Genomic DNA, 57,671 nt, shown 5'->3' with positions numbered 1-57,671 from the left:
ATACCTGCGCGCGCTGCCACTCCAGCAAGCAGCCCGACGCGCCCGCAGGCGCTTCGCTGGTCGATGCCATCGGCCCCGACTACCTGACGCGCTTCAAGGCATGGTGGCGCTGGACCCAGACCGAGGACTTCAAGGGCAGGATGCGCGCCCTCGTCGCGCGGCCGGACTTCCGCCAGGGCAACTACTTCAGCACCGACGCGCGCATCCCGGTGACGCTGCTGCGCACCAACTTGTGCAGCCCGCTGGCGACCAATGCCCTGCGCGGGAACATCTGGGACAACTTCTCGTCCGAAAGCTACAAGGTCCTGCCCTCGGTCGGCACCGTCGCCTATCAGGACCCCTTCACCGGAGAGGCCCGCGCCTATCGCATGCCCGCCGGAGGACGCGGCTATACGCGCGTGCCCTCGCTGGTCTCGCTGTGGTCGACCGCGCCGTTCCTGCTGGCCAACACGGTCGGCACGTTCAACGGCGACCCGTCCGTCGCCGGGCGCATGGCGGCGTTCGACGACGGCATCGCCAAGATGCTCTGGCCGAACCTTCGGGAACGCGACGCGATGCTGCCCGGCGCCTGGGGCATGATCGACCGCACGACGACGCGCAGCAAACTCTACGTGCCCTCCTCGTTCATCCCCGACGCCCCGGGACCGCTGGACGATCAGGCGCGCAAGGCCCTGCGCACGCTGGAGAACGCGGACGGCGACATCGAACTGGGGCCGATCCCCAAGGGAATGCCCGTGAACCTGCTCGCCTCGCTCCAGCCGCTAGCCGAGAGCCGCGACCCGGTGGTGATTGCCCGCCACTACCGCGACCTCATCGTGCTGCTGGCACAGCTCAAGAAGGGCCTGCTGACCCTGCCGCGCGGGGCCGACGACGCGGCCGTGCGCGCTCACTTCGCCTCGCTGCGGGGACCGTTGATGGCGCTCAACAAGTGCCCCGACTTCGTGGTCAATCGCGGCCACTACTTCGGCACGGAGGAGTTCAACCGCTATCAGCGCACCCGCGACGAGCGCGATTTCGGCCGCGAGCCTGTCCTGTCCGACGAGGACAAGCGGGCACTGGTCGAATACCTCAAGACGCTCTGAGCAGGCGGTGCCGCAGCCCGAACACGACTACATCGTGGTGGGGTCGGGCGCGGCCGGAGGCACCGTCGCGGCGCGGCTTGCCGAAGCGGGAATGCGGGTGCTGGTGATCGAGGCCGGGCCGGACCCCTGCGCCGGGGACGCGAGGACACAGGCGGACTACGCGGTGCCCGCCTTCCATCCCTTCGCCTCGGAGAACCCTGAATTCGCGTGGGACTACCGCGTGCGGCATTTCGCCGCTCCTGCAGGCGATCTCGTCAGCTACCCCCGTGCAGGCGCGCTGGGGGGCTGCACGGCGCACAATGCGATGATCTTCCTGGTCCCCCCCGACAGCGACTGGGCACATCTGGCCACCCTGACCGGCGATCCGGGCTGGTCGCCCGAAGCGATGCGAAGGCACCGCAAGGTGGTCGAGGACTGCCGCCACCGCCCGCTCTGGCGCCTGCTCGCCCGCCTCGGCATCGACCCGACAGGACATGGCTGGGACGGCTGGCTGCCGGTCGAGAAAGCGGCGCCGATGCGCGCCTTTCGCGATGCGGCGCTGATCCGCTCACTGCTGCTGGCGACGCTGGTGGACGTGGCACGGGGCCGAAACTGGCTCTCGCGCATCGGCGTGTTCCTGCGCGACTGGGGCGATCCCAACGACGACAGGCGGCAGGACCGCGAACAGGTCTGCTACACCCCGCTCACCACGCGCGGCCACGCCCGCAGCGGCGCGCGCGAGCGGCTGGAGGCCGTGCGCGAGGCTCATCCGGATCGCATCACGATCCTGACGGACTGCCTCGCCACCCGCGTCCTGTTCGACAGGAGCGGGGTCGCAAACGGCGTCGCATGGCTGAAAGGCCGCCACCTTCACCACGCCAGCCCGCAGGCGGGCCCAAGCTCCGGCACCATAAGCGAGGAAGGCGCCAGCTTCGCCCGGCGCGAGGTCATCCTCGCAGGCGGCGCCTTCGCCACGCCGCAATTGCTGATGCTATCGGGCATCGGCGACGCCGGCCATCTCGCTGAACACGGCATCGCCTGCCGCAAGCACCTGCCGCAAGTCGGGTGCAACCTGCAGGACCGCTACGAGATCGGCCTCGTCCACCGCATGGCGAAACCATGGCGCTCGCTGCAGGGCGCGACCTTCGCCCCCGGTGACCCGCTGCACCGCATGTGGCGGAAGCGGCGGCGGGGGATGTACATCTCGAACGGCGCGGCACTTGCCGCGCTGCGCCGCTCCAGCACTGCCCGGGACCACGCGCCCGACCTGTTCCTGATGGGGCTCATGGCGCGCTTTAAAGGGTACTATCCCGGCTATTCCGCCGAGCTTTGGCCGGGGCTCGACGGGTTCAGCTGGACCGTGCTCAAGGGCCAGACCGGCAACCGCGCGGGCACCGTGCGCCTTGCCTCCGCCGACCCGCGCGATCCGCCGCGTATCGACTTCGCCCACTTCGCGCAGAACGGGGAGGCCGACCTCACCGGCCTCGTCGAAGGACTGGAGATGGCCCGCGCCCTCGCCCGCCCGCTGATCGCGCGCGGGGTGATCGCCGAGGAGGAACTGCCCGGCGCCCACGTCACCGGCGCGCCCTTGCGCGACTGGGTCCGCGCCAACGCATGGGGACACCACGCCTGCGGCAGCGCAGCGATCGGGCCGGTGCTCGATCCCACCGGCCGGGTCCACGGGATCGAGCGGCTGCGCGTGGTCGATGCCTCGATCTTCCCGCGCATCCCCGGCCTGTTCATAGCCGCGCCGATCTACCTCGCGGCCGAGAAACTGGCCGCCGACATCCTGCGCCTGAATAGGGAGAGCTGACCGATGCTGCGCTTTCTGCACCGCCTGCTCGAAGCGGGCCTCCATTTCGAGCGGCGCTTCGATCCCTTCTTCCGCCCCGCGCTCGACGCGGTGGTGCGGATGCCGCTGACGCGGTTCTTCAACTGGACCATCAACCTCACCCGCAGCCGCGACGTGCCCCCGCTGGCGCAGGAGCGCATCGATCCCGACGAGGACATCAGCCTCGACACCATCATCGCCGAGATGCAGCATCACCTCGACCTCGACTTCACTCCCGGCACTTACGAACGCGCGGGCAATACCAAGACGCACGGCCTCGTCCGGGCGACCTTCACGGTACTGCCGGGCCTGCCAGAGCACGTGCGCCGAGGCGTCTTCGCGGCGGAGCGCAGCTTTCCGGCATGGGTCCGCTTCTCCAACCCCGGCCCCCATGTCGAGCCCGACATCGACGACGTCGGCTTCGGCTCGATGAGCGTGAAGCTATGCGACGTGCCCGGCCCCAAGCTGATGGACGACGAGCATTTCACGCAGGACTTCACCTCGGTCACCGTCATCACCTTCCCCACGCCCGACACGCGCACCAACGCGCACCTGCAATACTGGAGCCGCCGCGAGATGGGGGTCTGGTACTTCCTGAACCTCAAGCGCCCGCACGTGCGCGACTTCATCATGCAGGCGCTGTGGAACCGCACGCTCGCCAATCCGCTGGCCAACACCTACTTCTCCTGCACGCCCTACCTGCTGGGAGAGGGGCAGGCGATGCAGTACAGCTTCCACCCCCTCACCCCTGTCACGACGCGCATTCCCCACCTGCCGCTGCGCCCCGGCGACGACTACCTGCGCGACAACCTCGCCGCTTCGCTGCGCGAGGGCGAGGCCTGCTTCGAGATGCGCCTGAGGCTGCAGCGCGACCCGTTCCTTCAGCCGATCGAGCAGGGCGCGGTGCTGTGGGACCCGGCGCGCACGCCCTATATTCCGGTGGCGCGGATCTCGATCGCGGCCCAGGAATTCCGCGCGCCTGCACAGTTCGCCTTCGCCCGACAACTGACGTGGAACCCCTGGCACTGCGTCCCGGAGCACCGCCCCCTCGGCAACCAGAACCGCGCGCGGCGGCGGCTCTACTTCGAAATGTCGCGCTACCGGCAGGGCAAGAACGGCGAAAGCCACGCCGAGCCGACCGGGCACGAACAGTTCGACTAGGGCCTGATCGTGTTTGACTGAAACACCGTCCGTCATCCCCGCGAAGGCGGGGACCCATCTGATGACGGTGCAATTTGCCACTTCAGGAGTTGGGTTCCCGCCTTCGCGGGAATGACGATGATTAAATTGAAGTCGGTCACACGCCAGCTTTTCGCCACCCGCAAGCACAGCGAAGCAATGACGAATTAGGGTGCGTCCTCGAGTATCCGCGCCAGCCCGCCGATCCCCGGCAGGAAGAAGTACGCCCCGCCCACCACCGTCACGAAGCGCGGCAGTCCGGCGACGAGGCGTGGATTGCCCTCCCCGTCGTGCCACGCGAAGGCGTCCGTCGCCTGCCCGCTGCGGACCGGACAGCGGTTGCCCAGCAGCGGGTCCTGCTCGCCCGAAAGCCCGCCGAAGTAGGGGCTGGCGATCCAGCTACCCTGCACGAATTCGAACTGCCGCGCGAGGCTGGCGTTGAGGCAGATGAAGTGCAGCCCGCACTCTTGCGCCACCGCCTCCCCGGCGATCACCGCAAGCGGCTCCGGCGCCGCGCCATAGGGTCGCCCCCGCCGCAGGAGCCGGTGAAACCGCGCCGAGGCCACCGCGTCATGGATGGCCGTGCCCTTGAAACCGAGCGAGGACACCACATCCCGCAGGAACCCGCGCCGTCCTTGCGGGTCGTCGCCGCTGCGCGGATTGGCGCGGCGGACGTGTGCGCCCACCGAGCATGCAATCCCGTCCGGGTCGCCCGCGAAGGTAAAGCCGTTGAGCCCCTGCGCCGCCAGTTCAGGCAGAGGGTGCCCGTCGATACCGCGCCCCACCATCCGCTCGGCCAGCGCGACTGCCCCGTCCCTGCCGGCAATCCGCGCGGTCCAGTCCCAGAAGCCGCCCACGTCCTGCATCAACTGGCGATAGACGAGGTACGTCCCGTTACGCCCGATCCCCCGCTGCACCGGATGATCCGCCACGAACCCGTACTCGTTGCCATGCCCCAGCAGGAATTCGCCGAGCGCGATCCGATCGCGATAGTCGCGGTCCTTCGCCCCGCCGGGTCTCAGCGTCCCCTCCCAGTCGACCTCCGGTTGCGAGACACCGTCCACGAAGCCGAACGGCTCGCGCCCGACCGGTCCGCTCGCGTCGTTGATACGCAGGAGCGTGCAGGCGTCCGGCGGCATAGCGCCGAGTATCGCATCCTGCCACGCGGCGACGTCGCCCTCCCCCGCCAGCAGCATCAGCAGCACATGCGGCTCCGCCTCTCCGCTGCCCCAGCGCCAGTATTCGGGCGCACTTTCCTCCACGTCCCCCAGCCGCCGCGAGCGCGAGGGATCGCCCGCCATCCCGTCGAGGAACTCGGGCGCGAAGCCGGGCACATCGTCCGCCGGCAGGCCCAGTGCCCGCAGTCCCGCCGCCGTGAAGGCCAGCTGGCAGACCCGCTCCAGCCGCCGCGCCTCCGCCTCGGCCAGCGTCGTCACCGCCAGCGAGCGCAGCCACGCCCGCGCCGCGCCCGGCTGCGCAACCTGCAGCAGCACATAGCGCGCACCGTCGAGCGACCCGAAACCGCGCCCGACGAGCGCCTGCACGTCGGTGCCCAGCCCTGTCATCTCTCGGCGCCCGTTCATATCTCGGCGATCCAGCGGCGCAGCGCACGCCCGCGCGGCCTCGCCTCGAACCCCGCGCGAATGCGGGCATTGCGCGCCATGTCGTAGTTGGACAGCCCTGGGAATGCCTTGAACCATACCTGCGTCGGGATCTGGTGGTGGAACAGGTAGCGCTTGAAATCCTCCTCGCGCCTCGCTCCGCCGCGGATCAGCCAGTCGGTGCGCGGATAGCCCAGGCCGTTGGAGAACGACAGGTTGAGCCCGAAGGCCACCTTGTTGATGAAGTCGTCGTTGTACGCCTCGCGGCTACCGTCGTAATTGCTGGCGAAATAGACGCGGCGCCTGTCGTCGAGGAACGTCCAGCTCGCGAAGTGAATCGTGTTCACCCGCGCGAGCCGCCCCTTGCGATAGATGTGCCGCGCGCCCCAGCCGATTATCCACAGGATCACCACCACCAGCCACCGCCGGAATCGCCCCGGCTTGAGCGAGCCGATGGCGCTGTACTGGTTGGTGATGTCGTGGTCCTCCTGCGCCGAGAGCATGCGGTTGCGCTCCCGGTCAGGCACCGGGGCGAGCACCGGGTCGGTCTTCTCCCGGCGGCGCAGCAGCAGCACGAACGGCAGCAGACCCAGCACGATCAGCGGCAGCAGCGCCAGGGCGAGCACCGGGAGCAGCAGGAAGTGGGCGATGTCGCCAAGCCTGTGCAGCAGCGGCATCTTCTGTAGCGGCGTCAGCGGCACCGCCTGCCCCGCCTGCGCAAGGATCGGCCAGAGCGTTTCCGGATCTTCCGTCCGGTGCGCCAGCCGCGCCGCGCGCAGCGCGCGATGGAGCGCCGCCTCCTCGGCAATCTGCCGGGTGCCCCGCCCGCGCCAGTTGATGTAATTGGCCGCCGTCCGGCAGCGATGCGCGCGCATCCACGCGATGAGGTCGGTGCGCGGTTCGAAGTCGATGCAGAACCCGAATATCTTGCGCAGCCCCGGCCCCGCCACCACCGCCAGCGCCTCGAGGAACTCCGCATCCCCGCCATCGTAGTCGGCGATGAACGCCAATCGCACCGGCTCGGTCACCGGCAGGCTCTCGGCCAGCGCGATGCGGTCCCGCAGCGAGGGATCGTCGAGCACGACGAACCGCGCGACATGGATGCGCTTGAGCCGCCCGAACGGCACCAGCCAGTTCTCGGGCTCTGCCTGGCCGGGAGACGAGGTCATCGACGCCAGCGTCCGCTCCAGTTCGACGCGTACGCCGAAGCGGAGGGGCGAGGCGATGAAGATGTGTCCCTGCCGAATCACGGCGGCCCGATCAGCCGCCGAACTCGAGCGCGAAGTCGATCAGCCGCGTCTTGTCCCAGTAGACCTTGCCCAGATAGAGCCCCGGCTCGATCATCCGGATCTCGTCGCGCACGTGCGATGCCAGCAGCGAGGTGTCGGAATAGTCGAGCACGATGCACTCCTTTCCGTCCAGCCAGCTCGGCTCCTTGTAGACTTTGGCGACGATCGCCTTGAGCCCGAACGGCAGGATGGTGTTGCGCAGGAAACCATGCTCGCCGTCGAAGACCTTGCCCTGCCAGGCGAAGATGTTGATGAGCTTGGCGATCTCGTCCGAAACCGAGGTGCCCGGCGCGATGATCGCCGTCCCCCTGGCCTCGCCATCGGGAATCGGCCCCGCCTCATGCGCGGAAAACAGCGCATCGAGCGCAGCCTGGTCCATCTTGAGCCACTGCGATACCGACTGTCCCATGGCGATCCTCCCAAATCAGCCTGCCAGGTCTGTGCGTATCAGAAATCAATAAAATACAAATTTTTGTATGTTTAGTTAGTTACCAAGGACATTATTCATATGTCAGCGTTGATTCATTTCGCCACAATACGGTCAACACACCGAACGAAGGTCGTCAATCGGAGTGTACTATTCCGCACACTCTGTCACTACTGACATTGGTTGTTAAGCGGCCGGTGTCGATCCGGTGTTCACGAAAGGCTGGGCGATACCGTCCAATGGAATAGCCATGTCGGCCAGTTCGCGCTCGGCCCAGAACAACCTGCCCGTATATTCGGCCGGATTTTCGCAGGCGGAAAAATAGACGATCATTCGGGCGGGAACCGTCATCGACACTGCCACGCTGTCGTCCAATCCGGCTTCCCGCACGCGGATGGCGACCAGCTCGGTCGCGACAAGACCTGGGTGGAGGCCGATGATGAAGATATTTTTCTGCGCCAGTTCGGGCGCAAGGCAGTTCCCGAGCCGATCGAGCGCCCGCTTGCTCGAATAATAGCCGGGCACGGCGAGGCTGAATTCGCCGACAGCGTCCAGTTTGCGCGGCTCCTCCGGCATCCGGAAGACTTCGCCGCTGCCGGTGGAGAGATTGATGATACGGCCACCGCCGCGCTTTTCCATGATCGGGACGACCAGTTGGATCAGCGTGAACGGCGCATGGACGTTGACATCAAACTGATAGAGCCAAGCGTCGAAGTTCCGACCATCCGCCATCGAAATCGACGACGATCTCCGCGTTGAAGCTGTCGAACGCGATGGGCGTGTCGTCGGCGCCGAACAACCACCCGGAATAATGTTCCGGCGGATATTGCTCCGCGGTCCTTGTAGCCATCGACCTCTCCCAACGATGAGCCAGTGCCCTTCATCGATGCCGCGATTTCGCATGATCGCCAAGAAGGACATAATCGTCATTGGCTGTCCATGCCGGTACATTCGATCTGGCGGCCTCCGGGTCCATTGCGCGGCCGCCCGCTTTCCAGATGCTCACCGGATCTTCGATTTCCAGATCCCGACTGTCTTCTTTTCCGGCCCGTCCGCGATAAACCGAGACGAAGGCCGCGGCAGGGGCAACCACCACGACCTTCGCTCCCTCCCTGGGTCGTTCAAAGCTGATCGAAGGTGATCGTGCTCCGGATTTCCTCGGTCTGCGGGCCGACCGACATGGGGCAGGCCACGCCCGGCATGGCGGCGACATCGAACAACTCGGTGATGTGGCCTTCGAGGCGCACCCATTCGACGATGTGGCCGGTCGCGAGGTTCACGACCATGAGGCCGCACCACGCCTCGGCATCGCGCTTCTTCAGTTCGCCATCGAGCAGCAGGCCCTTGAAAGTGCCGTCGCGCGGCTTCGAGAGTGTGACGATGGCATGGCCATGGTGGATGGCCATGCCGCGCAGGAAGCCGGGGCAGAACGCGATGTCGGTCTTCTCGCCGCTCGCGGGGTCGATCCGCACGATCTGGCCCCGTCCGCTGTCGAGCACGTAGACTTGTTCGCCGACCACGCGCGGGGAATGCGGCATCGAAAGCTGGTCGGTGACGATGCGGTCGTCGCGCACGTCGATCAGCACCCCGCCCTCATGCCGCCGCTCGCGCCAGCCGCTGAGCACGTCGGAGCGGCTGACGGCGGTGACGTAGCGCACCTCCCCGTCCGCCATCGCCATGCCGTTGAGGTGGCAGCGGTCCTCCGGCGCCAGCTTGGAGATGAACGCCGGCTTCCAGATCGGCCTGAAGCTGTGGGTCAGGTCCAGCGTGGCGAGGCAGCTGTACTTGGTGTTGACGAAGATCACCCGGCCGTCCCGGTCCGCGCCGACCTCGTGGATATCGACGTCGCCGATGGTCTGGGCATTGCGCGGGACCAGCACGGCGTCGAACGCCTTGTTGCCCAGTTCGCCGGGACGCAGCATGTTCTCCAGCCTCCAGAGCTGCGACAGCGAGCCGAGGTAGAGCCGCCCCGGCCGCCAGCACAAGCCCATCGCGCGGCTGAAGCTCTGCTGGTTGAACGAGACGGTGCCATTGGCGTGGGCACCGACGAGGAACAGTTGCCCGGTCTGGTACGAGGTGAAGGCCAGGCTCACCCGGTGCGTGCGCAGCCAGGCGTTGAACCCGCGCGAGACGGCGATGTTGGTGGCGCCGGGTGCGAGCGTAGCCGCTTCCGCTCCCGGGGCGGACGCGCGGCCGGTGGTGGTTTGGATCGCAGCCATTCCGGCCTCCGCCTCCGGGGGGGAAGCGGAGGCCGGACGCTCGGCGGTGGCGAGATCAGAAGCGGGGCCAGAATCAGGGCCAGAATCAGAGCCGGTGTCGGTCATGTCGTGTTCTCTGCTTGTGGCGAGGGCCGGGTGCGTACCCGGCCCTCGTGGTATCGGGATCAGAACTTGAAGCGCACGCCGGCGCGGCCGCCGCCGCCCCGTGTGCTGGAACCGAAGGTGGCGTTACCCTCTACGAAGCCGCTGACCGGGCCTTCGGAGAGGATCGTCACGCCCAGCGCCGCCTGCCCGTAGTCGCCCATGCGGCGGCCCTCGATGCTTTCTGAGGTGCCCCCGCTCACCAGCGTCGCGGCGGGCCTGCCCTCGAACTGGTGGACCCAGCTTCCCCGGGCATAGAACACCGCCTCGGTTCCGAAGACCCTGGCCGTGCCGCCGATCCGCGCGCCCAGCTTGCCGGTCAGCCCGTCGAGCTTGCCGAATTCGATCGACTGACCCAGCAGGTTGAGCCCGGCGATATCCGTCTTCTGCCACGCCAGCGAGGCCAATGGCTCGACGAACACCTTGTCGGAGCCCAGCCGCGCGCCGATCTCGCCCTGCAGGCCGTAACCGTCGCCGCTGGTCTTGTCCGACCAGTCGAGAACCCGGCCGTGCGCGTCGATCGCGTGGTGTGCATACTGGCCCAGAGCATTGCCGAACAACGCCCCGCGCCTGACCGAGCCGTAGGCACCCACGTTGACCGTGTCGAATTCCGCCCGGTCGCCGCCGCGCTCGAAATTCTGGCGCGAGCTGATGTAGCCCGCCGTCACGCCGAACACGGCGGAGCCCGCATCGTTCATCGACCCGCCGAGATCCATGCCCACCTGGAACCCGTAGAAGTCTTGGCGGTAGTCGAGGGCATAGTCGGTGCTGCCGATCGCCTGCGCGGCGTCGCGGTTGCTCACGCCGCCGTAGACCTGGCCCCACAGACGGGCGGCGGGCTGCACGTCATCGCGCAGCTGCATCATGTGACTGCTCCATGCCTGCGCGGACTGGTCCCAGATCGCCTGCGCCCCTTCGCCGATCCGCGCGAGCCGATAGACCGGCGCACCGGCCTGCGCGGTCAGGCCGAAGCTGCCTGCCTCGTATGCGAGCGCATAGTGCACCAGCCCGACGTCCGGCGCCGCCATGTGGAACGCCGTCGATGCACTGCCCGCGCCGACCTTCACCAGTTCGATCGGTTTGGTCAGCAACGTGGCATCGGATGCGCTCTGGTTGAGCACGATCCCGGTGGACCCGGTCGCCGCTCCCTGGATCACCAGCTTGTCGGCAACGCCCTTCCCGAGATCGAGCCCGAGTTGGGCATTACCCGAACCGAAATAGTCGCCGGTCAGCGTCAGCGTGTCGCCCGCCGCTCCGCCGCGCAGGTCGATGAGGCCGCTGTTCTCGAACCGCTCCAGCCCCTTGAACGTGACTGAAACCGGCGCGGCAGCCGCCCGTGCCGCAGCGGATGTACCGCTCGACACCGCCAGGATGCCGCTGTTGGTGAACACGTCCCGTCCGGCACCGAAGTCGCTGTCCTTCGTCGCATCGAAGCGGCCGCTGTTGACGAAGGTGTCATCCACCGCCGTCATCTTCACGTTGCCCTCGATCAGGCCGGAGTTGGTGATGGCCGCGCCGTAAACGGTGGTCAGCTCGTCGCCGATGCCGAGGTCCGCCATGTAGACCGTGTAGCCGTCGCCCAGGTTGCGGATTGTGCCCGCGTTGTTGAGCGTCACGCCGGTGTAGGAGCCCAGGATCACCGCATTGCCGATGCCCACATAAGGATCGTCGGCCGGGTTGTGCTGGCCGCCGCCGATGACCGTCGCGCCCTTGCCGATGTTGAGCACGGTGTCGCCGCTGAAGGAGTTCATCTCGATCGCGACGTGGTTGGGTGCGATCACTGACCCGGTGACGGTGGCCTCGGCATCGCCGGCGCTGATCGTCAGGATGCCGCGCCCGCCTGAAGACACGTTGCCGACCTCGATGCTGGTGGTGCCCGCAGAGATCGTCGAGAGGCCGGCTCCGCCCTTCGAGGCGTCGATCGCCTGCGCCTTGACCGACACGTCGCCGCGATAACTGAGAGCGACCACGCCCGCCGAACCCTCGCCCGAAACGGTGACCTTGCCGACGTCCACCGTCAGCATCGGCAGCGCCTCGGCCTCGCCCTCGGCCAGTGCGACCTTGTCGCCGCCGCGCCCGGGCCTTTCGACGACCGCGAGCACGCCCGAGGCGTACTTGCCCGAGGCTTCGACCGTGCCGGTGGAGACCACGTCCACGTCGCCGCCATGGCTGATCGCGCGGACCGCGTTGGCGGCCTCCCCGCTCGTCGCCACCTTGCCGGAGTTGGCGATCGATACGGTCGAGACCGCCCCGGTTCCGCCCAGCGCATAGATGCCGTGGGCGAACTGGCCAGAGGTGGCGATATCACCGCTGTTGGTCACATCGAGCGGACCCGCGCCGAAGGCCAGTACGCCGTAGGCGTTACGGCCACTGGTCGAGATCGTCCCGGTCGTCGTGACCGACACGCCCTCGCTCGCCGAATAGCCGCGCACGGCAGCCGCCTTGTCGCCGGTCGTGGCGACATCCCGGGCGTGGATGGTGACCTTGCCGTCGAGGGCGGCGGCATAGATGCCGGTCGCGAAGTCTCCTCTGGTGGAAACCGCCCCGGTCGCCGTCACGTCGACGCTGGCGCCGACCGCGTAGATGCCGTGGTTGAAATGCGGCGCGGTGTAATAATAGTCGCCGATCGGCTGGCCCGGCACGAAGTCGCCGGTCGTGGTCACGTCGCCCGCAGTGATCCTGATCGCCCCGGAATAACCGATCGCGACGATACCCGCCGATCCGGCTCCGGTGGTGGTCACCGTGCCCGCCGTGATGTCGATCCCGCCGCCCTGCGCCGCGTTCACCGCGACGATGCCGTCGGAAAGGTCGCCGCTGGTCGAGACCGAACCCACATCGATGCGGATGTCGCCGCTGAGCGGCTGGCCGTCGAGGCTCGCGCCATAGACGCCCGCATAGAGGCCGGCGGCATTGTGGCCGCTGGTGCTGATCGCCGCCTGGCTGACCGAGACTGTGCCGCCCAGCGCCTGCGCAAGCACGCCCAGCGAGCGCTCCCCGCTGGTGGTGATCGTGCCGGTTCCGTCGATCGTCACGCCCTGCATGCCGAAGCCGACGATGCCGCGCGAATCCTGCCCCGAGGTTTCCAGAGTACCCCGGTTGTGGATGCCGATGGTCCCCCCGGAGATCGCGAACACGCCGTCGGAGATGTCACCTGCGGTCGAGAGGGCATCGGTGACGGTGATGTCGCCGTTATTGCCGGTGCCGAAGACGGCGGCGTAGATGCCGGTGGCGATCGGCCCCGTGGTCTTGACCTTGCCCACGTTCACGGTGACGTCGGTGCCCTCTGCGACGACGCCGAAGCCGCCTTCGGTAGCGGTCAGGATCTCGCCCGCATCGACAAGGACCGTCTTTGCGCCGAGCGCCAGGATGCCGACGCCGAGTGTCCCGGTCTCCTCGACCTTGTCGACCTTGACCGAGATGTTCTGGCCGTTGACGGCGATGCCGGTGCTGTTGTAATGGTCGGAAGTGACGGTGCCCGCCTTCACGTCCACGTCGCCATAGCGCGCCGATACGCTGATCGCGCCGCCGGTGACGGTGCCCGCGTCGATCGAGACCTTGCCGTCATAGGAATAGGCAAAGATCGCCGCGCTGACATCGCCATGGTTGGTGATGCTGCCGACGTCGATCGAGATGTCCCCGGCCACCGCCAGGTTGACCGCCTGGATCCCGAGTGCCTCCTTGCCCGATGTCTCGATGGTGCCCGCAGTGATGGAAATCGCGTTGCCCACGCCGTTGGTATAGGCATTGATGCCATAGGCGTAGTCGCCCGAGGTCTTCACCGACCCTGCATTGATCACGGTGTCCATCTGACGGCCCAGGCTCAGTGCCCGGATACCGTCCGAACCGAAGCCCTCGGTCGTAACCTCGCCCACATCGACGGCAAGCGTTTCGCCGGCAGAGAAACGCGCGCCGCCGGTCTTCGCCAGAACGCCATAGGAATAGTCGCCCTTGGTGGCGATCGTGTTGCCGGTGATCGTGACGTCGCCGTAGACGCTGGTGGCATCGATGCCGCGACCGACCTTGCCCCGGGTGGCGATATCTCCCACCGTCACGGTGTTAGACCCGTAGACGGCATAGGAATACACGCCGAATGCGTAATCGCCCCGCGTGCTGATCGAACCCACGTCGATCGCGATGTTCCCGCCGCGACCGATATTGATCGCATCGACGCCGTCGGACCCGAAGCCGGTTGTCACCAGCGTGCCGGCGGTAACGGAAATGTCGCGCTCTGCCTGTCCGTTGTCGTGGACGAAGTTGGAATTGGCGTAGATCGCGGCGGAATAGTCTGCGGCCGTGCTGACCGAGCCCGCAGTGACGTGCACGGCCGCGCCGACCGCCTTGATGCCGGTGCCCAGGAACGCCCGGTTCACGTTCGCGCCGCTGGTGGTCACGTCGCCCACGTTGATGGTGGTCGTGCCGCCCGAATAGGCGACTACGCCGCGCGCCGCCGTTCCGCTGGTGGCGACCGAGCCGACGTCAATATCGACGTTGCCGTAGTAGCTCCAGCCGTAGACCGCCTCGGAACCGTAGCCGGTGGTGGTCACCTTGTCGGCCTTGATGCCGGTGCTGCCGTAGTAGGCGGCGGCGCGGATGCCGTTCGACAGCGCCCCGGTGGTGCTGACTTCCCCGGCGGTGATGGTGATGCCGCCCGACAGCCCGCCGACATTGTTGTTGGCGTTGATGCCGTCCGACCGGTAGCCGGAGGTCTTCACGGTCCCGGCGTCGATGGCGATGTCGCCGTAGCCATAGGCATGAATGCCCGCCGCGTTCGCACCCGAAGTCGTCACCGAGACGGCGGTGATCGTGGTCTTGCCGTCGGTGCGCGTCTCGATCCCGCGCGAATCGTCGCCGGTGGTGACCACGGTGCCCGCGTCCACCGTCACGTCGCCGCCGAAGAACGTGCCGTCCTCGCTGTAACCGCGCAACGCGGAGACCTTGATGCCCGAGGCGTAGGCGCCGCCGGTCGTCACCGAGCCCGCATGGATCGTCGCGTCGTTGCCGAGCGCCAGCACGTCCACGCCCGAGGACTGGTCGCCCTTCGTGGTGATCGTGCCCGCGTCGATGGCGATCTGGTGATCGAGCCCGTCGGTGCTGACGCCGGTGACCTTGATTCCGGTGGAATTGCTCCCGCCGGTGGTGACCTGGCCGGCCTTGATCGCCGTGTCGCCCGCATAGGACTGCGCGTAGACGCCAGGGCTGTCATCGCCCGAGGTCGAGATCGCGCCGACCTCGAGCGTGAGGTTGCCGTGGTCGAGGAAGGACTGGAAGCCCGCCGCGTTATCGCCGGTGGTGGTCAGGGAACCGATGGTGAAGTGCTGGTCGGAATAGACTCCGTTCGTCAGGATCGCCGGAGAATGATCGCCCGCCGTGGTGATCGATCCGATGGTGGCATCGACCGTGCCGAAGCTGTTGCCGATCGACAGGCCGACCGCATCCCGGCCCAGCGCGACCGCGCCTTTGGTGACGATGCTGTCGATGTTGAGCGTCACGTCGCCATCGGCATTCTGGATGATAACACCGCGCGAACGGTCGCCGTTGATGGTCACCGTGCCGAGGTCCACGTCCACGTCGCCACCCGTCTTCACCACGACGCCCGCCGTGTTGATGCCGTTGGTGGTGACGCTGTCGGCCTTGACGGTGAACTTGTGGTTCTCGCCCAGGTAGCCTGCCGAGCCCCCCGCATAGATCGCAGCGGAATTGTTGCCATCCGTGGTGACGCTGCCCGCCGTAATGGTCAGCTGAGCGTCCGTACCATAAGCAAGCACGTTGATGCCGTTCGCGAAATCGCCATGGGTGGTGACGCTGTCCGCGCTGATATCGACATTGCCGTAGATGCTCACCGCGCCCATCCCGGCCGAGCCGGTGCCGCTGGTCTCCACCGTCCCGGCAGAGAGCGAGACGTTGCCGAAACCGCCCGCGTAGGCGCCCCAGCTCTCGTCCCCGGTGGTGGCGATCGCGCCGATCGACACCTTGGTCTCGCCCATCGTGAAGTTAGTGGCGATCACCCCGTCCGAAGCATAGCCGCCCGTCTTCACGCTGTCGGCATGGACCGTGAGGTCGGTCGGCGCGCCCAGCACGGTCTGGCCGGTTTCCTCGTCGAACACCGGCGGCTGGCCCGCCTGCGCGTCGATGCCGACCGAATAGTCGCCATGCGTGGTGACCGATCCCGCATCGATGGTCAGGCTGCCCTGGGTGCTGACCCCGTAGATACCGCGCGAATAGAGCCCGCTGGTCTCGACGCTGCCCGCCGAAACGCCGATCGCGCCGCTGTAGCCGGAAACGTGGACGCCGTCGGAGAAGGCGCCGCCGGTCTTTACCGCGCCGACCTGGACATCGACCGCGCCCGAGACGCTGCCCGCGACCACGCCATGTGCCTCGCTCCCCTGGGTGGACACGCTGCCGACATGGATCGTCAGGTCGCCTGCGTCGGTGTTGCCCGCAACGCCGATCGAACCGGTGCCCTGCGTGGCGATCGTGCTCGCGCCGTCGGCGATCACCGCCGCCGCACCGCCCGAGAAGTTGGTGACATTGATACCGTTCACGTAGTCGTCGCCGGTTTCCACCGCAACGCCGTCCCCGAGATGGACGGTCAGGTCCTGGGGAGTCTCGCCCGCCCCGACGCCGTAATGGATGCCGCCCGGATAGCTGGACGAGGCCGGGCAGGTCACCGCCGTCAGGGTCAACAGGCCGCAGGCCGGTGCGGCCGCCGCAGGGGCGGTGCCGATCAACAGCGCGGCGGCGGCGCCGGTCAGGCAGGTGCCGAGCCGCAATACATGACGGCGCGGTCGTGAACGGGCGGGGGATCGGAGGTGCCGGGTGGGCTTGAGGATCGTATTAACGCGGTCGTCGTGCACGTGGTGCTCCCTGGTAGCGTCCAGGAGCAATCGTCGGTCGGGTCCGTGGCGCGCACCGGCCGGAGCCGGGCAGCGCATTGGCGATGTAAAAACCCCGGGACCCGACCCGTTGCCCCCTCGATGCCGGCAAAACGCCACCCCAAGGGCCTACCCGTAAGGGAAATTACATAATTGACACTTTTTCTTCAGAAACCTGCTTCGAAGCCCAACCGTACCGTGCGCGGGCGCTGCGGCGTGGTCTGCGCGCCCGCCCGCAAGGTGAAGGGATTGCCCAGCGCAAAGCGATTGCCGCGCGCATCCAGCAGGTTTTCGACCGACAGCGCGACCACCGCCCGGTCGAGTTCCAGCCGCCCCGACAGGTCGAGCCGGGTCACCCCGCCCTGCCGCAAGTCGAGGTTTGCGCCCGCCCCCAGGTGCGACACGCCTTCGTGCACGACCAGCGCGCCGAGCCCGAGGCTCCGCCCCGCGCGCAGCGGCAGGCGATAGCGCGCCTCCCCTCGCAGCGAGAGGCCCGGCACATTGGGCAGCGAACGGCTGCCGTCGCGCAAGTATTCCAGCGGATGCAGCCGGTCGCGGACCACCATCGCCGCGCCCAGCAGTTGCAGCCGCCCCGTCACTTGCGCGCGCCCCGTGACATCGGCGCTGAATAGGCGGGCATCGCCGATATTCTCGGTATACGTCAGGCCCACCGGCGTCAGCAGGTCCCCTTGCACGTCGCGCCACCGGCTCCAGGCCAGCGTCGCGTCCCATTCCAGCGGGCCGGTCCCCACGTCGCGAAGGCCGACTTCGAGCGTGCCGATCCGGTCGGACGCGAACTTGCGCGAGACGATCCCGCCGGCAACCCCTCCCGGCCGGTATCCCCGCTCGTAGCGCGTGTAGGCCCGCCCCTTGCCATGCAGCTTCAGCGTAGCGGCAAGCGACGGCAGCAGCCGCGTCTCGCTGCGCGCCACCGACACCGGCTGCTGCTCGCGCGAGAAGTAGAAGCTGTCGAGCTTGCCCAGCGCATCCCCATCCAGCGTCATGCGGCTGAGGCGCAGGCCGCCGGTGAAGCTGAGCCCCGGCCCCGCATCGAGCGTCACTTCGCCGAAAGCACTGAGTTCGGTGTTGTCATTGCGCACGCGCAGCCGATCGCCGGGGCTTTCGGGCAGCACGGAACGGATCTGCCGCGCCCGGCTGGAGAGAATGCTCACCCCGCCCACCCAGCTCGGGCCGTCGCCGGGCTCCCGCCACGCCCGAGCCTCGATCGTGACCAGGCTGGCGTGGTCGGCCTGGCGATAGAGGATCGCGCCGCCGTCGCGCGCGGTGGCGGCATAGTTCTGGTCCATGCGCTGTTCCACCGCGCCCACCGTCGCGCTGACATGCACCGGCCCGCCGCCGCCCCTCACCGTGGCGGAGGCAAGCGCGATATGGTCGGACGATGGCTCGGCGACACCGCTGCGCCGCTCCAGCGCGCCTGCCGCCCCCGATCCCGTGCCCGGCTGCGCGTACTGCGCATCGTGGCTGCGGATCGCCTGGACCGCGCCGCCGATGTCCGCGGTCCAGTCGCCCTGACGGTAGCGCAGCGCCAGCCTGCCGCCGGTCGTGCGCACACGATTGACGTCCTTGTCCCCGCGCGCCGTATCGTCGATGTAGCCTCCGGCGTCCGATCGATAGCCCAGCACGCGCAACCCCAGCTGCCCCTCCACCACCGGCAGGTTGGCCAGGCCGCCGAGGTCGCCCCCCATCGCTCCGTGCGTCGTCGCCGAGATTCCGCCCCAGCCCCGCGCCGATGCCTCGCCGAGATCGGGAGCGCGCGGCTGCAACCGGACGATGCCGCCCAGGGCGCCCGCACCGTAGAGCGTGCCGTGGGGGCCGGGAAGCACCTCCACCTGCTCCAGGTCGAGCGGCAGCAGACCGGGATCGGCCGCACGATAGGTCAGCCGCTGCTCCCCGAGGTACGGCGCCACCGTCGCCGCACGGGTGACCGCGAAGCTCGAATCGGCGATCCCCCGCAAGAACAGTTTGTCGCGCCCCGGCCCCAGGTGCGTTCCGCTCACCAGCGCCACCCTGTCCGCCAGCGCATCGCTGCCTCGCATCGCCGCAGCCGCATCGATCATCGCACCGGGCATGACCCGCGCGGTGAGGGGAAACGCATGCAGCGCCGCATCGCTCCGGCTCCGAGCGACGACGATCGCCGCACCGCCGGGTTCGGGCGGACGCATCGGGATCAGGGCGGACACGGGCTCCGCTTCAAGCCGGCGCAGGCCGACGATCAGCCACGAATCGCCGCCGAGCCGGCGCAGCATCACGCCGTTGCCGAGAATCTGCCGGAGCATGTTGTCGACCCCGCCCGACACCCGCTTGGACGCGATCCGTCGCCGTAACAGCGCCGGGTTGGTGGTGCCGATGCTGGCGCCGGTGCCGCGCGCGATGATGTCGATCGCCTCCGCGAGGGTGCACGAAGGTATCGCAAGGTCGCGGGCGCAGGCCCGGTCCGGCGCCGCGACAAGCGCCATTGCGAGAGCGAAGACCCCCCGCCCGCGCATCTCAGTCCGAACCGCCGTCCGCGCTCAGCAGCAGGCGCACCCGTTCCTTCACCGCTTCGGGCGGCCCGTCGAGGCCGATCGTTCCGGTAAAGCGCCGGTCCCCGCCCTGCCCCTCCAGTTCCACGCGCAGCCCGGTCGCGCGGGCAACGTCGGCGAGGACCAGCGATACCGGGGCATCCTCGTAGTGCAACCGCCCTTCGCGCCAGCCGGCGACGCCCTCGGGCGCAAGATCGAACCGTCGCCCGCGTGTTCCTGCCCGTTCGAACCCCTGCCCGGCAGTGAGGACCAGCCCTCCCTCACCCTCCGCCTGCGCCACCGCCACCGCCACCGAGCCTTCGGCGACGCTTACGGCCAGCCGCCCGGGCTCGCTCACGACGTCGAAGCGTGTGCCCAGGTCGGTGATAGTCGCCCCGCCCGCGGTGACGACGAAAGGCCGCGCCGCATCGTGGCGCACGACGAACAGCGCCTCGCCCGACACCAGCGCCGCCCCGCGCCCGCCGGGATCGAGCCGGACCACCGTATCGCCGTTGAGCGCAAGGCGGGTGCCGTCGGCCAGTCGCAGATCACGGTGCACGCCGGCCGCAGTGCGATACTCCTGCCACGGCCGCGCATCCTCGCCCCTGAGGCCCAGCCACAAGCCGAGGCCCACCAGCACCGCCACCCCAGCGGCGATGCCCGCCGGCAGGTATCGCCGCGAAGGGTTGTCGTTGACCGCGACGAACTCGGCCCGGGAAGGGGGAAGCCCCTCCGCCACCTCGTCCACCGCCTTGACCTCGGCAAGCTGCAGGATGTCGAAAGCACGCGCGTGATCCGGCGACAGGGCGAGCCACGCCGTCAGCGCATCCCAGTCCGCGAACCGGGGATCGCCCAGCCGGATCACCCAGTCGAGCGCTTCGTTGTCGAGGCGTGCCTTGTCCGTCACCATAATCTCCGGCACATAACGCCGCCGCCGCCGTCAATCCGCATCGAGGCCGCTCCTGATATCCAGAAGGGCGACGTAAGCCTTGCGCAAGTCCTTCTCCACCGTGCTCAGGCTCACGCCCAGTTCCTCGGCTATTACCCGCTGTTCCACGCCTTCCAGCCGATAGCGGCGGAAGACGTGTTCCACGCGCGGCCCCAGGTCCCGCAGCCGCTGCGAGGCGATGCCGACCTGCTGCCGGGCGATCAGCGCCTGCTCGGCCGAGGGCTGCTGGTCCCGGTCATTGACCTCGGCCCAGCCGGCATCCCGCACCGAGCGGCGGGCGCCTTGCCGCCGGGCATCGAGCAGCAGGCGCTCGGCCATGCGAAAAAGGTAGGACAGCGGGCTCGGTTCGACGTCTCGGTCGATCGACGAGGCCTTGATCCACATCTCCTGCAGGATGTCCTCGGCAATATCCCCCGCGCCGCGCGCCATGAGGTAGGCCCGCAGCCGGGCACGATTCGCGAGCAACACCCCCGCAAGCCTGCTGGAGCCCGCGCCTTCGATATCCATCACACTGGAGAGCCGATCCACGTTCAACCGTTTGTCACAAAATAGAAACCAAAATGGGGGCATTGCAAGCCCCATCGCTGCATCGCACAACGCGCAGCACGGTATGCCGTCAAACCTGTGACTGGAGCGCCCGTTCGGAAAACCACGCGCCGGGCGCCGGCTTCCGATCGACGAACGCATTTTCCAGGTCGCCGCAAGGCGCCTGTCGTATCTTTCTTCGTTCGTCTAAGGGCCCGCCTAATCGCGTCCCGAGGTCCGGGTGTTTCGCGCGCAAGGCGGATCGCCGGGTGTGCATTCGGCGCGCGATGAGATCAGGTCGAGGTGCCGTCCGTCATTCCGGGCTCCTGATTCCTCGGCCGGTAGCCCAGGCGCAGCAGATGCTTGCGCAGCATTTCGCGCTGACGCCTGGCAGGCCAGTCCGAACGCTGAATGGCAACCAGGGTCGCGATGCCGTTGATCGCGACCTGGATGTCGGTCGCCACGTCCCTGGCATCCTCGGTCGGATCGAATTCGCCCCGCGCCTGTGCCTTCACGATCAGATCGACGAACACGTCGTTGCTGACGGTGCTGCTTTCCGACCACTCCGTTTCGATGCCCTCGATATCCGGGGTCTGTCCCCAGAACGCCAGCCAGCAGTGCCAGTCCTGCCAGCGCGGGCTTGTGATGGGCAGCGCGAAGTCGAGGCATGCCAGCAAGTCCTTGCCGTCCCTGCTCGCCTTCCTGATCCGCGCCAGTCCCCGCTGCCATGCGACCCGCTGGGTATAGGCCAGCATTTCGTGCTTGCTGCGAAAGTAGTGGCACACGATGGTGGTGCTGTAGCCGCACTCCTCGGCCACGGCGCGGATGGTGACGGCCTCGACGCCGCCTTTTAGCACAATGCCGGATACGACTTTGGCGATCTCCCTGCGCCGCTGTTCGTGATCGACTATGCGCGGCATGGGCGATTTACCTCGATTTCGGAGAGACGTCGTGACCGCTCACGCTACTGCCGCAGATCAGCGAAGCCAAGCCTTCGCACCAGCGGCGGGCACCGGATTTCATTTGGCACATACGTATATAATGCCGGGTCCTTTCGATCGTCCCCAATCGGTTGCCGGCTGCCGCGCCGGGGCTGCCGCTTTCCGTCAGAGGCTGATGTCCATCGTCGCGGTCATGCGTGAGGGGTCCGGATCGTGCGGCGGCTTGCCGTAGTCCATGACCGGGAAGAACTTCCCGTCCAGCATCGGCGACCCGTAATAGACTTGATCGTAGCGGTGCACCTTGATGAGCCATTCGTCTCCGTGTTTGCGGAAGGTGCTGTGATAGATGCCCATCACCACCTGATATGATCCGTCAGGCATGCGCAGCACTTCGTCCACATGCCCGCGAGACGCGGCCGTGTCCCCGTCCACCTCGATCACCAGCGAGGAAATCGACTGCCGGACGAAGGGAAAGCCCTGCATGACGTTCCACCAGTGATCGACGACGGCCTGACGCCCGCGGGTGATGGTCCCGAAGGCGTGCCACTCACCGTCCTCGGCATAGCATTCGCCATGCGCCTCGGGATCGCGGCGGAAGATCGAATCTCCAAGGCGAGCCAGGGTTCGCCTGACGCCTGCATCGCCATCCAGCCGGTTCAGAAGGTCATTCATCGTCGTCCTCGCGTGTTGCGTATGTCGTGCGTGCCGATACGGCCGGACATCAATCCAGGGTCAATGGGCCGCCCTGCCACCATCGCTCGAAGGCAGGACGCAGCATCGACGATGCAAGTTCGACGACCATGCCGCCGCCCGCCGGTCTCACATAGGCGAACGGTCCCCACCGTTCCTCGGGTGCGGCCCCGGCGGCGATGACGCTCCATCCTTGCGCGGTCAGGTCGTCCACCGTACCCGCCACGTCGTCCACCCAGAGGCCGACATGGTCGCCGCGCGATGCTGCCGAGTCGAAAAAGCTGCCGGCCTCCCCCTGCTGCAGTTCGAGCCGCACCGGCCCTTCGCACGAGATCGTGAAGCGATTGGTGATCGTCTTGAGGCCGGCCTCGGGCGTCCACACGGGGAAGCCTTCCAGCGTGAAGGGCTCGGCGAACTTCAGCCCCAGCGTGCGCCCGTAGAACGCCATGGCTTCGTCGAGGTCCGGGACCAGCACGCCCGTGTGGAATACCTTGCTGTAATCGAGCACCGCGTTCTCCGTTGCGAATAGGTGGCCGCCCCGGGTTCGGCAAAGTTGGGAAGTGTCCTCCCCCGGAGCGGCGAGTTGCCTGAACAGGCAGCGATGGATCAGAACTCGTAACCCAGGATCACGCCGTAAGTGCGCGGTTCACGGGCGCTGGAGAACGACCAGAGACCTGCGACGGTGAAGGCGGCATTGGGGCCGCGATCGTCGAGGAGGTTGCGCCCAAACGCGGTGATACGTGCGGTATGACCGCCCAGGTCGAACCGCGTCGTCAGGCTGGCATCGAGCAGGTCCTGCGTGTCCGAACGCACGCGCGGGTCGTTGCGCGGCACGACGATGGTGCCGGTCGCGGGATAAGTCGCGGTGGCGTCCAGTCCGATCTGCTGGTCGTAGGGGCTGATGTGGCGATAGCCCAGGTTCGCCACGACTTCGCCGAAGCCGGTCGGCACCTTGTAGTTGGCGTTCAGCGACAGGGTCGACTTGGGCGCGTAGATCATCGAGACGTTCGAATAGTCTATGATGCGGGTGCCCGGCACCGTGGCACTGATCGCGCCTTGGGAAATGAAGTCCTTGAGGCTGTTGTCGAGCAGGCCCAGCGAACCGGACAGCGTCAGGCCCTGCGCAGGATGCGCGGTGAATTCCACCTCGATGCCCTTGAGCTTGGCCGAGCCCACGTTCGTCACGATGGTTTCGCTGCCGACGCCGCCTTGTGCGGGGATGGTCGTATTCTGCTGGAGGTTCTTGTAGTCCGCCAGGAAGGCAGCGACGTTGAGTTCAAGCAGTCCGTCGAGCAGGGAACCCTTGAAGCCGCCTTCGAAGGAGTCCACCGTCTCCGGCCCATAGGGTGTCGTCGCCGAGAAGAGCGTCGTTCCGCGGCCCGAGAAGCCGCCGGAACGATAGCCGCGCGACCATGAGGCGTAGAGCATCATGTCCGGAGTGGGATGGAAGTCGATGCCGATCTTGGGCGTGAACTTACTGTTGCTGACAGTGGCGTTCGGGAACTGGCTTGCGTCGATGCGCGCCATGTTCTGCTTGCGGTCCTGCGTCCAGCGACCACCGAACGACAGGCGCCAGCTGTCGGCGAAGGCCCAGTTGAAGTCACCGAAGAAGGCCAGCGAGCGGGCATGGCCGATGTTGTCCTGCTCGGCGATCGCGGGCGGCGCGAAAAGCGTGATGCGCGTGCGCTGCTGCAGGGAGTAGCGCGACTTGAAGAAGTAGCCGCCCACGACATAGTCCAGGCTGTCGCTGATCTTGCCCGCGGCGCGCAGTTCCTGGCTGAACTGGCGGTACGTCTGCGAGCGGGCGGAGAAATAGATGTCGGCGGACGAACCGTCGAAGTCCTGCGTCTGCGTTTCGTCGGACTTGCGGTAGCCTGTGACCGAGGTGAACTTCACGGCCCCCGCATCGAGGTTCATTTCCAGCGTCGCGGCGGGAGACTCGTAGTGCGAAGTTCCGGGCGTGCCGAACACGGTGTAGAGGTCGGTGGTGGTGTTGCGGTTGCACTCGTTGGCGGGTTCGAGCAGGCAGAAGACCTCTCCGGTCTTGCTGATGTTCGAATTGACCGGCACGAAGTCCTGCACCTGCTTTTCCAGCGTCAGCAGCGCGTCGAAGTTCGATGACGGCTGGAGCAGCGCCGCGACGCCGAAATTCTCGGCATTCGATCCGCCCGTGCGTTCGCCGGTGATGCCATGGTGGTAATAGCCGTCGGTCTGGTTGTGGAAGTAGAACGGCTTGATCGCCAAGACATCGTCGATGATCGGAATGTTGACGACGGCACGCGTGGCCCAGGTGTCGTAGTTTCCGTACGATGCCTCGACCTTGCCGGAGAATTCGAACTTCGGGCGGGTACGCCGGATGTTGATCACGCCGCCGATGGTGTTGCGCCCGAACAGCGTGCCCTGCGGCCCGCGCAGAACCTCGATCTGGCTGATGTCGAAGAAGTCGAAGAACTGCCCGGTGCTGGTGCCGATGAACACGCCATCGACGACGACCGCGACCGTTGGATCGAACGACTTGTCGACGTCCGCGAACGACAGCCCGCGGATCGCGACGTTGGCGGCGGCAGCGCCTGAATTCTGCTGGGTGATCATGACGCTGGGCGCCGCGCCCATGATGTCGCCGATATTGACCGATGCCTTGGCTTCCAGCGCGGCCGCATTGACCGCAGTGATCGCAACCGGCGTGTCGCGCAGGGCTTCCTCGCGCCGACGGGCCGATACGATGATCTCGCCTGTGGAAGCACCGTCGGCCTCCGCCTGCGCCGTCTGCGCATGGGACGGCGCAGCCCCGAGGGCAGCCGCCACTCCGAGTGCTCCGACGCCGACTTGCAGGAATGCCCTCAACGCGTGAATGCGCTGCATATTCGAATCCTCCCCGTATCTCGCAATCGGCATTCAACACTGCCGATCGTCGCGGGGAGACATATTATAATGAAACATCGTTATAGAACTATGTTATGTAATAGGTCGTCTTTTCGACGCCCCAGCAGGCTTCTTGATCACCTGATATAGTGTTGAAATAGAAGCGTTATCCTTGCGCATATCCGGAATGCGGAATGGCTGCCTTCGCCTGGAGCCGCAATCGCGAAACGCCGCATCACAGTGACTTTCGGGGAGAAGGCGCCGAACACTGAAACAGAAGAAGCGGGCCGACCTGTACAAGGCCGGCCCGCGAAGAAGTATCAGAAGCGGATGTTCATCTCGCCGCCGAACGTACGCGGTTCGTTGAAGAACCCGTTGAGCCCCGAAGTCGGGCTCAGGGCCTTGTAGAACACATGCTGTTCGTTGAAGAGATTGCGCGCCCAGACTGCGAAAGTCAGCTGCGCATCGCCCGAACCGACTGCGATATCGCCGACGGCCAGACGGCCGTTGACGATGAACGCCTTGTCACCCTTGGGCTGATACACGTTCGAAGCGGCACCCGGGCCGGTATAGACCGGGTCGGAGACGTTGGCATAGAAGCCGCTGTCGAAGTTACCGTCGAGATGCGCGCGAACGGTGTAACCGTTCATCGGCAATTCGTAGTCCAGCGTACCGCTGGCGGAGTGGCGCGGGGTGTAGGACTGATAGATCGGAACCGCGACGGTGCTGACGACGCCGGCGGCGTTCGGGTAGGGGTTCACGGTCGCCGGGATGTTGACGTACTGGTACGAATAGGAAGCGCCCAGCGTCAGACCTGCCAGCGGATTGACCGTCAACTCGGCTTCGATGCCGTGCAGACCGCCGGTGCCAGGGGCATTGATCGTCGAGGTCGTCGTGCGCGTGGTACGCACCCCACCGGTCTCGTACGGGCGCTGGAAATCGACCTGGATATCCTTGTACGTGCCCGCGTAGGCGGCGATGTTGAAGCGGGCATGGTGGTCGAAGAACTCGGTCTTGGCGCCGATCTCGAAGATCGACACCGTTTCCGGGTTGAAGGCATCGTAGTTCTGCGAACGGGAGTTGGCGCCGCCCGACTTGTAGCCCGTGCTCCACTTGCCATAGACGTGGACGTCCTGCGACAGATCGACAGCCAGGTTCACCATCGGATCGACGCGCGACCAGCTGGCGTCGAGGCCGATCGGGCCGGAGACGCCGTCGCGGTTGATCGGCAGGGCGTTGTTCACGATCGTGAGCGCGCCGTGCTTCATGTCCTTGGTCCAGCGCAGGCCGCCGGTCAGGTGGATGGCATCGTTCATCACCGCCGGGGTCCAGGTGGCCTGGCCGAAAGCGCCGACGCTGCGGGTGGTCACGTGGCTTTCGCGGTCGATCGCCTGCGCGCCGTAGTCGATCTGACGCAGCACGTAAGCCGAGCCGGCAGCATTGGTGAACTGGTTGGTGTAGAACGCCTGCGCATTGTCGGAGACGTGCTCGCGGTAGTACAGGGCGCCGGCCACGTACTTGACCCGGCCCACTTCGCCGATGGCCTGAACTTCCTGGCTCCACTGGTTCTGGTTGAACAGGGCCAGGCTGTAGCGGGCGAACTGCGTGCCCGTGAAGCCGGCCGCACCCTTCGCTGCCAGCGCCGAAGGCGACAGCGACATGGTGGTCGAAGCCGAGCCGTTGTCCCACTGATCCTGGTAAAGCTTGCGGTACGAACTGATCGACTTAATCGTCAGGTCAGGCGTCGCGGTCCATTCCAGGGTCAGGCGGTGACCATGGACCTTGCCGACGCTGGGCTGCATCGGGACGCCGACGTTGGCGGTCTTGACGCGGTCGGGCTGGACGGTGCCGAGCGCGGCCTGGGTATTGGTCCCGGCAGCAAGAAGGTTGAGGTACAGCGAGGTCGATTCGTCCTTCGACGTATCGAAGCTGTAGTCCGCGCTGAAATCGGGCGAAGGCTTCCACAGCGCCTCGAGGTGCAAGCCCTGCTTGTCGTACTGGTTGAAGCCAGCCTGACCCTGCTGCGGATTCTTGACCAGCGGATCGCGGCGGGCGACGACGCCGTCGATCTTGAACGCGATATTGGCGATCGACGGCAGGTCCACATGGACCTCGCCCTTGTACATGCCGAAGTTGCCGACGCCGCCGGTGGCGTTGACGTGGAATTCGCCGGAGGGCTTCTTGGTCACGATGTTGACCGCGCCGCCTTCGGTGTTGCGGCCGAACAGCGTGCCCTGCGGGCCCTTGAGCACTTCGACGTTCTCGATGTCGAACAGCGCGGTGCCAAGACCCTGGGCACGACCGAGATAGACGCCGTCAATATAGACGCCCACGCCCTGGTCGCGCGCCGGCTGGTTGCCGTCCGACAGCACGCCGATGCCGCGGATATTCACGATCAGCGCGGAGTTGCGCGAGTAGAACGGAGCAACTTTCAGCGACGGGATGGCGCCGTCGCCCAGATCGACAAGCGACGTGACGTGGCGATTGGTCAGGTCGTCCCTGCGCATCACCGAAATCGAAATCGGGGTTTCCTGCAGATTCTCGCGACGCTTCTGCGCGGTGACGACGATTTCGCCAAGGCCGCCGCCTTCGGCAGCATCGGCCACCGCGTCCGGTGCAGCTTCGGCCGCCTGTGCAGCTGTGGAAAGGCAGGCAGGCGCAAGCAGGGCGAACGCGGTCGTCGCCAGCCAATGACGCTGGATTTTCATGAAATACCCCTGAGTGATTATCGCCACTGCGGCGATCGTCGAGCGGGCCGATAGGGCTGCAATATTTCCCTATTGTGACTCTGGATTGCTTGATCACGAGATTTCATGCGCCGAAACTGATCGGCTTACGGGCTACCCTGCCTTGCATCCGGGAAAGCGATGCCACATGTGCCTGGCATCACCTGCCCGCTTCCGCGGCGACGGCGGCGGCAGCTGCGATCCCTCAGCCTTCGCCTTGCGGCTCACGCTGGGCGCCAGGTCGAACGCCCGCTCGAAAAAGCCACGTTTGAGCTGGAGTTTCTCGGGAAAGTGCTCCTGCGACAGGTCCGCGCCGGCGACTGAACGCCTACGGGGCCAACAAGAATGCCGCCGGCAGTCACCACCTTACGCAAGACACGTCGCGGCAGATCCAGCATTCTCGATCGACCATTCAGGAAGCTCGGCGATAGGATGAAACCTGGAGGTGTCTCCGGGCCGTCGCTCATGCGGTGCCGAGACTGGCTGCGCGTCTCGACGGCGCCTGGGAAGTGGCGTTCGAGGCGGAACGCGGTGCGCCAAAGGCCGCGAGCCTGCCCGCGCTGGCCCCGCTCAACGAACAGGTGGACCCCGGTATCCGTTATTTCTCGGGTATCGCCACTTACGGCAAGACGTTTGCGGCGCCCGCCGGCTACAAGCCCGGCGCACCGCTGCTGCTCGATCTCGCGCAAGTCGGAGACCTGGCGGAGGTCCGCGTCAACGGCCGCCTCATCGGCACCTTGTGGCATTCGCCTTCCGGGTCGATATCGGCGCGGTGGTCCGGCGCGGGGCCAACCGGCTTGAAGTGCGCGTCGCCAACTTATGGGTCAATCGCCTGATCGGGGTCGCCCAGCCGGGCGCTACCAAGATCGCCTCGACCGTCATGCCCACGTATAGGGTCGACGCAGCATTGCGCCCCGCCGGGCTGATCGGACCGGCGCGGCCCCGGCCAACTCGGCGCGGGGCAAGGCGATCGGCTCCGCGCCCCGGCCCGACGATCCGCAATCGCCGCTCCGGTACAGCATCGCGGCATCTCGAGGCCGTTTGCGGCAGGGATCACCTGCTCTGCGCCAGAAACTCCGCTACCTTGCCGGCGCGATTGCAGTGCTGCCCCGGATGATCAGTTCGTGGGGCAGGAGCAGATGCGACTGCGCACCGCCTGCCTGTTTCCTAAACTGCGGATTCACCAATATATCGACTGCCGCACCGGCCATTTCCGCCTTGGGTTGCCGGATCGTGGTCAGCTGCGGCCAGGCGGCGCGGGATGACGCGGAATCGTCGAAGCCGCAGATCGACAGCGCCTCCGGCACGGCGATGCCCAGCTTCATCGCAGTGATGAGAGCGCCCAGCGCCATGTCGTCGTTGGCCGCGAAAATGGCGGTCGGGCGCGGCAGACCCGAAAGTAGCCGCTCGCCCAGTTCCAGACCGGCGCGGAAGGTGAAATCGCCGCGCAGCACGGTGCTTTCGTCCACGGCGATACCGGCTTTCGCCATCGCCTCGCGATACCCGTCCTCGCGCCGGGCCGAGGACCGGTGGCTTTCCGGTCCCTGGATGAAGGCGATGCGGCGGTGCCCCAGACCAAGCAGGTAATCGGTCATCTCGCGCGCGGCGCTGCGGTCGTCCATGCGCACGCTGCCCGACGCCGCGGCCTTCGAGCTTGGCGCGACGAGGACCATGGGCAAGCCTGCCTCGGCGAACAGGGCGGTCAGCGCGGCTTCGTCACAGATGGGCGGGGCGACGATAGCCCCGTCGAGGCGCAGCGCGGCAATGCTGGAGCGCACCTGACCCGCCCAGTCCGCACCGCCAAGGTCGACCGGCTCGACGACAAGGTGATAGCTGCGCTCGCGGCAGCGCATCAGCGCGCCGTGCTGGACGTCGGCCGCATAGCCGGACACCGGATCGTCGATGAACAGGCCAAGCAAGTAGGAACGCGAACTCGACAGGCTGCGTGCAAAGGCATTGGGCCGGTAATCGAGTTCGGCGACCACCTGCTCCACCCGCTCGCGCAGTTCCGGGCGGACATGCGCCTCGCCGTTGATCACGCGCGAGACGGTTTTGGCCGAGACTCCGGCCTTGGCGGCAACGTCCTTGATGGTGATCACGCTCATGCCGGAATCTCGCGAGGGGCGGCGCAGAATGCGGCGAATACCGCAATCGCGACGTAGCACAGTGCCGGTAGCAGCAGCGCCGGCAAAAGGCCGATCGCATCGGCGAGCACTCCGGTCAGCATCGGCACCACGGCGCCGCCCACCACCGCCATGCACAGCCACATCGAGGCCAGCGGAGCAAGGCGGGCCTCGCGCGGCATCGCCATCGCATAGATCGTCGGATACATGATCGCGTTGCACAGCCCCATCGCGATCAGGGCGGCGGATCCGGCCACGCCCGGCAGGACGATCGCGGCGCACGTCAGCAGGACCGCCCCCAGCGCCGCATAAAGCAGCAGTGCCGCTTCGCCCATCCGGGTCATCAACCAGGCCCCGGCAAAGCGGCCCACCATCGCCCCGGCCCAGTACAGGCTCACCAGCCGTCCGGCGCTGACGGGAGAAATCGACAGCCGCTCGGGCAGCATCAATACGTTGGTCATCAATGTCCCGATCGTCACTTCCGCGCCGACATAGACGAAGATGGCGAAAGTGCCCCATAGCAGGCCCGGATCGCGCAGCACCGCGAAAATCTGGCGGCGCCGTCGCAGCGGCAGTCCCTGCGCCGTGCCGGCGGCGTCACCCAGCAATCCGCGATGCGCCAGATACGCCGTGGACAGCGCTGCCAGAACTGCCCCCGAAACCACGAAAGGCAAGGATGCCCTGACCGCCGCCTCCTCGCCCGGACCGGCTTGCGCGAGGAGGAACGGCGCGCTCAAAAGCGGCCCCATCACCGTGCCGAGCGAATTGAACCCCTGCAGCAGCGTCAGCCGGAATGCCGCCCCGCGCGAAGGACCGATCACGGTGACCACGGTGTTGGAAGCAATCTGGAGCACCGTCTGTCCGGCCGAAAGCAGCAGCAGGGCGCCCAGCACCAGCGCGAACTGGCGTGCGCCCTGCGCGACCGCCAGAGCCAGGCAGCCGGCGGTCATGACTGACAGTCCGAAGGCGATCGCCCGCATGTAGCCGATTCGCACCACGGCCAGCGCGGCGGGCAGCGCGAAGAACAGATAGCTGGAATGAAACGCCAGCTGGATCAGCAGCGCGCCCTTGTAATCCAGCGCCAGGACCGCCTTGAGTTGCGGCACCAGCAGGCTGACCGCCGAACTGAGAAAACCGCCGATGAAGAACACCCCGATCGACAGCCGGAACAGCCGCTTCGCCGCGAATTCCGGCGATGCTAACGGTGAAATCGACGCTGGCGAAACGGTCATGACCGTCATCTAGAATACCCTTCGCACCATTGCAAAAGCCGGAAAGGGATAAGGCACGATTTTTGACATCGTTGTCAAATCACGTGTTGACAACGATGTCAGGATTTGGTCTTTGCACCCTCACAAACACGACGCATCTGGGAGGATGATCATGACGAGGCACGCACTCGTCGCGAGCACAGCGCTTGCGACTTGCCTATTTTCCGTATCCGCAGCGCATGCGCAGGACGCCGCCGTTCCGCAGGCGGCCCCACAGGCCGCATCCGACAACGACATCATCGTCACCGCGACCCGCCGCGAAACCACGCTGCAATCGACCCCGATCGCGGTTTCGGCCTTCAGTCAGGACACGCTGAACAAGAACCAGGTGAAGGACGTCACCGACCTCGCCCGCTTCGTGCCCTCGCTCCAGTTCAACCAGCAGGGCGACCAGTCGGCGGTCTTGCTGACCCTGCGCGGCATCGGCAACGACAGTGCCTATACCGAAGTCGCCGACCCCGAAGTGGCCATCTACATCGACGGGATCTATTCGCCCCGTTCGCAGGGCGCCTCGGTGCTGATGTACGACATGGAGCGCGTCGAAGTGCTGCGCGGCCCGCAGGGCACGCTGTTCGGCCGCAACGCCACCGTGGGCGCGCTCAGCCTGATCTCGGCCAAGCCCAAGCTCGGCAAGTTCGAAGGCAGCGTGGAACTGACCGCCGGCAATTACGACCGCTTCGGCGTGCGCGGCGCGATCAACATCCCGGTGACAGATACCCTGGCCTTCCGCGTCGCCTTCGTCAGCGACCGGCATGACGGCTATGCCTCGTACCAGCCCGCTCCGGATATCACCGGCATCAACAAGTCGGCCTTCGTCACCAGCGGCAAGAAGTACTACGCCGCCGACCAGCAATCGGGCCGCGTCTCGATGCTGTGGCAGCCGAGCGACAAGTTCAGCTGGAATCTTTCGGCCGAGGGCTTCCTGGACAACGGCGCGCCGGTGATCGGTCTGCTGCAGACCCCGCGCGCGGGCACCAAGCGCTGGTCGACGCTGTCCGACACCGCGCCCGATACCAACCGCTATTCGGTCGCGGTGCGCTCCGCGATGAACTACGACCTGACCGACGGCATCCAGCTGAGCTACATCGCCGGCTGGTCGCGCATCGGCGGCAGCACCCAGACCGATGCCGATGCAGGCGCGCTGCCGCCGACCGGTCAGGTGGATGCCGACGGCAACGACCTGCCGCTGGGTGCCTTCAACGAAAACCGCACGCTATCCTCGCGCTATGATTTCCAGAGCCACGAGGTCCAGCTGAAATCCACCGGCGAGCAGGCCGTGGACTGGATCCTGGGGGCTTACTACAGCCACGAAAAGAACAAGATCCGCTTCGATATCGACCAGCGCAACGGCTACCGCGACGGCACCTTCAGCTGGGCGGGCAGCTTCATCCAGGCCAACCGCCAGATCGACAGCCGCGCCGCGTTCGGCCAGGCCGTATGGCATGCCACCGACTGGCTGCGCGTGACCGGCGGCCTGCGCTATACCTCCGACAAGAAGCAGGACATCGGCGGCCGCAACGTCACGTTCTCCGGCGACGGTTGCTCGGCGGCGGATTCGGCGCCCGGCGGCGCCTGCCAGGGCGGCATCTTCGGCGCCTATCCCGGCGCCACTGCCGCGGAACTGGTCGACCTGCTGCCCGGCTTCTCGATCTCGAACAACGACGTAAAGGGCAAGTGGAACAAGCTGACCTATCTGGCCCGCGTCGATGCCGACCTTGCGGCCGATACCCTGGGCTATGCCAGCATCTCGACCGGCTTCAAGTCGGGCAACATCCAGGATAACGCGGGCCTTACCAACCCCGAAACCCTGACCAACTACGAAGTCGGCCTGAAGACCCGCTTCCTCGATCGCCGCGTGACGCTGAACCTGGCGGCCTATTATTCCGACTTCAAGGGATATCAGGTCAACCAGGCCGTCACCTTCCGCGACGACGAAGGTAACGTGGTGCGCAGCCAGATCGTGACGCAGAACGCCAAGGGCGCGAAGGCGTACGGCCTCGAAGCGGAACTCACCGCCAACTTCACCCCCGCCGATCGCCTGCAGTTCTCCGGCACGGTCCAGAAGACCAAGCTGGACGATCTGGAAAGCGTCGATGGACGGCTCTACGACGGCGGCAAGGCGTCCTCGATCGTGCAGCTCAGGGGCAATGAGCTCGCCCACGCACCGCGCTTTTCGGCGAGCGTCAGCTACGAACATGACTTCGAACTGGCGAGCGGCGCGACGATCACCCCGCGTTTCACCACGCACTACGAGACCAAGAGCTGGCTGAGCTACTTCAACGGCGACGCCAATCCCTTCGTCAACGCCAACGACCCGGCCGACAACATGCCCGGTCGCGGCACCAACGGCGCCGACTGGGACCGCCAGAAGGCCTACTTCCGTTCGGACGCCTCGCTGCGCTTCACGTCGGCGGACCAGAACTACACGGTCGAGGCCTTCGTCCAGAACATCGAGAACGGCAAGATCCGCACGGGTGCCGGGGCATTCGGGGCACCGCGCTACGATCCGGTGTTCCTGTCCAACCTCCAGCCGCCCCGCACCTGGGGTGTCCGCGCCCGCGCGAACTTCTGACCCTGAACTGACGACCCTCAACTGAAGAGGCGCAAGGTATGACGATCGACAATCCCCCCTCCGGTCGTGTCGTCATACTGGGCGGCGGCACGGCCGGATGGCTGGCCGCCGCCTATCTTTCCCGCACGCTGAAGATGACCGGCATCACGCTGGTGGAATCCAGCGAAATCGGCATCATCGGCGTGGGGGAAGGTACGTTCCCGACGATCCGCTCGACGCTGGCCGGGCTGGGCATCAGCGAGGCGGAGTTTCTGGTCCGCGCCGACGCCACCTTCAAGCAGGGCGTCCTGTTCGAGGGCTGGGCCACCGGCACCGACAGCTATTTCCACCCCTTCAACATGCCCATCGGCGGCGAGGACGAGGCGCTTCTCCCCCACTGGCTGGCCGATACCAGCCCGCAGCGCGCCGCCTGGGCCGATGCCGTCACCGTACAGGAGCAGGTGATCCGCGCGGGGCGCGCGCCCAAGCGGCCCGAAGACCCCGACTTCTCCGGACCGATGAACTACGCCTATCATTTCGACGCCGCCCGCTTTGCCGACTACTTGCGCGAAATCTCCATCGCCACCGGGGTCGTGCGGGTCGAGGGCACTGTCGGCAATGTCCAGCGCAAGGCCGACGGCGATATCGCCGCGCTGGAATTGACCGACGGGTGCATCGTCGAGGGTGATTTCTTCCTCGATTGCTCGGGCTTTCGCGCCCTCTTGATCGGGCAGACGCTGGGCGCGGACTTCGCCTCGTGCAGCAACAGCCTGTTCAACGACCGCGCACTGGCGATGCAGGTTCCCTATGACCGGCCGGACGCCCCGGTACGCCCCTATACGCTGGCAACGGCGCACGAGGCGGGATGGACCTGGGACATCGGCCTGACCGAGCGGCGCGGCATCGGCTACGTCTATTCCAGCCGCCATTGTTCGGACGATGAAGCCGAGGCGACGCTGCGCCGTTATGTCGGCCCGCAAGGGGATGCGTTGAACCCGCGCCAGCTACGCTTCGAAACCGGTTATCGGCAGCAACAGTGGATCGGCAACTGCGTGGCCGTGGGCCTGTCGGCTGGGTTCTTCGAACCGCTGGAATCGACCGGCATCATGCTGATCGAAGCGGCGCTGCGGATGGTCGGCGATTTCCTGGGTCCGGATCTTCTCGCAGGCGCCGACCGCGATGCCCGTGACGCCGCTGCGCGCAGCTTCAACCGCCTGATGAGCGCGCGGTTCGAGCGGATCGTCCATTTTCTCAAGCTCCACTACTGCATCACCCGCCGCACCGACACCGCCTACTGGCGCGACAATGCAGACCCCGCGACCATTCCCGAGCCCTTGCGCGACATGCTGGCGCAGTGGCGCCGTCGGCCGCCCTCGCGGTTCGATTTCGTGGTCGACCTCGAGACATTCCTGCCGCCCAGCTACCACTACATCCTCTATGGCATGGGGTTCGAGACCACCCTTGCCGGCGCGCGCTATCCCGGCGCTGCGCAGGCGCGCGAGGTTTTCGCCCGCGTGCGCGCGGCCCATGCGGGCGCGCGCGGCGGCCTGCCCGATCACCGCGCCCTCCTGAACCATTATCACGCCCGCACCGGCGTCCCGTCCAGCAAGGTTTCCCGATGAGATTTCCCAAGCACGCCGTCCTGGTCACCGCTCTGATGACCGGAGCATCACTTGCCGCGCCCGTTTTCGCACAGCAGCAGGCCGCCGCCTCCGCGCAGCCGTCGTCCGAATCCGGGGCCGAAGCGCGGGCGGAGGCACTGGTCAAGGCGATGACGCTGGAGGAGAAGCTCCAGCTGGTTCACAGCTACTTCCCGCCGCTTGCAAAGCCGCAGCCGCCGATCGCGATGATCCCCTCCGCCGGGCATGTCCCCGGCATCCCCCGGCTTGGCATTCCCACCTTGCGCGAGAGCGACGCGAGCCTCGGCGTGGCCAACCAGATCGAGCAGCGCAAGGGCGACGTCGCCACCGCGCTGCCCGCCAGCATCGCCACTGCCGCCACCTTCAACCCGCGCCTGGCCTATGAAGGCGGCGCGATGATCGGTGCGGAGGCGCGCGCCAAGACCTTCAACATCCTGCTCGCAGGCGGCGTCAACCTTACCCGCGACCCCTGGAACGGCCGCAACTTCGAATATCTGGGCGAAGACCCGCTGCTCGCAGGCGTCATGGCGGGTGCGCATATCAAGGGTGTGCAGAGCAACGCCATCGTCTCGACCATCAAGCACTTCGCGCTCAATTCGCAGGAGACCGGCCGCACCGTTCTCGACGCGCGGATCGATAGGGCGGCCCTGCGCGAAAGCGACCTGCTCGCGTTCCAGATCGCCACCGAAATCGGCAAGCCCGCCTCGGTCATGTGCGCCTACAACAAGGTCAACGGCGACTATGCCTGCGAAAACGACTGGCTGCTGAACACCGTCCTCAAGAAGGACTGGGGCTACAAGGGCTGGGTCATGTCCGACTGGGGTGCGGTCCATTCGACGCAGAAGGCCGCGAACAATGGCCTCGACCAGGATTCCGGCCAGGAACTGGACGACGCGATGTACTTCGACAAGGCCCTTGCCGCCGCCGTCAAGGACGGCAGCGTGCCGATGGCGCGGCTCGACGACATGGTCCGGCGCATCCTGTTCGGGGTGATCGACAGCGGCCTGATGGACCGGCCCGTGCCTGACAGCGCCCAGCCGATCGACTATGCCGTCCATGCGCAGGTCGCCCAGCGCGCGGCGGAGGAAGGCATCGTCCTGCTCAAGAACGAGGGTAACCTGCTGCCGCTGGCGAAGACCGCGAAGAAAATCGTCCTGATCGGCGCCCATGCCGATGTCGGCGTGCTTTCGGGGGGCGGCTCCTCGCAGGTCCGCTCGGTGGGCGGCGCGCCGGTGGAGATTCCCCTGACCGAAGGTGCGGCCGCCTCCTTTGCCCGGATCACATGGCACGCGTCCTCGCCGCTTCAGGCGATCCGGGCGCTGGCGCCGCAGGCCAGCGTGACCTACCTCGACGGCAGCGATCCCAAAGCGGCGGCCAAGGCGGTTCGCGGTGCCGACATGGCGATCGTCTTCGCCTGGGCCTGGCGGACCGAGGCGCAGGACCCGGAAAGCATGGCCCTGCCCGACAAGCAGGACGCGCTGATCGATGCCGTCGCCGCCGCCAATGCGAAAACGCTGGTCGTGCTCGAAAGCGGCGGCCCGGTGCTGATGCCCTGGGTGGACCGCGTACCCGCCATCCTGTCGGCCTGGTATCCGGGCCAGCGCGGCGGCGAGGCGATTGCCCGCATCCTGCTGGGCGAAGTCGATCCCTCGGGCCGCCTGCCGATCACCTTCCCCGCAAGCGTGGATCAGGCCCCCCGCAGCGAGCCTGCCGGCCTTGCCGAACTGCACGCCGCGAATGCGCGCCGCAAGGCCGGTGACAAGACCATCTACGGCATGAGCGGCGGCGTCGCCCCCTTCACCGTCGATTACCCGGAAGGTGCTGACGTGGGCTACCGCTGGTACGCCGCGAAGCAGCGCAAACCGCTGTTCCCCTTCGGCTACGGGCTGACTTATACCCGCTTCAGCTACGCCAATCTGAAGATCGAAGGCGGCGCCGGGCTGACCGTCGGCTTCGACGTCACCAATACCGGCAAGCGCGCAGGCGCCGATGTCCCGCAGGTCTATGTCGAGGCGAAAAGCGCAGCCGGAACCCGCGCCTACCGCCTTGCCGGTTTCGAGAAGGTCAGCCTGTCTCCGGGTGAGACCCGCCATGTCTCCGTTACGGTCGACCCGCGCGTGATCGCCCGCTTCGACGAGAGCGCGCCGGGCTGGAAGGTCGACGCGGGCGCTTATCCTGTCGTGGTCGGCCGCTTTGCCGGGGATGCCGCGCTGAAGGGCACTGCCACGCTGGACGCCCTGTCGGCGCGGCCCTGATCGCGCGCGGGGATACGCCATGACCGGCTCCACCCATCAGAGCGAGATGCTGCTGTTCACGGTGCTGCTGCAGCTGATCGTGATGATCGGTGCGGCGCGGATCATGCACGGGGTGTTTCGGCGCATGGGACAGCCCGGCGTCGTCGGCGAGATCGTTGCCGGACTGCTGCTTGGGCCGTCGCTGTTCGGACATTTCTTTCCCGGCGTCTCCCTCGCCCTGTTTGGGGCGAAGCCGGAGCGCGCCATCACGGTGCTGAGCCAGATCGGGCTGATCCTGCTGATGTTCCAGATCGGCAGCGAGTTCGAATTCGGCCGCCTGAAGGCAGCCCGCCTGCACCGAACGACCATCGCCGTAGCCATGGCCTCGATCCTTGTGCCGTTCGTTGCCGGGATCGGCATCGGCCGACTGTCGGCCTCCAGCCTCGCGCCGGGTGTCGATCCGTTCGTCTACAGCCTGTTCTGCGGGGTCGCGGTGGCGATCACCGCCGTGCCGATCCTGGGCCGTATCCTGGGCGAATATGGGCTGACCCGCAGCGACGTCGGCATCGTCGCCATTTCCGCAGCAGCGGTAAACGATGTCGTCGGCTGGTTGCTGCTGGCCGGGATCGCCGCCTTCGCTGCCGCGCAGCTTTCCGTGGCGTATCTGGCCCTCCATCTGGGCGGTCTTGCGCTGTTCCTGTGCGCCTTGCGCTTCGTGGCGGCGCCCTTGTGCGACCGGCTGGCCGCCCGTGTGTCACTGCGCGATGGCGCCCTTCCTCCACATGTCCTGGCGATCCTGCTGATCGTGATCTTCACGCTGGCGCTGTGCACGTTCGCGCTGGGTATCTTCGCGATCTTCGGTGGTTTCGCCGCCGGACTGCTGTTTCATCGCCACCGTCCGCTGGTGGAGGCATGGAATGCGCAAGTCGGGCAGTTCGTGCTGGTCTTCTTCCTGCCGGTCTTCTTCACCTTCACCGGCCTGCGCACCAACCTGCTGGGCCTGTCCACCGGACCGGAACTGGCGTGGCTGGCTGCGGTCTGCCTGATCGCCGTGCTGGCCAAGATCGTGCCGGTCTACTGCGCCGGGCGCGCTAATGCCCTGTCCCATCACGAAAGCCTCACCCTCGGCGCGCTGATGAACACGCGCGGCCTGATGGAGCTGATCGTGCTCAACGTCGGGTATGACCTTGGTTTCCTGCCCCGGTCGATGTTCACGATACTCGTGGTCATGGCTGTCGTCACGACGGTCATGACCGGCCCGATCCTGCGCGCGCTGCGTGACATGCGCGCCCTTCCCTTCCAAACCACACATGCGCGGCCGCAAGTATACGGCGTACAGGAGCGACCATGAAGACCAACCGATCGAGCGCCTCCCTCCTGATCCTCGCCCTGACTCTGACGGGGATCCCGGGCACCACCTTTGCCCAAGCCTCATCAGCCGACCAGCCCGCAGCTTCGATCGCCAATCCCGCGATATGGCCGAAAGTCCGCGCTCGCCCCAGCCGCGATCCGAAGGTCGAAAAGAAGATCGACGCTCTGCTTGCCGCGATGTCGATCGAGGACAAGGTCGGGCAGATCATCCAGGTCGATATCGGCTCGATCAAGCCGGCCGACGTGGTGACCTACAAGCTGGGCTCGATCCTCAACGGCGGCAACAGCGGTCCTTATGACGACGAATACGCCTCCCCAGCCAAGTGGCTGCAACTGGCGGACGAATTCTACGATGCGTCGATGACCCGCAGCGACGGCCGCCCGAAGATTCCGATCATCTGGGGCACGGACTCGGTCCACGGCAACAACAACATCGTCGGCGCCACGCTGTTTCCCCACAACATCGGCCTTGGCGCCGCGCGGAACCGCGACCTGATCCGCCAGATCGGCGAAGTGACCGCACTGGAAACCGCCGCCGCCGGGCTCGACTGGACTTTCGCGCCGACCCTCGCGGTGGTGCAGGACGACCGCTGGGGCCGCACCTACGAAAGCTATTCCGAGGAACCCCAGATCGCCGCCGACTACGCCGGGGCTATGATCGAGGGCGTGCAGGGCAAGGTCGGCACCAGGGACTTCCTCGCGCCTAACCACCTCATCGCCACGACCAAGCACTTCCTCGGTGACGGCGGCACCGGCGGGCGCGATCAGGGCGATACGAGGGTGCCCGAAACGGTGCTGCGCGACGTCCATCTGGGCGGCTACCCGGCCGCGATCGAGGCAGGCACGCAGTCGGTCATGGCCAGTTTCTCCAGTTGGAACGGCGAGAAGATGAGCGGCAACAAAAGCCTGCTCACCGGCGTCCTGAAGGAGCGCATGGGCTTCGACGGCTTCGTCGTCGGCGACTGGAACAGCCACGGGCAGGTCAAGGGCTGCAGCAACGAGGATTGCCCGCAGGCGATCAAGGCCGGGCTCGACATGTTCATGTATTCCGGCCCCGGCTGGAAGCAGCTCTACGACAATACTCTCGCCGAAGCGAAGGCGGACACCATTCCCGCAGCGCGGCTCGACGATGCGGTGCGGCGCATCCTGCGCGTGAAGCTGCGCGCCGGAACCTTCGATCGCGGGCGGCCATCGTCGCGCGCCTTCGCGGCAAAGTTCGACGTCATCGCTTCTGCGCAGCACCGTGCGATCGCGCGCGAGGCGGTGCGCGAATCCATGGTGCTGCTCAAGAACGACGGCGTGCTGCCCCTGAAGCCCGCCGCCAACATACTGGTGGCAGGCACGGCCGCGGACAGTATCAGCCAGCAGGCGGGCGGCTGGTCGATCACCTGGCAGGGTGCGGGCCTGCCCAACTCCGCCTTCCCGAACGCCACCTCGATCTGGAAGGGCATCGAGCAGACCGTGAAGGCCGGCGGCGGCACCGCGACCTATGCGCCGGACGGCAAGTTCACCGCCAGGCCGGACGCCGCCATCGTCGTCTTCGGCGAGCAGCCTTATGCCGAATTCAAGGGCGACATTCCCAACCTGGAATATAGCCCCGGCGACAAGTCCGATCTGGAAATGCTGCGCCGCCTCAAGGCAGCGGGCATTCCGGTCGTTGCCGTGTTCCTCTCCGGCCGTCCGCTATGGGTGAACGCCGAAGTGAATGCCTCCGACGCGTTCGTGGCGGCGTTCCTGCCCGGCAGCGAGGGTGGCGGCGTCGCCGACGTGCTGTTCGCGGACGCGGACGGCAAACCCGCGCACGACTTCCGGGGCAAGCTCAGCTTCTCCTGGCCCAAGCGGCCCGACCAATACGTGCTCAACCGAGGTGACGCAGGCTATGACCCGCTGTTTGCCTTCGGTTACGGCCTGTCCTACGCGGCGCCCGGCAAGGTCCCGCCACTGGACGAAGCCCGTCCCGCCGGGATGGCCGAGGCGACGCCCGGTGTCTTCTACGGCAAGGGCCGCGTTCCCGCAGGATGGTCCATCGACCGGCAGATGGTTGCTCAGGCCGGTGTTGACCGCCGCGCACAGGAAGACGCGCTTCGCTTCGCGTGGGACGGCAAGGCCAACGGTCGGGTCGCCATGGCGGCACCCCGCACCATCGACCTTTCGCGCGAAAGCAATGGCGAGATCAGCCTCGTCTTCGAGTACCGCGTCGATGCCAAAGCCGCCGTGCCGGTGGAGATGGGCATCGAAAGCGGCGGCAAGATGGTCTCCGTGCCGATCGGCCAGACCCTTGGACGCTCGGCGCCGGGCGAATGGGCCCGCATGGCCGTGCCGCTGCAGTGTTTCGCCGGTCGCGGCGCAGACATGTCGGCGATCACCGCGCCTTTCGTACTGAGCACGAGTGGCCCCCTGACCATCTCCATATCCGACGTGAAGCTGGATTACGTCAGCATGCCGATGAACGCCTGCGGCGATTGAAGCGCCGCACTTCGGATCGCCCTGCAGCATGGCCAGACCACGCTACGTCGCACCAATCTGAAGGGCGACTTTTTGCCGGAACCGGTCATTCCAGGCAGACATGCGAAGCCAGGATAGGCACGGTGCGGCTGAGCGACGCGGAGGATCTGCGCATCGCAGTGGCAGCGGCTAGGCAACGCTTCGACCGCCTCCGCATGGCGCCCGAACTCAAGCGCGCGTTCACCGTCGAAGCCTGCGCGACCGCGATATACGGAGCCAGGGTATTGGCCCGTACGCAATCGCGCAGGACCGGCAAGGTCTCGCGAGCACGAGTGAATTCGCCCGTCCACAGGTCGATCGACATCGAACAGATCAGCGCGATGCAATGCGTGACCGGATGGTGGAGAGCGGCCGCCTCGGCCACCCGAAACTGAAACACCCTTCTATCGTCGGCAGGTCATGGATCATGGGTGGAGGCAGGCGCGATATGCCCCTGCCCCATGTCACCTTTACTGTGTGAACGCCTTTATCTGCTCGACCAGGATAGCGGGCACTTCATCCGGAATGAAGTGCCCGCTATCGACCTTGAGCACTTTGGCGCTCGGCGCCTTGCTCGCAAGGACACCCTGCAGCCAGGCAAAGCCCGGGCCACCAAGCGCAAGCACCGGCATGGCAAGCGGGGCATATCCATCGTCATCGACGATGTCCTGAGGAAAGGCCTGATACCAGCCGTCGCCGGCACGGATCGCGTCGCGCGGCGTATAGGCTGCAGCATAGACATCGCGATCGAGGGCATCGATCGCCGCTTCGTCCTTGGTCAGGTAATGGAAGAACCAGTCCTGTTCCATCCGAATCCGGCCCTCGCCCGCCATCTTCTCGTGCAGTTCGGGCACCTGGTGATAGGCAAACCACCAGACATAGGCGTGAGAGCCATCACCCACCTTGTCACCGAACGTACCAAGGGCGGGCAGCATCGGCCAGGTCGCAAGCCCGGCATCGGGCGGCGCGACATCGAGCAGAACCAGCTTGTCGGTAAGGTCGGAATGGTTCGCGGCAAAGCTGTAGGCGACCATGGAGCCGATATCGTGGCCTACGATATCGACCTTTCCTAGCCCAAGCTGGCGCACCAGACCTGCAATGTCGGCGGCCATGGTCTTCTTGTCGTAGCCGCCGGCCGGCTTGCTCGATGCCCCCATGCCACGAAGATCGACGGCAATCACCCGCCTGTCTCGCGCCAGTTGCGGCATGATCTTGTGGTAGGACCACCAAGTCTGGGGCCAGCCCGGCAATAGTACCAATGCCGGCTTGCCGCTGTTGGCAGCGCCGCCTTCGACGTAATGGAGGCGTACTCCATCTACCTCGGCAAAGCCCTGACGGAAACCCGGCAGCCGGGCGAGCAGAGCCTCATCCGATGTCGCTGCATGAACTGTCGTGCCGGATGGTGCCGCCAAGGCCGCCTCTGCGATCATGACGGGACTGCCCGCAAGAACCATGGCAGCCATTCTCAATGCAATGTTCCAGATCATGTCGTGTTGCTCCCCGCCTTATGGCGCGATGATATTGCCTGGCGATGGGTATATTCCGCGATGCAGGAGCCAGGCTGCCAGCCATTCGGTCGCGGAACCTCGTTCGTGCGGGTGGCTTCCTCATCCGCAGGTATGATCGAGGCGCCGGCCGGCCAGCCCGAAGCCGGTGCCCGCCGCCGAAACCGGCCGGCGGGCACCTGGGAAGCGGAAGGCCCGGCAAGCGGCTCTGTCAGATCTGGACCTGCCCGCCATCGACGAAGAGTTCGACGCCGTTGACGAAGCTGGCCTCTTGCGAACTGAGGAACAGCACGGCCCTTGCGATCTCCGAAGGCTGGCCGATGCGCCCGGCAGGGATCAGTCCGGCAAGATAGGCCTTGGTGTTCTCGGCATCCGTACCACCGCCGAACAGGTCATCGACGCCGGGCGTGTCGGTAACACCGGGGCTGACCGCATTGACGCGAATGCCGCGGTCCTTAAGGTCGAGAATCCAGTTGCGGGCAAAGCTGCGCACCGCCGCCTTGCTGGCGCTGTAGACGCTGAGCGCAGGCGTGCCGGAGATGCTCACGGTCGATGCGGTCAGCACCACCGAGGCCCCGTCACGCAGCAGCGGCAGCGCCTTCTGCACGGTGAACAGCACGCCCTTCACATTGGTGTCGAAGGTCTTTTCGTAATGGTCCTCGGTGATCGCGCCAAGCGGAGCGAACTCACCGCCGCCGGCATTGGCGAAGACCACGTCGATAGCCGAATGCTGCTGCTGAACGGCATCGTAGAGGCGATCGAGATCGGCCAGCTTGCTCATGTCCGCCCGCACGCCGGTGACCTTGCCGCCAATCGCCTTGACCGCTGCATCGAGCGCCTCCTGGCGGCGCCCGGTGATGAACACCGATGCGCCTTCGTCGGCAAAGGCCTTGGCCGTCGCGAGGCCGATCCCGGTCGTTCCACCGGTGACGACGACGACCTTGTTTTCGAACCTGTAAGCCATGTCATATCTCCATTCTCGTTTCCGACCGGCACCGTTGCCTGCCGCTGGAGAGACAAATGCATCCGGAACGATCTTGGCTGTAGATGGCAAAATCGCTACTCATCGTTCCATTAATGGAACGATGAGTAGCGATCGATGGCTGACTTCAACGACTATGCCTATTTCGCCGAAGTGGTGAAGCACGGCGGATTCGCGCCCGCCGGACGCGCGCTGCGCACCCCGAAATCGAAGCTCAGCCGCCGTATCGCTGCCCTTGAGGAACGCCTGGGCACCCGCCTGATCGAGCGTTCCTCGCGGCGCTTTCGCGTCACCGAAGTCGGGCAGGCGTTCTACGCGCGCTGCCGTGCCATGCTGGAAGAGGCCGAGCAGGCCGAAGCGCTCGTCGCGCAGGCACAGGCCGAACCGCAGGGCCGTATCCGTTTCAGTTGCCCGCGCGGGATGGTAGAAGTGCTATCGCCCCACCTGCCCGCGTTTCTGGCGCGCTATCCCAAGGTCGCGCTGCAGCTCGTCGCGACGGATCGGCCGGTCGATCTCATCGCCGAGCGTGTCGACGTCGCCCTGCGGGTCCGCGTGACGCTCGACAGCGACGCCTCGCTGACGATGCGCACTCTGGGGCAGTCACGGCGCATTCTGGTGACAGGCCCCGCACTTGCCGCAAGCATGCAGGATGCCACGATGGACGGATTGAAGCTGCTGCCGACGTTAGGCTCGAGCGACGAGATCGGCGAGATCACATGGCACCTTGCCGGCCCCGACAACACCGGCATCGATCATCGCCACGAACCACGGATGACCTGCGAGGACTTTGCCGCCCTGCGCGAAGCAGCCATGGCAAACCTCGGCGTTGCTCTGCTGCCCGATCATTCCTGCCGAGACGATCTCGCCGCCGGTCGACTGGTTCGCATCCTGCCTGAGTGGGGCGGGCAAATCGGCATCGTCCATCTGGTCTTCACCACGCGGCGGGGCCTTCCCCCGGCAGTCCGCGCTTTCATCGATCATCTCGCCTCGACATTCCGCGCGCTCGATACGCCGCGCTGAGCGGGCGCCGCCGTAAAGAGGGGCTTCCTACTCAGATGTTACGCGAGACATACGCAGGGATGATTTCCGATCGTACGCAGGTCTGGTGAATTGAGCGGGACGGCAATCCGGGGCCAGGGACCACTGGGCACTCGAAGCGCTACATTTCGAATTCATCGAAAGATGGATGCAGATTTATAGCACTTTCCAGAACGTCGGTTCGGCTTCAGAAATTATGTCAACGGATGTCGATGAACCGGACAGCCGCGCCTCACCCGATCAAACTTTTCGAAGGATTTCCATCATGGCCTACGTAACCACCACTGACGGCGTCGAGATCTTCTACAAGGACTGGGGCGCGAAGGACGCGCAGCCCATCGTCTTCCACCACGGCTGGCCGCTCTCGTCGGACGACTGGGACGCGCAGATGCTGTATTTCCTGTCCAAGGGCTTCCGCGTCGTCGCCCATGACCGCCGTGGCCATGGCCGCTCCGCACAGGTCAGCGAGGGTCACGACATGGACCACTACGCTGCCGACGCCGCCGCGGTGATGGAACACCTCGACCTTCGGAACGCCGTCCACATCGGTCACTCGACCGGCGGCGGTGAAGTGGCGGCCTACGTCGCGCGCTACGGCATCCCGCAGGCCCGCGTCGCCAAGGCCGTGCTGGTCAGCGCCGTGCCGCCGATCATGCTCAAGACCGAAGCCTACCCGGGCGGGTTGCCGATCGAGGTGTTCGACGGGTTGCGCGCCGGTCTTGCCGCCAATCGCGCGCAGTTCTTCCGCGATGTGGCTGCAGGCCCGTTCTATGGCTTCAATCGCGAAGGCGCCGAGGTGAAGAGCGCCGTCATCGACAACTGGTGGCGCCAGGGCATGATGGGCAGCGCCAAGGCCCATTACGACGGCATCAAGGCCTTCTCCGAAACCGACCAGACCGAAGACCTGAAGGCGATCACCGTCCCCACCCTCGTCCTGCACGGCGATGACGACCAGGTCGTGCCGTACAAGAACGCCGGCGTACTGCAGGCCGAGATCCTGCCGAACGCGACGCTGAAGATCTACGAGGGCTACTCCCACGGCATGCTCACGGTGAACGCCGAGACCATCAACCCCGATCTGCTCGCCTTCGTGCAGGGCTGAATCACTCTCCCGTGGGAAAATCTGGTTCAGATGGTCCCACGGGATTTAAAGCACGCGATGATATCGAGGATTGCGCCTCACTGCGCATCGCTAAACGAACGAAGGCGGTTGAGGCAACGGCCGCTAACGAGACAAGCAATCTGGCGACTGAACTACCGAGAAGCGGCGCTTCGCCGCCATCATTCCGGGCGATGTCAAACTGACTCACCGGCCTGCTGAGGGCCGGATGATTTCCACCTACCCCGCGCGCCGGACACGGCTTGGCAGCAGGAATTAAAGTTGTCTCACCCCTTTGGCCGAGGCAAAGACCTACCAGCGTTGCCTTCAATGGCATAAGAGTCTCATCCATGATCCGTGTCCTGGTGGTCGATGATCACCCGATCGTTTGCGAGGGCTTGAGCGCGATCATCGAAAACGAGGACGATCTATCGATGAAGCGGCGCATCAGTTCAGCCTGCTCAGACCTGACGTCGTCTTGATGGACATGCAGATGCCAAAGGCGAGCGGTGCCGAGGCCATTGCCACCATTCTTGCCGATGACCCTGCGGCAAGGATCATTGTGCTGTCGACCTACGCTGGCGACGCGTCAGCGACGCGCGCCCTCAAGATGGGAGCAGCCGGATACTTGCTCAAGAGCAATGCCCGAAAGGTCCCATCAACGCCGCACATCGCCTCCGCTTACAGAGAACGCATCAAGCTCTTGAAGTCCTAAAAAGCACATGTCGCCGGGCACGGTATGCTTGAGCACGGTATAGGCGAGCCCCGCCTGCGCGGTGGCGACGAGATCCGCGCCCTGCAGCCACTTGTGCAGCACGCCCGCCGCGAAGGCGTCTCCGGTGCCGATGCGGTCGACGATGCCGGTGACATCGACCTCGCTCGTCTGGTGCGCCGCGTCCCGCGCATCGAGACGCGCGGCGATACGGTGATGGCCGGAGTTCACCACGTGACGCGCGGTCGAGGCGATCATCTGCAGCTTCGGAAACGCCTCGAAGGCGGCCAGCGCGGCCTCGCGCCGACGGTCGGAGCCGTCGCCGGAGAACGCCTTGCCCAGCAACAGCGAGATATCCCGGTGGTTGCCGATCATGACCGTTGCCGACTGCATCAGGTCAGTCAGCACGCTGCGCGGGTCGCTGTCCCACGCGTCCCACAGCAGCGCGCGGTAATTGCCGTCGAAACAGACAGGCACGCCGGCGCTCGTCGCCGCGGCGACGGCGGCTTGCGCAAGAGCGACACCTCCGGGGCCGAGCGCCGGCGTGATGCCCGACAGGTGGAGCAGTCGAGCGCCCTCGAGCGCGGAGGCGAAGTCGAACTGGTCCGCCTTGGAGGTTGCGAACACGGAACCCGCGCGATCGTAAGTGATCGACGAAGGCCTCAGGCCCGCTCCGCTCTCGAGGAAGTAGAGGCCCATGCGGCCGGTATCGCGCCCGACGTGGGCGGTATCGATCCCGGCGGCATTCAGGGCCGCGCGCGCCTTGTCGCCCAAGGGACTGGACGGCAGGCGCGTCAGCATCTTCACGTCATGGCCCAGCGAGGCGAGCCCCGCCGCAACGTTGGCTTCCGCCCCGCCGACGACCATGTCCAGCGCATCGCACTGCACCGTCAGCCGCGCACCCGGCGTGGCGAAGCGCAGCAGGACTTCTCCAAAGGCGACGATATGACCCGTCATCAGCCAATCTTGGCGCTCATCAGGAAGCGTTCGCGGCTTTCCTGCGACTTGCGGCGCAGCTCGGAGATCGCGCGTTCCTCGGTCGCATCCAGCATCGAGCCGAGCAGGCGCTGGAAGTGCTGGCGCATCGCCACGCGCGCGCCTTGCGGATCGTGGCGGCGCAGCGCCTCGACGACGGCGGCGTGCTCGTCCTGCCGGGTCATGCCGTCATGGTGGCAGACGCTTTCGTGCGTGTGGCGAACTTCGGGCAATTCGGTGCGCAGCCGCCACAAGGTGCGGATGACATGCGTGATCGCACCGTTGCCCGATGCCGAGGCGATCGTCATGTGGAACTCGCGGTCGATCTCGGTGGAGCGCGCATCGTCCTGCTCCACCGCCATCGCCGCCAGCAGTTCGTCCAGCTTCGCCAGCGTCTCGTCCGAGATCACCGGCGCCGCGAGCGCCGCCGCCTCGGATTCGAAAAGAGCGCGCGCCTCGGTCAATTCCAGCGCGCTGACGGCGGGCAGGACGTCGTCGGCACGGTCGGCACGGTCGGCCACGTAGATACCCGAGCCGGTCTTGATCCGCAGCACGCCGATCGCCTGCAGCGCGATCGCCGCCTCGCGGATGGTCACGCGGCTGACGTTGAACCGCTCGGCCAGTTCGCGCTCTCCGGGCAGGCGGGTGCCGGGGGGGAACACGCCTTCGTCGATCAGGGCCACGATCTGGTCGGCGATGCCCTGGAACAACCTGTCAGCCATGGCGATTCTTCTCTCTCGTTGTCACGCCTGCCTCATAGCTTCCATGCCAAAGCTAGGCAATTGCCTGACCAATCCTGCAGCCCCCGGCAATCCCGCCATCAGATCTTGGCGCGCACGCCCAGGAAGTAGCGCGAACCGTAGTAGTGGTACTGCCGGATGCTGCCCTGAACCGGCATGTCGGTGATCTTGGGCTCGTCGAACACGTTCACGGCCTGGAACTGCAGCTGGACATTGGGCGTCACGTCGTAGGAGGCGCGCAAGTCCAGCGTCTGGTTCCCGCGCACATAGCGCAGTTGTGAATTGCCGCCGACGAAGTCCTGATAATACTTCGAGCGATAATTGTAGATCGCCGACAGGTTCAGCTTGCCGAGCGAATAGTACAGCTGCCCCGAAACCACGTGCTTGGAATAGCCCGAAAGGTTCGCCGCCGGGATCATCCCCGGCGTCGTCTCGCCAGTTTCCGGATCGTAGACCGCGCCGAGGCGAATATCCTCGTTCCTGAAATTGGAATTGGCGTAGTTGTAGCTGACCTTGCCGCCCAGCCCGTCGAACGGCGCGGGCAGCCAGCTGAAGCGGTTCGCCAGCGTCACTTCCAGCCCGTAGACCCGGCTCTTGCGCGTGCTGTTCTGGGTCTGGACGACCGGGATCGAATAGTTCTGCCCGCCGATCGAGTAATCCTCGTTCAGCACCACCGGAATGAAGCCGCCGGTGAACTGCTTGTAGTAGACGGTGGCCGAGAACAGCGAATCCTTGTTGAGATAGTATTCCAGCGAGGCATCCGCGTTCCACGACATCAGCGGCTTCAGGCGCGGCGAGCCGTTGGCGGTGATGAGGCTGATCGCATCGGCCACCGACGAGAAGTTGGTGCCGTCCTCCAGCTGGATCGTCCGGCCTGCGCCGAGCGCGCTGGGCGCGGGGCGCGACATCGCGCGGTAACCGGCAAGGCGCAGCAGCAGGTCGGGCTTCAGCTCAAAGATCGCGTTGATGCTGGGCAGCAGACGGGTCGACCTGCTCTTGATGGTGACCGTGTCGAACACGCCGCTGTCGACGAGGCGGATCGAGCCGTCGGGGTTGTTGACCACCTGCAGGTCGCTGCGCAGCCCGTTGGAGGTCACGCGCGTCTGCACCGCCCGTACGCCGAAGTTGCCCCGGATCGGCATGTCGCCCAGCGTGCTCTCGTAGTTCGCCATCAGGTAGGCGGCGAGCGTACGCTCGGTGACGTCGCGGTTGGCGACCGAGCGCACATCGGCATTGCGGCCCGGGTCCTCGGTGCCGAGGTATTCGCGGAACTGGCAGACCGGATCGAACGTCGCCCAGCTCGACAACTGGTTGCCCGGCGCGTTGGAGAGGTAGTCGCTCTGCGGGAACGTGGTGCGGCAGGCCAGGTTGACGTCGCGGTCGACCGCGCGGCTGTCCTGCGTGATCTCGACGCGGTCGTCGTAGTCCGAATAGGTCTGTTCGGTCCAGCGCGCGCCTGCCGCCACGCTGCGCAGGAAGCCGTCCATCTCGTACGTCGCATCGAGGCGACCGGCGATGATCCGGTTGCGGCGCTGCAGTTCGTCGCGGCGCAGGCGGGCGTCATCGCTGAACAGCGCATAGTCGTTGACGTCGAAGCGCGGGTCGATGGTGAGCGTCGGCGCATAGCTGCCCGGCGCCACGTCGTAGATATAGCCGACGCGCTGGTTGTTGATTACGGTCGGGTTGCCGTAGATGTCGAGCGGATCGGTACGCAGGCGGACCGAGCGCTCCACGTCGGTGCGCACGGTGCGCGAATAGGAGGCATCGGCCTTGATCGTCAGCCGATCGGCGGGGCGCCATTCGACGTTGAAGCCGCCGCCGCGATACTCCTCGTCGCGCTCCAGCAGCGTGCCCACCGCTTCCAGCGAGGTGCGCCCTTCGAGGTGGGTGATGACGCCGTTCTCGTCATAGGCGATGTTGCTGAGGCCATAGCGCATTTCCGACAGGTTCAGGTCGCGCCGGTTCTCGGCGTAGTTGCGCTTGGAATACTGGACGTCCAGGTTGATATCGAGCGTCGAACTGGGCCGCCACTGGATCGCCCCGAAGATCGCGTCGCGCTTGTCGTTCTCGCTGATCTGGCGGTACGTCGCGGCATTGGGGACCAGCGCGAAGGGCGTTCCGGCCGCCGCCTGTTCGCGGCTCACTTCCGAACAGTTGCCATTGGGCACCGCGATGCCGGGGTTGCACGCCACCCAGGTTGAGCTGGCGGCATACGTCTCTTCTGGGTTGTTGGTCTTGTTGCGCTGAACGCCCAGCGCGATCCCGATCTCGCCCAGCGCCCCGGCGTCGAACTGGTCGACATAGCTGGCGGTGCCGCGCCAGCCCCAGGCGCTGGAGCCGCGGATGCGATCCTGATAGGGGCTGTAGTTGGTCTTGAAGTCCAGCTGGATGCGGCGCTTCTTGAACGCCAGCGGGCGGATGGTGCCCAGTTCGATAGTGCCCGCCACGCCGCCTTCGACGAGGTCGGCCTGCTGGGTCTTGTAGATCTTGATGCCGTTGATGAGTTCGGACGGGAACTGGTTGAAGTTCACCGCGCGGTCGCCGCTGCCGTTGGATGCATCGCGGCCGTTGAAGGTCGTGTTGCTGAGGAACGAGCCGAGGCCGCGCAGCGAAATCTCCGAAGCGCCGCCCTTTTCGCGGTGCGTGGTCGCGCCGGTGATGGTCTGGATCGCCTCGCCCACCGAGAGCGCCGGGAGGTCGCCGATCTCGGTGGACGAGAGCGAATCAACGATCGCGGTTTCGCGCCGCTTCTCGTTGATGGATGTCTGGAGCGTTTCCCGAAGGCCCGTGACGATGATGTCCTGCGCCGAGGCGCCGCCGAAATCCTGCGGCACCTGAGTTGCCTCAGACTGCGCCGGTGCTTCCTGCGCCAGAACCGGGGCAGCGACGAAGGCGACACCGGCCAGCAGGCAGAAACGGAGGGTACGGCGGCTATGGCCGCGAGCGAAGCCGCGATCGTGAGGCGACATCATGATTCCTCTTCCCTTTGGTCTTTGATTATTTTCTGACCAATTATCAATTATCAGTCAATCCATTATTTCATACCAATTTGAAAACAAGAATTTGCCAAATTGGTATGAACTAAAATCGAGCTCAGGGCGCGATCTGGCTCCGCAGTTCCGGCACAGCCCGCGCCAGATCGCGCGCGACGAGGCCTGCGAAGAGTTCCGCGCCCTCATCGCCGAGGTGCGTGTAGTCGAACTTGCGCTGGAACTGGCCGCGCGGTCCGTCGGGCGTGGTCGGCACGTCGGGGAGCCGTGCTTCGGCCGCCGGGCGCGCCTTGAGGGTGGTTCCTGTACCCGCTTGGTGTCGTTCAGTGCCGTTGGGTGCCGTTTGCGCCAATGCCATCGATCGCACCGGCCCCATCTCCTGAACCGCCGCTGCGCTGGCCGCGTTGAGGTCCACCAGCGGCACCTTGAGCGCGGCGGCGACGGCGCGGACTTTCGCTGCCCACGGCTCCAGCGTGTTGTTCAGCCGCCCCTTCACGAAGTCTCGCCGGGTCAGCGGGGTGAGCAGCACCGGCACGGCCCCGGCCTGGCGGACGTCCTCCACCATGCGGCGCAAATTGGCGGGGAACTCGCTGTCCATCTCGGTCCAGCGTTCCGCCACGGAGGACTGGTCGTTGTGGCCGAACTGGATCAGCACGAAAGTGCGGCGGTAGCCCGGGACGCGCGCTTCGGCGAGGGCGAGATCCCACGATCCCTCCTGCCGGTAGCTGCGCGTGGAGCGACCGCCGCGCCCCAGATTGAGGCAGGCGGTGGAAGATTTCACGTGATGGGCGCAGAACATCGAGGCCCAGCCGCTCATCGGCGCCATCGTGGAATCGCCGACCAGCACGATCTTGTCGGCCGCCAGCGTCTCCGCGTCGGTGCGCACGGTGCGCCCCTTCGACGAGTTCGCGTCCTGCGCCGTGGCGCCCGTTCCCAGCAGGGCCGCGGCGATTGCCGCGGCCACCCATGCCTTACGTGTCATCCTCTTGTTTCCCTTCAGGAAAAGGCCAGGCCGCCGTTGATGTCGAGGTTCACGCCGGTCAGGAACGCGGCCTCTTCGGACAGCAGGAAGCCGATCGCGCTCGCCACTTCGTCGGGGTGGCCTTCGCGGCGCAGCGGGGTGTTGTTCGCGGTGGCGGCGCGGCCCTCGGGTTTGGAGAAGATGTCGTGGAAGCTGGTGCCGATCAGGCCCGGGCACACGGCGTTGACGCGGATGCCCTGCGGCCCCAGCTCCTTCGCCCAGCTGCGCGTCAGCGTCATCAGCGCGCCCTTGGAGGTGGCATAGACGCTCGCGCCCGGGCCGCCGCCATCACGCCCCGCCAGCGAGGCCACGTTGACGATCGCGCTGCCCTTGGAGAGGTGCGGCAACGCGGCCTTGGTGACGAGGAAGGCGGACTTGAGGTTGAGGTCCATCACATGGTCGAAGAACGCCTCGTCCATCTCCGCCAGCGTCTTGCGCGCGACCATGCCGCCCGCAAGGTTGACGACGAAATCGATGCCGCCGAATGCCTCGACGGTGGCCGCGACCAGCCCCGCTACGTCCTGCGCGCTGGCGACGTCGGCCTGATGGATCAGGCCGGAGCCGCCCTCGGCCTCGATCTCGGCAAGGGTGCGCTCGGCTTCCTCGAGGTTGCTGCGGTAGTTGATGACCACCTTCGCGCCTTCCGCCGCGAGGTGCTTCGATACCGATTTGCCGATGTCGCGGCCACCGCCGGTGACGATGACGGTCTTGTCCTTGAAACGCATGGATTCAGCCCTTGTCTTGAGAAGTGTTCGGGGGAGTGAGGGGTTCGATCCGGCCGCCCAGCAGCCAGATGCAAAGAAGGGAAAGCGGCACCAGCGCGGCGGCCAGCGCGAAGATCGGGGCGTAGCTGGTCTTCGTCATGACCGGCACCAGCCAGGTGGTGACGAGCGTGCCCGCCACTGCCGCCGTGCCGCCCAGCCCCGCCAGCGATCCGACCGTGCCGCCCGCGAAGTAATCGGCAGGCAGGGTCTGGATGTTGTTGATCGCCATCTGGAAGCCGAACAGGATCACCGCGATCAGCAGCACCGCATAGAGCGGGCTGGCGGCGTGCATCGTCAGTAGCAGCGGCGGCAACATGATGAGCCCGCCAAGCGTGATCGCGCACTTGCGCGCGAAGTTCACCGTCCGCCCGCGCGCGATCAGCGCACCGGACAGCCAGCCGCCCGTCAGGCTCCCCGCCATCGCGCCGACGAACGGGACCCAGGCGAACAGGCCGATCTGCTGGACGTCGAAGTCGAAGGTCTCGGCCAGATAGATCGGGAGCCACGAGACGAACAGCCACCAGACCGGATCGAGGAAGAAGCGGCTGACGATGATCGCCCAGCTCTGCCGGTGGCGCAGCATCTGCGCCCAGCCGGGAGCATAGCCTGCCGGCCGGACGGCCTGCGCCTCGCCGGTGCCCAGGATATGTTCGCGCTCGGCTTTGGTGAGCCATGGGTTGCTGTCCGGGTCGGCGCGGTAGAGCAGCAGCCAGGGCACCAGCCACAGCAGCCCGAGCACGCCGATGGCGAGGAACGTCGCGCGCCAGCCGAACGCGGTGAATAGCAGAGCCACCAGCGGCGCGGAGACGATCGCCCCCAGCGACGCGCCGGCGTTGAACACACCCTGCGCCAGCGCGCGCTCCTTCTGCGGGAACCACAGCGCATTGGCCTTGGCCGCGCCGGGCCAGTTGCCCGCTTCGCTGACACCCAGCGTCACGCGCAGCAGCGCCAGCAGGCCGAACGAGCGTACCAGCGCATGGGCCCCGATCGAAAGCGACCAGAACAGGATGGAGACGGCGAAACCCAGCCGCGTGCCGATCACGTCGAAGATCTTGCCGAAAGCCGATTGCCCGAAGGCGTAGGCCAGCATGAACACCGTCACCAGCAGCGCATAGTCGGACTTGTCGGCGCCGATCTCCTTCGAGACGGCAGGCCACATCACCGCCAGCGCATTGCGGTCGATATAGTTGATGACGGTCGCCAGCCCGATCAGGCCGATGACCATCCAGCGCAGGTTCCTCACTTGGATTTGCCTCCGGTCTTGGGGCCGGTCCGGGGCAGATCAAAGCGCCCGATCGGCCCCTTCCAGCTCTGCGTCGCCTCGCCCAGCACAATCGAATGGGTATGGGCGAGTTCGGTATCCTCGGAGACCGCGACCACCGTGGAGGCGCCGCTGCGCCAGCCGATCGTCACCACGTCCACATCGCCCTCGCGGCGGTGGGTGAAGCTGCGCACGGCGCTTTCGCTGCCGGTGGTGGTCTCCGCCGAGGCATCGTAGCGACCATGCGGCTCCAGCAGGCTGACGAAGGCGGCATCGCGCGCGCCGTCCAGCCGCTGCACGATGAAGGGCTCTCGCCGCAGATTGAAGCGCGGGTCGTTGGCTCCGCTTTCGCCCAGGATCATCGTCACGCCCGGCGTGGCGACGCGGTAGCTGTAGAACCGGCCGTCCTCGATCCAGGTGACGACACCGTCATCCGCGCCCGGCGTCCCGGTCGCATCGACCCACATGTGCTGATAGCCGTTCGCCTTGCCCAGCACCGGGCGGGCGGTGAGGTTGGACTTCAGCGCAAAGCCGGTGTCGATCAGGTGCCCGGCATAGTGCAGCGGCAGGTCGTAGCGCGCCGCCTTGCCGCCGTTCACGCGCAAAAAATCGAGCACCAGCGGGCTTTTCGCGCCCTCCACGCTCAATTGCACCAGCGCGCGGCGGAAGGTGACGCCCGGATAAGCGCCCGCCATCTCGGCGATGGAAGCCTTCGCCGGGCCTTCGCCGTTGAACCACAGCTGGCGCGGGGTGGCCGTCGCGCTTTTCCAGTCGGCGCCGAACTGGCTGGCTTCGTCCACCACCAGCGTGTTGTGCGCCACGGTCTGCTTGGCCCAGCTTTCGTTCTCGGGCAGGTAGCGCCCGCCGTCCTTGGCCTCGATATTGAGGAAGCGCGCCGCGCCATAGTCGGTGACGATCGCCCGCCCGTTGTCGTAGAGAATCCAGTTCAGCCGGTCGAAATGGCCATGGCCCATGCCCTGCGCAGTGTTCTTGGCGACGAGCACCTGATCCTTGGCACCAGCCCCGTCGCGCAGCACGGCGATGCCGCCGTCATTACCATCCGGCCCATCGCGCAGCAGCACCGAAGCGAAAGGGAACGGCTTTGCCTTGCCCGCCGCCAGATCGCGCGCCACTTCGAGGCCCTTGGGCGTCAGGACCGTGCGCCCCTGCCACTGCGCGATGGAGAGCAGTGCCGGATCGTGGGTCTTGGCATAGCCGATCGCCACCGCCTGATAGAGCTCCTCCGTCTTGAGGCTCTTGTCCGGCATGGCGTCGTTGAAGGGGAAGAAATAGCCGTCGTAGGTCGACTGGATCGAGGTGCGGATCGCCTTCAGGACCACGCCGCCCCGATACTCGAAGATGCGGCGCTGCGGCTCGTTGGCGTCGATCGCGGCGGCGAAGATCACGAAAGGCTGCAAGGCGTAGCGCTGGTAGTACGGCCCTTCCGCATAATAGCCGTCGGGCGAGAACAGCAGGTCCAGCTGGCGCAGGAACCCGGCCTTGCCGCTCTTGTCGAGACCCTTCAGCGCCTTGTCGACGAGGTCCTGATCGCGCAACACGTAACCGGTCATGCCGACCCCGGCATTGGCCCATGTCGCATGGTTGTGGATGCGGTCGAAGACTTTGGGCGAGCCGGTGGACAGGAACGTCGCCATCCGGCGGAACACCTGTTCGTCGATCGTCCTGCGGTCCTGCGGGGTCAGCGCATCGCGCACCGCGTCGTAGCCCTGGATGCCGTAGACCAGCCATACGGAATCGTTGAGGCTCTGCCAGAACAGACGGCCTGCCGCCTCGTTCGCAGCTGCGGGGTGCGGCCCGAGGCCGGGATAGAGCTTCGCATAGGCCAGCAGGATGTCGCGCGCGTAATCGACGTAGCGCCGCTCGCCCGTCACGCGGTAGAGCAGCCCGGCGCCGTAGAGCGCCATGTAGTTGCGCTTGTGCTGTTCGTGGGTGGCGCCGCCGCCCGGGTCCCTGGGCACCGGCACGTCGATCCCCGCCTTCATCGCCGCATCCACCGATTTGCGCACGCGCGCCAGTTCGGCGGCGAACAGCGGATAGCGCTCTGCCTGCGCGCCGAGGCCCGAGAGTGCGGCGGAGTCGGTCAGGACGGGATGGGCGTCGTCTGCGGGTGTCGCCGCGAATGCGGGCAGCGGAGTCAGCGCGGCCAGCGCAGCGCCGAGAAAAAAGGTTCGTGCGATCATGATGCGTCTCCGCCGCTGACGTTGCCGGATACCTGAACCTGCGGGGTCCCCTGCGGATAGAGCCGCGAGATCTGCGGCTGCGCGGTATCGACGAAACGGTTGTCGAGAATACGGGTGAGCGGTGCGCCGACGCTGTGGGAAACGGCGATCCGTCCCGCCTTGCGGAAGGTATTGCGCGCCATCAGCGTGGACTGCACGCCCGAAAGCGCCAGCAATTCCGGGCCGCCGCCCTCCACGGTGTTGCCGGTGATCTCCACTTCGGGGCCGAACGTGCTCTCGTCCGTCCCGCCGCGAAGGACCTGCGCCAAAACGCCGATGTGAGTGAAGTGGGAGCCGGCGATGGTGATGTGCTCGGCGGCGTAGAGGCCCTTGCCGCCGGTCTCCGCAGCGGCGGCGAGCACGGTGCCGGACAGGCCCGTTACGGTGACGTCACGCAAGGTCAGGTGGTCCGCGAAAGTCGCGGGCGTGGTCGCGACGAGATCGAAGCCGGGAGAGGCATCCAGCCCGGCGAAGTCGGTGCCTTCGATCTCGACCGCGTAATTGGCGATCGTCGAGGTCGGGGCGGAGCGGATCACGGCATTGCCTGCGCTGCGGGGCGCGGCTTCGCCGGTGATCGTCAGTCCCTGCAGGCGCAGGCGGCCGCCTTCCGCCAGCGCGAACAGCGTCGGGCCGGTGAAGGCAATCGTCGCGGTTTTCGGTCCCGAAACTGTGACTGGCACGGCGATGCGAAGTGGGGCACGGACGGCGTAGCGCCCGGCGGCAAGCGCGATCACGTCTCCCGGCTGTGCCGCGGCGACGGCGGTTTCGAGCGAACCGGGATGCGTCTCGATCCTGCGGCCCGATCCGAAGGCAACTTCGGGCGCGGGCTTGGCGT

At 66.4% G+C, this 57,671-nt stretch carries 41 protein-coding genes (1 of these 41 cut by a window edge); 14 read left to right on the top strand and 27 right to left on the bottom strand.

From position 1 onward, the window contains the following. The 3 genes in view from ACYPYD_RS23650 to ACYPYD_RS23640 are tightly spaced (at most 7 nt apart) and all read left to right on the top strand, a layout consistent with a single transcriptional unit that may run on beyond the window. Positions 1-1,082, top strand: partial view of a hypothetical protein gene (locus ACYPYD_RS23650; RefSeq protein ID WP_459665871.1) — the final stretch only. Its footprint begins 1,366 nt before the window's first position; 1,082 of the gene's 2,448 nt are visible here — the last part of the coding sequence; its start codon lies beyond the left edge, outside the window; the stop codon is at positions 1,080-1,082. A 7-nt stretch (positions 1,083-1,089) separates the two neighbouring features. Then, the gene (locus tag ACYPYD_RS23645) at positions 1,090-2,874 is read left to right on the top strand and encodes a GMC family oxidoreductase (RefSeq protein ID WP_459665869.1); all 1,785 of its coding nucleotides are present in this window, start codon (positions 1,090-1,092) and stop codon (positions 2,872-2,874) included. 3 nt (positions 2,875-2,877) lie between these two features. After that, positions 2,878-4,053: a catalase family protein gene (locus ACYPYD_RS23640; RefSeq protein ID WP_459665867.1), complete on the top strand. Its 1,176-nt coding sequence runs from the start codon at positions 2,878-2,880 to the stop codon at positions 4,051-4,053. A 185-nt stretch (positions 4,054-4,238) separates the two neighbouring features. Here ACYPYD_RS23640 and ACYPYD_RS23635 read toward each other — a convergent pair whose 3' ends face one another. The 15 genes from ACYPYD_RS23635 to ACYPYD_RS23565 all read right to left on the bottom strand — a co-directional run bounded on the left by ACYPYD_RS23635 (position 4,239) and on the right by ACYPYD_RS23565 (position 27,817). Then, positions 4,239-5,654: a Dyp-type peroxidase gene (locus ACYPYD_RS23635; RefSeq protein ID WP_459665865.1), complete on the bottom strand. Its 1,416-nt coding sequence runs from the start codon at positions 5,652-5,654 to the stop codon at positions 4,239-4,241. Next, positions 5,651-6,922: a hypothetical protein gene (locus tag ACYPYD_RS23630; protein ID WP_459665863.1), complete on the bottom strand. Its 1,272-nt coding sequence runs from the start codon at positions 6,920-6,922 to the stop codon at positions 5,651-5,653. Before ACYPYD_RS23630 ends, ACYPYD_RS23635 begins: the two co-directional genes overlap by 4 nt. A gap of 10 nt (positions 6,923-6,932) precedes the next feature. Continuing rightward, positions 6,933-7,370: a hypothetical protein gene (locus tag ACYPYD_RS23625; protein ID WP_008828576.1), complete on the bottom strand. Its 438-nt coding sequence runs from the start codon at positions 7,368-7,370 to the stop codon at positions 6,933-6,935. A gap of 204 nt (positions 7,371-7,574) precedes the next feature. Further along, a complete protein-coding gene (locus tag ACYPYD_RS23620; protein WP_459665862.1) occupies positions 7,575-8,318 on the bottom strand; it encodes an SDR family NAD(P)-dependent oxidoreductase in 744 nt (247 codons plus the stop codon). Beyond that, the gene (locus ACYPYD_RS23615; protein ID WP_459665861.1) at positions 8,269-8,484 is read right to left on the bottom strand and encodes a hypothetical protein; all 216 of its coding nucleotides are present in this window, start codon (positions 8,482-8,484) and stop codon (positions 8,269-8,271) included. The genes ACYPYD_RS23620 and ACYPYD_RS23615 overlap by 50 nt, the downstream gene beginning before the upstream one ends. Before the next feature lie 25 nt (positions 8,485-8,509). Further along, the gene (locus ACYPYD_RS23610) at positions 8,510-9,607 is read right to left on the bottom strand and encodes a TIGR03032 family protein (protein ID WP_459665860.1); all 1,098 of its coding nucleotides are present in this window, start codon (positions 9,605-9,607) and stop codon (positions 8,510-8,512) included. A gap of 164 nt (positions 9,608-9,771) precedes the next feature. Next, positions 9,772-16,602, bottom strand: coding sequence for a pertactin-like passenger domain-containing protein (locus ACYPYD_RS23605; RefSeq protein ID WP_459665859.1), 6,831 nt, complete (start codon positions 16,600-16,602; stop codon positions 9,772-9,774). Positions 16,603-16,787: 185 nt separating this feature from the next. Further along, positions 16,788-19,097 carry a TonB-dependent receptor gene (locus ACYPYD_RS23600; RefSeq protein ID WP_459665858.1) on the bottom strand — a complete coding sequence of 770 codons (2,310 nt, stop codon included), beginning with the start codon at positions 19,095-19,097 and terminating at the stop codon, positions 16,788-16,790. 31 nt (positions 19,098-19,128) lie between these two features. Continuing rightward, the gene (locus tag ACYPYD_RS23595; protein ID WP_459665857.1) at positions 19,129-20,049 is read right to left on the bottom strand and encodes a FecR family protein; all 921 of its coding nucleotides are present in this window, start codon (positions 20,047-20,049) and stop codon (positions 19,129-19,131) included. Between the two features lie 33 nt (positions 20,050-20,082). Next, a complete protein-coding gene (locus ACYPYD_RS23590) occupies positions 20,083-20,778 on the bottom strand; it encodes a sigma-70 family RNA polymerase sigma factor (protein ID WP_459665856.1) in 696 nt (231 codons plus the stop codon). 131 nt (positions 20,779-20,909) lie between these two features. After that, a complete protein-coding gene (locus ACYPYD_RS23585; RefSeq protein ID WP_008828585.1) occupies positions 20,910-21,536 on the bottom strand; it encodes a TetR/AcrR family transcriptional regulator in 627 nt (208 codons plus the stop codon). 186 nt (positions 21,537-21,722) lie between these two features. Beyond that, positions 21,723-22,229: a YybH family protein gene (locus ACYPYD_RS23580; protein ID WP_051587141.1), complete on the bottom strand. Its 507-nt coding sequence runs from the start codon at positions 22,227-22,229 to the stop codon at positions 21,723-21,725. Between the two features lie 49 nt (positions 22,230-22,278). Beyond that, entirely contained in the window at positions 22,279-22,755 is a 477-nt protein-coding gene (locus ACYPYD_RS23575) for a VOC family protein (RefSeq protein WP_459665854.1), read from the bottom strand. Between the two features lie 98 nt (positions 22,756-22,853). Next, on the bottom strand, positions 22,854-25,109 hold the full coding sequence (locus tag ACYPYD_RS23570) for a TonB-dependent receptor (protein WP_459665853.1): 2,256 nt from the start codon (positions 25,107-25,109) through the stop codon (positions 22,854-22,856). Positions 25,110-25,429: 320 nt separating this feature from the next. After that, positions 25,430-27,817, bottom strand: coding sequence for a TonB-dependent receptor (locus ACYPYD_RS23565; protein WP_459665851.1), 2,388 nt, complete (start codon positions 27,815-27,817; stop codon positions 25,430-25,432). A gap of 488 nt (positions 27,818-28,305) precedes the next feature. Here ACYPYD_RS23565 and ACYPYD_RS23560 point away from each other — a divergent pair, with 488 nt between their 5' ends. Next, positions 28,306-28,671 (top strand): glycosylhydrolase-like jelly roll fold domain-containing protein, encoded by a 366-nt coding sequence (locus tag ACYPYD_RS23560; protein WP_459665850.1) that lies wholly within the window; start codon positions 28,306-28,308, stop codon positions 28,669-28,671. A 243-nt stretch (positions 28,672-28,914) separates the two neighbouring features. Here ACYPYD_RS23560 and ACYPYD_RS23555 read toward each other — a convergent pair whose 3' ends face one another. Beyond that, positions 28,915-29,940 carry a LacI family DNA-binding transcriptional regulator gene (locus ACYPYD_RS23555; protein ID WP_036529260.1) on the bottom strand — a complete coding sequence of 342 codons (1,026 nt, stop codon included), beginning with the start codon at positions 29,938-29,940 and terminating at the stop codon, positions 28,915-28,917. Then, entirely contained in the window at positions 29,937-31,199 is a 1,263-nt protein-coding gene (locus ACYPYD_RS23550; RefSeq protein WP_459665848.1) for an MFS transporter, read from the bottom strand. Before ACYPYD_RS23550 ends, ACYPYD_RS23555 begins: the two co-directional genes overlap by 4 nt. A 142-nt stretch (positions 31,200-31,341) precedes the next feature. Here ACYPYD_RS23550 and ACYPYD_RS23545 point away from each other — a divergent pair, with 142 nt between their 5' ends. The 6 genes from ACYPYD_RS23545 to ACYPYD_RS23520 all read left to right on the top strand — a co-directional run bounded on the left by ACYPYD_RS23545 (position 31,342) and on the right by ACYPYD_RS23520 (position 41,904). Further along, on the top strand, positions 31,342-33,801 hold the full coding sequence (locus ACYPYD_RS23545) for a TonB-dependent receptor (protein WP_459665845.1): 2,460 nt from the start codon (positions 31,342-31,344) through the stop codon (positions 33,799-33,801). A gap of 38 nt (positions 33,802-33,839) precedes the next feature. Continuing rightward, positions 33,840-35,402, top strand: coding sequence for a tryptophan halogenase family protein (locus ACYPYD_RS23540; RefSeq protein WP_459665843.1), 1,563 nt, complete (start codon positions 33,840-33,842; stop codon positions 35,400-35,402). Further along, positions 35,399-37,675, top strand: a complete 2,277-nt coding sequence (locus ACYPYD_RS23535) for a beta-glucosidase family protein (protein ID WP_459665842.1) — start codon at positions 35,399-35,401, stop codon at positions 37,673-37,675. Before ACYPYD_RS23540 ends, ACYPYD_RS23535 begins: the two co-directional genes overlap by 4 nt. A gap of 19 nt (positions 37,676-37,694) precedes the next feature. Further along, the gene (locus ACYPYD_RS23530; protein ID WP_459665840.1) at positions 37,695-39,005 is read left to right on the top strand and encodes a cation:proton antiporter; all 1,311 of its coding nucleotides are present in this window, start codon (positions 37,695-37,697) and stop codon (positions 39,003-39,005) included. Next, entirely contained in the window at positions 39,002-41,491 is a 2,490-nt protein-coding gene (locus tag ACYPYD_RS23525; protein ID WP_459665838.1) for a glycoside hydrolase family 3 protein, read from the top strand. The genes ACYPYD_RS23530 and ACYPYD_RS23525 overlap by 4 nt, the downstream gene beginning before the upstream one ends. Positions 41,492-41,613: 122 nt before the next feature. Further along, positions 41,614-41,904 (top strand): hypothetical protein, encoded by a 291-nt coding sequence (locus ACYPYD_RS23520; RefSeq protein WP_459665836.1) that lies wholly within the window; start codon positions 41,614-41,616, stop codon positions 41,902-41,904. 75 nt (positions 41,905-41,979) lie between these two features. On the opposite strand, the gene ACYPYD_RS23515 is transcribed toward ACYPYD_RS23520, so the two are convergent. Together ACYPYD_RS23515 and ACYPYD_RS23510 are read right to left on the bottom strand one after the other, a co-directional pair. Then, positions 41,980-42,972 (bottom strand): alpha/beta hydrolase, encoded by a 993-nt coding sequence (locus ACYPYD_RS23515; RefSeq protein ID WP_459665834.1) that lies wholly within the window; start codon positions 42,970-42,972, stop codon positions 41,980-41,982. Between the two features lie 253 nt (positions 42,973-43,225). Continuing rightward, on the bottom strand, positions 43,226-43,978 hold the full coding sequence (locus ACYPYD_RS23510) for an SDR family NAD(P)-dependent oxidoreductase (RefSeq protein ID WP_008828601.1): 753 nt from the start codon (positions 43,976-43,978) through the stop codon (positions 43,226-43,228). Between the two features lie 135 nt (positions 43,979-44,113). Between ACYPYD_RS23510 and ACYPYD_RS23505 the strand changes: the two genes are divergently transcribed. The 4 genes from ACYPYD_RS23505 to ACYPYD_RS23490 all read left to right on the top strand — a co-directional run bounded on the left by ACYPYD_RS23505 (position 44,114) and on the right by ACYPYD_RS23490 (position 46,848). Further along, positions 44,114-45,016: a LysR substrate-binding domain-containing protein gene (locus tag ACYPYD_RS23505; RefSeq protein ID WP_008828602.1), complete on the top strand. Its 903-nt coding sequence runs from the start codon at positions 44,114-44,116 to the stop codon at positions 45,014-45,016. 283 nt (positions 45,017-45,299) lie between these two features. Continuing rightward, on the top strand, positions 45,300-46,136 hold the full coding sequence (locus ACYPYD_RS23500; RefSeq protein WP_069707336.1) for an alpha/beta fold hydrolase: 837 nt from the start codon (positions 45,300-45,302) through the stop codon (positions 46,134-46,136). Positions 46,137-46,483: 347 nt separating this feature from the next. Beyond that, positions 46,484-46,615, top strand: coding sequence for a helix-turn-helix domain-containing protein (locus ACYPYD_RS23495; protein WP_268957452.1), 132 nt, complete (start codon positions 46,484-46,486; stop codon positions 46,613-46,615). Continuing rightward, the gene (locus ACYPYD_RS23490; RefSeq protein WP_338043845.1) at positions 46,615-46,848 is read left to right on the top strand and encodes a response regulator; all 234 of its coding nucleotides are present in this window, start codon (positions 46,615-46,617) and stop codon (positions 46,846-46,848) included. The genes ACYPYD_RS23495 and ACYPYD_RS23490 overlap by 1 nt, the downstream gene beginning before the upstream one ends. On the opposite strand, the gene ACYPYD_RS23485 is transcribed toward ACYPYD_RS23490, so the two are convergent. From ACYPYD_RS23485 to ACYPYD_RS23450, 8 genes are all read right to left on the bottom strand, one after another. Further along, a complete protein-coding gene (locus ACYPYD_RS23485) occupies positions 46,792-47,802 on the bottom strand; it encodes a sugar kinase (protein ID WP_069707335.1) in 1,011 nt (336 codons plus the stop codon). The two genes, ACYPYD_RS23490 and ACYPYD_RS23485, sit on opposite strands and share 57 nt — an antisense overlap. Continuing rightward, the gene (locus ACYPYD_RS23480) at positions 47,802-48,542 is read right to left on the bottom strand and encodes a FadR/GntR family transcriptional regulator (protein WP_069707334.1); all 741 of its coding nucleotides are present in this window, start codon (positions 48,540-48,542) and stop codon (positions 47,802-47,804) included. The genes ACYPYD_RS23485 and ACYPYD_RS23480 overlap by 1 nt, the downstream gene beginning before the upstream one ends. A 98-nt stretch (positions 48,543-48,640) precedes the next feature. Further along, entirely contained in the window at positions 48,641-51,532 is a 2,892-nt protein-coding gene (locus tag ACYPYD_RS23475) for a TonB-dependent receptor (RefSeq protein WP_459665832.1), read from the bottom strand. Positions 51,533-51,653: 121 nt separating this feature from the next. Beyond that, on the bottom strand, positions 51,654-52,532 hold the full coding sequence (locus ACYPYD_RS23470; RefSeq protein WP_459665830.1) for a rhamnogalacturonan acetylesterase: 879 nt from the start codon (positions 52,530-52,532) through the stop codon (positions 51,654-51,656). 14 nt (positions 52,533-52,546) lie between these two features. Beyond that, positions 52,547-53,296 carry an SDR family NAD(P)-dependent oxidoreductase gene (locus ACYPYD_RS23465; RefSeq protein ID WP_459665827.1) on the bottom strand — a complete coding sequence of 250 codons (750 nt, stop codon included), beginning with the start codon at positions 53,294-53,296 and terminating at the stop codon, positions 52,547-52,549. A gap of 4 nt (positions 53,297-53,300) precedes the next feature. Further along, on the bottom strand, positions 53,301-54,578 hold the full coding sequence (locus tag ACYPYD_RS23460) for an MFS transporter (protein WP_459665825.1): 1,278 nt from the start codon (positions 54,576-54,578) through the stop codon (positions 53,301-53,303). Beyond that, a complete protein-coding gene (locus tag ACYPYD_RS23455) occupies positions 54,575-56,797 on the bottom strand; it encodes an alginate lyase family protein (protein WP_459665824.1) in 2,223 nt (740 codons plus the stop codon). Before ACYPYD_RS23455 ends, ACYPYD_RS23460 begins: the two co-directional genes overlap by 4 nt. Further along, a partial coding sequence (locus ACYPYD_RS23450; protein ID WP_459665822.1) for a right-handed parallel beta-helix repeat-containing protein occupies positions 56,794-57,671 on the bottom strand: 878 nt, incomplete at its 5' end. The genes ACYPYD_RS23450 and ACYPYD_RS23455, both read right to left, overlap by 4 nt.

The organism is Novosphingobium sp. 11B, from assembly GCF_054589055.1.
Note: the sequence above shows the minus strand (reverse complement) of the source record. Positions and strands in the feature narration are given on the sequence as shown.

What these genes read in the sequence shown, in the direction of transcription:
- ACYPYD_RS23565 (WP_459665851.1), bottom strand. Translation starts at nt 27,817, where the DNA reads ATGAAAATCCAGCGTCATTGGCTGGCGACGACCGCGTTCGCCCTGCTT.
- ACYPYD_RS23555 (WP_036529260.1), bottom strand. Translation starts at nt 29,940, where the DNA reads ATGAGCGTGATCACCATCAAGGACGTTGCCGCCAAGGCCGGAGTCTCG.
- ACYPYD_RS23550 (WP_459665848.1), bottom strand. Translation starts at nt 31,199, where the DNA reads ATGACGGTCATGACCGTTTCGCCAGCGTCGATTTCACCGTTAGCATCG.
- ACYPYD_RS23480 (WP_069707334.1), bottom strand. Translation starts at nt 48,542, where the DNA reads ATGGCTGACAGGTTGTTCCAGGGCATCGCCGACCAGATCGTGGCCCTG.
- ACYPYD_RS23545 (WP_459665845.1), top strand. Translation starts at nt 31,342, where the DNA reads ATGACGAGGCACGCACTCGTCGCGAGCACAGCGCTTGCGACTTGCCTA.
- ACYPYD_RS23470 (WP_459665830.1), bottom strand. Translation starts at nt 52,532, where the DNA reads ATGACACGTAAGGCATGGGTGGCCGCGGCAATCGCCGCGGCCCTGCTG.
- ACYPYD_RS23495 (WP_268957452.1), top strand. Translation starts at nt 46,484, where the DNA reads ATGATCCGTGTCCTGGTGGTCGATGATCACCCGATCGTTTGCGAGGGC.
- ACYPYD_RS23465 (WP_459665827.1), bottom strand. Translation starts at nt 53,296, where the DNA reads ATGCGTTTCAAGGACAAGACCGTCATCGTCACCGGCGGTGGCCGCGAC.
- ACYPYD_RS23585 (WP_008828585.1), bottom strand. Translation starts at nt 21,536, where the DNA reads ATGCCGCGCATAGTCGATCACGAACAGCGGCGCAGGGAGATCGCCAAA.
- ACYPYD_RS23485 (WP_069707335.1), bottom strand. Translation starts at nt 47,802, where the DNA reads ATGACGGGTCATATCGTCGCCTTTGGAGAAGTCCTGCTGCGCTTCGCC.
- ACYPYD_RS23610 (WP_459665860.1), bottom strand. Translation starts at nt 9,607, where the DNA reads ATGGCTGCGATCCAAACCACCACCGGCCGCGCGTCCGCCCCGGGAGCG.
- ACYPYD_RS23515 (WP_459665834.1), bottom strand. Translation starts at nt 42,972, where the DNA reads ATGGCTGCCATGGTTCTTGCGGGCAGTCCCGTCATGATCGCAGAGGCG.
- ACYPYD_RS23500 (WP_069707336.1), top strand. Translation starts at nt 45,300, where the DNA reads ATGGCCTACGTAACCACCACTGACGGCGTCGAGATCTTCTACAAGGAC.
- ACYPYD_RS23635 (WP_459665865.1), bottom strand. Translation starts at nt 5,654, where the DNA reads ATGAACGGGCGCCGAGAGATGACAGGGCTGGGCACCGACGTGCAGGCG.
- ACYPYD_RS23475 (WP_459665832.1), bottom strand. Translation starts at nt 51,532, where the DNA reads ATGATGTCGCCTCACGATCGCGGCTTCGCTCGCGGCCATAGCCGCCGT.
- ACYPYD_RS23640 (WP_459665867.1), top strand. Translation starts at nt 2,878, where the DNA reads ATGCTGCGCTTTCTGCACCGCCTGCTCGAAGCGGGCCTCCATTTCGAG.
- ACYPYD_RS23625 (WP_008828576.1), bottom strand. Translation starts at nt 7,370, where the DNA reads ATGGGACAGTCGGTATCGCAGTGGCTCAAGATGGACCAGGCTGCGCTC.
- ACYPYD_RS23590 (WP_459665856.1), bottom strand. Translation starts at nt 20,778, where the DNA reads ATGCGTTCGTCGATCGGAAGCCGGCGCCCGGCGCGTGGTTTTCCGAAC.
- ACYPYD_RS23600 (WP_459665858.1), bottom strand. Translation starts at nt 19,097, where the DNA reads ATGGCGCTTGTCGCGGCGCCGGACCGGGCCTGCGCCCGCGACCTTGCG.
- ACYPYD_RS23540 (WP_459665843.1), top strand. Translation starts at nt 33,840, where the DNA reads ATGACGATCGACAATCCCCCCTCCGGTCGTGTCGTCATACTGGGCGGC.
- ACYPYD_RS23505 (WP_008828602.1), top strand. Translation starts at nt 44,114, where the DNA reads ATGGCTGACTTCAACGACTATGCCTATTTCGCCGAAGTGGTGAAGCAC.
- ACYPYD_RS23620 (WP_459665862.1), bottom strand. Translation starts at nt 8,318, where the DNA reads ATGACGATTATGTCCTTCTTGGCGATCATGCGAAATCGCGGCATCGAT.
- ACYPYD_RS23490 (WP_338043845.1), top strand. Translation starts at nt 46,615, where the DNA reads ATGGACATGCAGATGCCAAAGGCGAGCGGTGCCGAGGCCATTGCCACC.
- ACYPYD_RS23535 (WP_459665842.1), top strand. Translation starts at nt 35,399, where the DNA reads ATGAGATTTCCCAAGCACGCCGTCCTGGTCACCGCTCTGATGACCGGA.
- ACYPYD_RS23510 (WP_008828601.1), bottom strand. Translation starts at nt 43,978, where the DNA reads ATGGCTTACAGGTTCGAAAACAAGGTCGTCGTCGTCACCGGTGGAACG.
- ACYPYD_RS23580 (WP_051587141.1), bottom strand. Translation starts at nt 22,229, where the DNA reads ATGAATGACCTTCTGAACCGGCTGGATGGCGATGCAGGCGTCAGGCGA.
- ACYPYD_RS23530 (WP_459665840.1), top strand. Translation starts at nt 37,695, where the DNA reads ATGACCGGCTCCACCCATCAGAGCGAGATGCTGCTGTTCACGGTGCTG.
- ACYPYD_RS23455 (WP_459665824.1), bottom strand. Translation starts at nt 56,797, where the DNA reads ATGATCGCACGAACCTTTTTTCTCGGCGCTGCGCTGGCCGCGCTGACT.
- ACYPYD_RS23525 (WP_459665838.1), top strand. Translation starts at nt 39,002, where the DNA reads ATGAAGACCAACCGATCGAGCGCCTCCCTCCTGATCCTCGCCCTGACT.
- ACYPYD_RS23570 (WP_459665853.1), bottom strand. Translation starts at nt 25,109, where the DNA reads ATGCAGCGCATTCACGCGTTGAGGGCATTCCTGCAAGTCGGCGTCGGA.